The sequence below is a fragment of the Salinimicrobium marinum genome, from assembly GCF_014651535.1.
Classification (GTDB): domain Bacteria; phylum Bacteroidota; class Bacteroidia; order Flavobacteriales; family Flavobacteriaceae; genus Salinimicrobium; species Salinimicrobium marinum.
This window is the reverse complement of record NZ_BMXB01000011.1, coordinates 57,672-115,342: the sequence shown is the minus strand read 5'-3', so window position 1 is coordinate 115,342 and position 57,671 is coordinate 57,672. Positions and strand designations below refer to the sequence as shown.

Annotated in this window: 58 protein-coding genes and 1 tRNA gene (2 of these 59 cut by a window edge); 28 read left to right on the top strand and 31 right to left on the bottom strand. The window is 40.1% G+C overall.

Annotated features, from left to right (window positions below; all coding sequences use genetic code 11):
• On the top strand, positions 1–697 hold the 3' portion of the coding sequence (locus IE056_RS13110; protein WP_189605168.1) for an LVIVD repeat-containing protein. Its footprint begins 41 nt before the window's first position; only the last 697 of its 738 coding nucleotides appear in the window; its start codon lies off the left edge, out of view; its stop codon occupies positions 695–697.
• Positions 698–884: 187 nt separating this feature from the next.
• On the opposite strand, the gene IE056_RS13105 is transcribed toward IE056_RS13110, so the two are convergent.
• Together IE056_RS13105 and IE056_RS13100 are read right to left on the bottom strand one after the other, a co-directional pair.
• Complete coding sequence (locus tag IE056_RS13105; protein WP_189605167.1) at positions 885–1,112, bottom strand: hypothetical protein; 228 nt, start codon at positions 1,110–1,112, stop codon at positions 885–887.
• Positions 1,113–1,972: 860 nt separating this feature from the next.
• Complete coding sequence (locus tag IE056_RS13100) at positions 1,973–2,458, bottom strand: hypothetical protein (RefSeq protein WP_189605166.1); 486 nt, start codon at positions 2,456–2,458, stop codon at positions 1,973–1,975.
• 546 nt (positions 2,459–3,004) lie between these two features.
• On the opposite strand from IE056_RS13100, the gene IE056_RS13095 reads away from it, so the two are divergent.
• From IE056_RS13095 to IE056_RS13070, 8 genes are all read left to right on the top strand, one after another.
• On the top strand, positions 3,005–3,706 hold the full coding sequence (locus tag IE056_RS13095) for a phage integrase SAM-like domain-containing protein (RefSeq protein WP_189605165.1): 702 nt from the start codon (positions 3,005–3,007) through the stop codon (positions 3,704–3,706).
• A gap of 52 nt (positions 3,707–3,758) precedes the next feature.
• Entirely contained in the window at positions 3,759–3,887 is a 129-nt protein-coding gene (locus IE056_RS18635; RefSeq protein WP_262891460.1) for a hypothetical protein, read from the top strand.
• Between the two features lie 200 nt (positions 3,888–4,087).
• A complete protein-coding gene (locus IE056_RS13090; RefSeq protein WP_189605164.1) occupies positions 4,088–4,990 on the top strand; it encodes a DUF8464 domain-containing protein in 903 nt (300 codons plus the stop codon).
• Positions 4,991–5,062: 72 nt separating this feature from the next.
• Positions 5,063–5,332, top strand: a complete 270-nt coding sequence (locus IE056_RS18810; protein ID WP_373297309.1) for a plasmid mobilization protein — start codon at positions 5,063–5,065, stop codon at positions 5,330–5,332.
• 214 nt (positions 5,333–5,546) lie between these two features.
• Positions 5,547–6,155 carry a relaxase/mobilization nuclease domain-containing protein gene (locus IE056_RS13085; RefSeq protein ID WP_229793761.1) on the top strand — a complete coding sequence of 203 codons (609 nt, stop codon included), beginning with the start codon at positions 5,547–5,549 and terminating at the stop codon, positions 6,153–6,155.
• Between the two features lie 12 nt (positions 6,156–6,167).
• Positions 6,168–6,566 (top strand): DUF6730 family protein, encoded by a 399-nt coding sequence (locus IE056_RS13080; protein ID WP_189605163.1) that lies wholly within the window; start codon positions 6,168–6,170, stop codon positions 6,564–6,566.
• A 384-nt stretch (positions 6,567–6,950) separates the two neighbouring features.
• Entirely contained in the window at positions 6,951–7,913 is a 963-nt protein-coding gene (locus IE056_RS13075) for a type IV toxin-antitoxin system AbiEi family antitoxin (RefSeq protein ID WP_189605162.1), read from the top strand.
• The gene (locus IE056_RS13070; RefSeq protein ID WP_189605161.1) at positions 7,888–8,736 is read left to right on the top strand and encodes a nucleotidyl transferase AbiEii/AbiGii toxin family protein; all 849 of its coding nucleotides are present in this window, start codon (positions 7,888–7,890) and stop codon (positions 8,734–8,736) included. The genes IE056_RS13075 and IE056_RS13070 overlap by 26 nt, the downstream gene beginning before the upstream one ends.
• Before the next feature lie 328 nt (positions 8,737–9,064).
• On the opposite strand, the gene IE056_RS13065 is transcribed toward IE056_RS13070, so the two are convergent.
• Positions 9,065–9,149 (bottom strand) — tRNA-Leu (locus IE056_RS13065).
• Between the two features lie 346 nt (positions 9,150–9,495).
• On the opposite strand from IE056_RS13065, the gene IE056_RS13060 reads away from it, so the two are divergent.
• On the top strand, positions 9,496–10,890 hold the full coding sequence (locus tag IE056_RS13060) for a dipeptidase (RefSeq protein WP_189605160.1): 1,395 nt from the start codon (positions 9,496–9,498) through the stop codon (positions 10,888–10,890).
• A gap of 101 nt (positions 10,891–10,991) precedes the next feature.
• On the opposite strand, the gene IE056_RS13055 is transcribed toward IE056_RS13060, so the two are convergent.
• The 10 genes from IE056_RS13055 to ruvC all read right to left on the bottom strand — a co-directional run bounded on the left by IE056_RS13055 (position 10,992) and on the right by ruvC (position 21,348).
• Positions 10,992–11,567 carry a PhnA domain-containing protein gene (locus IE056_RS13055; RefSeq protein ID WP_189605159.1) on the bottom strand — a complete coding sequence of 192 codons (576 nt, stop codon included), beginning with the start codon at positions 11,565–11,567 and terminating at the stop codon, positions 10,992–10,994.
• Between the two features lie 243 nt (positions 11,568–11,810).
• Complete coding sequence (locus IE056_RS13050; protein ID WP_189605158.1) at positions 11,811–12,710, bottom strand: DMT family transporter; 900 nt, start codon at positions 12,708–12,710, stop codon at positions 11,811–11,813.
• A gap of 258 nt (positions 12,711–12,968) precedes the next feature.
• Positions 12,969–14,708: a DUF885 domain-containing protein gene (locus IE056_RS13045; protein ID WP_189605157.1), complete on the bottom strand. Its 1,740-nt coding sequence runs from the start codon at positions 14,706–14,708 to the stop codon at positions 12,969–12,971.
• Positions 14,709–14,901: 193 nt separating this feature from the next.
• Positions 14,902–15,903, bottom strand: a complete 1,002-nt coding sequence (locus tag IE056_RS13040) for a metal-dependent hydrolase (protein ID WP_189605156.1) — start codon at positions 15,901–15,903, stop codon at positions 14,902–14,904.
• Between the two features lie 176 nt (positions 15,904–16,079).
• Entirely contained in the window at positions 16,080–17,852 is a 1,773-nt protein-coding gene (locus IE056_RS13035; protein ID WP_189605155.1) for a MutS-related protein, read from the bottom strand.
• Positions 17,853–17,855: 3 nt separating this feature from the next.
• Positions 17,856–18,218 (bottom strand): MmcQ/YjbR family DNA-binding protein, encoded by a 363-nt coding sequence (locus IE056_RS13030; protein ID WP_189605154.1) that lies wholly within the window; start codon positions 18,216–18,218, stop codon positions 17,856–17,858.
• Entirely contained in the window at positions 18,208–18,591 is a 384-nt protein-coding gene (locus tag IE056_RS13025; RefSeq protein ID WP_189605153.1) for a DUF4260 domain-containing protein, read from the bottom strand. The genes IE056_RS13030 and IE056_RS13025 overlap by 11 nt, the downstream gene beginning before the upstream one ends.
• Positions 18,569–19,339 carry a cyclase family protein gene (locus IE056_RS13020; protein WP_189605152.1) on the bottom strand — a complete coding sequence of 257 codons (771 nt, stop codon included), beginning with the start codon at positions 19,337–19,339 and terminating at the stop codon, positions 18,569–18,571. The genes IE056_RS13025 and IE056_RS13020 overlap by 23 nt, the downstream gene beginning before the upstream one ends.
• Positions 19,340–19,556: 217 nt before the next feature.
• On the bottom strand, positions 19,557–20,684 hold the full coding sequence (gene hemW, locus IE056_RS13015; RefSeq protein ID WP_189605151.1) for a radical SAM family heme chaperone HemW: 1,128 nt from the start codon (positions 20,682–20,684) through the stop codon (positions 19,557–19,559).
• Positions 20,685–20,796: 112 nt separating this feature from the next.
• Positions 20,797–21,348, bottom strand: a complete 552-nt coding sequence (gene ruvC / locus IE056_RS13010; RefSeq protein ID WP_189605150.1) for a crossover junction endodeoxyribonuclease RuvC — start codon at positions 21,346–21,348, stop codon at positions 20,797–20,799.
• 138 nt (positions 21,349–21,486) lie between these two features.
• Here ruvC and IE056_RS13005 point away from each other — a divergent pair, with 138 nt between their 5' ends.
• Genes IE056_RS13005 through IE056_RS12995 form a run of 3 tightly spaced genes read left to right on the top strand, consistent with a single transcriptional unit; the run spans position 21,487 to position 24,455 of the window.
• Positions 21,487–22,392, top strand: a complete 906-nt coding sequence (locus IE056_RS13005; protein WP_189605149.1) for a lysylphosphatidylglycerol synthase domain-containing protein — start codon at positions 21,487–21,489, stop codon at positions 22,390–22,392.
• Positions 22,389–23,525: a glycosyltransferase family 2 protein gene (locus tag IE056_RS13000; protein WP_189605148.1), complete on the top strand. Its 1,137-nt coding sequence runs from the start codon at positions 22,389–22,391 to the stop codon at positions 23,523–23,525. Before IE056_RS13005 ends, IE056_RS13000 begins: the two co-directional genes overlap by 4 nt.
• A 42-nt stretch (positions 23,526–23,567) precedes the next feature.
• Positions 23,568–24,455 carry a hypothetical protein gene (locus tag IE056_RS12995; RefSeq protein ID WP_189605147.1) on the top strand — a complete coding sequence of 296 codons (888 nt, stop codon included), beginning with the start codon at positions 23,568–23,570 and terminating at the stop codon, positions 24,453–24,455.
• Positions 24,456–24,458: 3 nt separating this feature from the next.
• On the opposite strand, the gene IE056_RS12990 is transcribed toward IE056_RS12995, so the two are convergent.
• The 4 genes from IE056_RS12990 to IE056_RS12975 form a co-directional block, all read right to left on the bottom strand.
• On the bottom strand, positions 24,459–24,935 hold the full coding sequence (locus IE056_RS12990) for a hypothetical protein (RefSeq protein ID WP_189605146.1): 477 nt from the start codon (positions 24,933–24,935) through the stop codon (positions 24,459–24,461).
• 109 nt (positions 24,936–25,044) lie between these two features.
• Entirely contained in the window at positions 25,045–26,190 is a 1,146-nt protein-coding gene (locus IE056_RS12985) for a tetratricopeptide repeat protein (protein WP_229793760.1), read from the bottom strand.
• Positions 26,183–27,907, bottom strand: a complete 1,725-nt coding sequence (locus IE056_RS12980) for a M56 family metallopeptidase (RefSeq protein WP_189605145.1) — start codon at positions 27,905–27,907, stop codon at positions 26,183–26,185. Before IE056_RS12980 ends, IE056_RS12985 begins: the two co-directional genes overlap by 8 nt.
• On the bottom strand, positions 27,907–28,269 hold the full coding sequence (locus IE056_RS12975) for a BlaI/MecI/CopY family transcriptional regulator (RefSeq protein WP_189605144.1): 363 nt from the start codon (positions 28,267–28,269) through the stop codon (positions 27,907–27,909). Before IE056_RS12975 ends, IE056_RS12980 begins: the two co-directional genes overlap by 1 nt.
• Positions 28,270–28,394: 125 nt before the next feature.
• On the opposite strand from IE056_RS12975, the gene IE056_RS12970 reads away from it, so the two are divergent.
• The 5 genes from IE056_RS12970 (at position 28,395) to IE056_RS18630 (ending at position 31,902) form a co-directional block, all read left to right on the top strand.
• Positions 28,395–28,892: a DUF456 domain-containing protein gene (locus tag IE056_RS12970; RefSeq protein WP_189605143.1), complete on the top strand. Its 498-nt coding sequence runs from the start codon at positions 28,395–28,397 to the stop codon at positions 28,890–28,892.
• Between the two features lie 106 nt (positions 28,893–28,998).
• Positions 28,999–29,427, top strand: a complete 429-nt coding sequence (locus IE056_RS12965; protein ID WP_189605142.1) for a response regulator — start codon at positions 28,999–29,001, stop codon at positions 29,425–29,427.
• A 181-nt stretch (positions 29,428–29,608) separates the two neighbouring features.
• Positions 29,609–31,318 (top strand): synaptonemal complex protein 1, encoded by a 1,710-nt coding sequence (locus IE056_RS12960; protein WP_189605141.1) that lies wholly within the window; start codon positions 29,609–29,611, stop codon positions 31,316–31,318.
• 169 nt (positions 31,319–31,487) lie between these two features.
• A complete protein-coding gene (locus tag IE056_RS12955) occupies positions 31,488–31,682 on the top strand; it encodes a hypothetical protein (protein WP_189605140.1) in 195 nt (64 codons plus the stop codon).
• 91 nt (positions 31,683–31,773) lie between these two features.
• A complete protein-coding gene (locus tag IE056_RS18630; RefSeq protein WP_262891459.1) occupies positions 31,774–31,902 on the top strand; it encodes a hypothetical protein in 129 nt (42 codons plus the stop codon).
• A 139-nt stretch (positions 31,903–32,041) separates the two neighbouring features.
• Here IE056_RS18630 and IE056_RS12950 read toward each other — a convergent pair whose 3' ends face one another.
• Positions 32,042–32,809: an XRE family transcriptional regulator gene (locus IE056_RS12950; protein WP_189605139.1), complete on the bottom strand. Its 768-nt coding sequence runs from the start codon at positions 32,807–32,809 to the stop codon at positions 32,042–32,044.
• A gap of 202 nt (positions 32,810–33,011) precedes the next feature.
• Here IE056_RS12950 and IE056_RS12945 point away from each other — a divergent pair, with 202 nt between their 5' ends.
• On the top strand, positions 33,012–34,277 hold the full coding sequence (locus tag IE056_RS12945; RefSeq protein WP_189605138.1) for a cation:proton antiporter: 1,266 nt from the start codon (positions 33,012–33,014) through the stop codon (positions 34,275–34,277).
• Positions 34,278–34,425: 148 nt separating this feature from the next.
• Entirely contained in the window at positions 34,426–35,346 is a 921-nt protein-coding gene (locus IE056_RS12940) for a YihY/virulence factor BrkB family protein (RefSeq protein ID WP_189605137.1), read from the top strand.
• 220 nt (positions 35,347–35,566) lie between these two features.
• Here the strand turns inward: IE056_RS12940 and IE056_RS12935 are convergent, their stop codons facing one another.
• The 3 genes from IE056_RS12935 to IE056_RS12925 all read right to left on the bottom strand — a co-directional run bounded on the left by IE056_RS12935 (position 35,567) and on the right by IE056_RS12925 (position 38,012).
• Positions 35,567–36,742, bottom strand: a complete 1,176-nt coding sequence (locus IE056_RS12935) for a zinc-dependent alcohol dehydrogenase (RefSeq protein WP_189605136.1) — start codon at positions 36,740–36,742, stop codon at positions 35,567–35,569.
• A gap of 165 nt (positions 36,743–36,907) precedes the next feature.
• Entirely contained in the window at positions 36,908–37,150 is a 243-nt protein-coding gene (locus IE056_RS12930; RefSeq protein ID WP_229793759.1) for a SemiSWEET family sugar transporter, read from the bottom strand.
• A 13-nt stretch (positions 37,151–37,163) separates the two neighbouring features.
• A complete protein-coding gene (locus tag IE056_RS12925) occupies positions 37,164–38,012 on the bottom strand; it encodes an SDR family oxidoreductase (protein WP_189605134.1) in 849 nt (282 codons plus the stop codon).
• Positions 38,013–38,299: 287 nt separating this feature from the next.
• Between IE056_RS12925 and IE056_RS12920 the strand changes: the two genes are divergently transcribed.
• Positions 38,300–39,511: a BaiN/RdsA family NAD(P)/FAD-dependent oxidoreductase gene (locus IE056_RS12920; RefSeq protein ID WP_189605133.1), complete on the top strand. Its 1,212-nt coding sequence runs from the start codon at positions 38,300–38,302 to the stop codon at positions 39,509–39,511.
• Here the strand turns inward: IE056_RS12920 and IE056_RS12915 are convergent.
• The gene (locus IE056_RS12915; RefSeq protein WP_189605132.1) at positions 39,508–39,984 is read right to left on the bottom strand and encodes a TspO/MBR family protein; all 477 of its coding nucleotides are present in this window, start codon (positions 39,982–39,984) and stop codon (positions 39,508–39,510) included. The two genes, IE056_RS12920 and IE056_RS12915, sit on opposite strands and share 4 nt — an antisense overlap.
• 93 nt (positions 39,985–40,077) lie before the next feature.
• On the opposite strand from IE056_RS12915, the gene IE056_RS12910 reads away from it, so the two are divergent.
• The 7 genes from IE056_RS12910 to IE056_RS12880 all read left to right on the top strand — a co-directional run bounded on the left by IE056_RS12910 (position 40,078) and on the right by IE056_RS12880 (position 47,835).
• A complete protein-coding gene (locus tag IE056_RS12910; RefSeq protein ID WP_189605131.1) occupies positions 40,078–41,157 on the top strand; it encodes a diphosphomevalonate decarboxylase in 1,080 nt (359 codons plus the stop codon).
• Between the two features lie 194 nt (positions 41,158–41,351).
• Positions 41,352–42,290, top strand: a complete 939-nt coding sequence (locus tag IE056_RS12905) for a mevalonate kinase family protein (protein WP_189605130.1) — start codon at positions 41,352–41,354, stop codon at positions 42,288–42,290.
• Between the two features lie 6 nt (positions 42,291–42,296).
• Positions 42,297–43,202, top strand: a complete 906-nt coding sequence (locus IE056_RS12900) for a geranylgeranylglycerol-phosphate geranylgeranyltransferase (protein ID WP_189605129.1) — start codon at positions 42,297–42,299, stop codon at positions 43,200–43,202.
• Positions 43,203–43,297: 95 nt separating this feature from the next.
• Positions 43,298–44,176, top strand: coding sequence for a pseudouridine synthase (locus IE056_RS12895; protein WP_189605128.1), 879 nt, complete (start codon positions 43,298–43,300; stop codon positions 44,174–44,176).
• A gap of 362 nt (positions 44,177–44,538) precedes the next feature.
• Complete coding sequence (locus tag IE056_RS12890) at positions 44,539–45,936, top strand: arginine decarboxylase (RefSeq protein WP_189605127.1); 1,398 nt, start codon at positions 44,539–44,541, stop codon at positions 45,934–45,936.
• Positions 45,937–45,992: 56 nt separating this feature from the next.
• On the top strand, positions 45,993–46,871 hold the full coding sequence (gene speB, locus IE056_RS12885; protein ID WP_189605126.1) for an agmatinase: 879 nt from the start codon (positions 45,993–45,995) through the stop codon (positions 46,869–46,871).
• Positions 46,864–47,835 (top strand): deoxyhypusine synthase family protein, encoded by a 972-nt coding sequence (locus tag IE056_RS12880; RefSeq protein ID WP_189605125.1) that lies wholly within the window; start codon positions 46,864–46,866, stop codon positions 47,833–47,835. The genes speB and IE056_RS12880 overlap by 8 nt, the downstream gene beginning before the upstream one ends.
• A 433-nt stretch (positions 47,836–48,268) precedes the next feature.
• Here IE056_RS12880 and mptB read toward each other — a convergent pair whose 3' ends face one another.
• The 9 genes from mptB to IE056_RS12835 all read right to left on the bottom strand — a co-directional run.
• On the bottom strand, positions 48,269–49,627 hold the full coding sequence (mptB, locus tag IE056_RS12875) for a polyprenol phosphomannose-dependent alpha 1,6 mannosyltransferase MptB (RefSeq protein WP_189605124.1): 1,359 nt from the start codon (positions 49,625–49,627) through the stop codon (positions 48,269–48,271).
• 33 nt (positions 49,628–49,660) lie between these two features.
• On the bottom strand, positions 49,661–51,169 hold the full coding sequence (locus IE056_RS12870; RefSeq protein ID WP_189605123.1) for a cellulose synthase family protein: 1,509 nt from the start codon (positions 51,167–51,169) through the stop codon (positions 49,661–49,663).
• On the bottom strand, positions 51,169–51,861 hold the full coding sequence (locus IE056_RS12865) for a glycosyltransferase family 2 protein (RefSeq protein ID WP_189605122.1): 693 nt from the start codon (positions 51,859–51,861) through the stop codon (positions 51,169–51,171). The genes IE056_RS12870 and IE056_RS12865 overlap by 1 nt, the downstream gene beginning before the upstream one ends.
• A gap of 9 nt (positions 51,862–51,870) precedes the next feature.
• Positions 51,871–53,478 carry a 4Fe-4S binding protein gene (locus IE056_RS12860; protein ID WP_189605121.1) on the bottom strand — a complete coding sequence of 536 codons (1,608 nt, stop codon included), beginning with the start codon at positions 53,476–53,478 and terminating at the stop codon, positions 51,871–51,873.
• Between the two features lie 63 nt (positions 53,479–53,541).
• The gene (locus tag IE056_RS12855; RefSeq protein ID WP_189605120.1) at positions 53,542–54,840 is read right to left on the bottom strand and encodes an NAD(P)/FAD-dependent oxidoreductase; all 1,299 of its coding nucleotides are present in this window, start codon (positions 54,838–54,840) and stop codon (positions 53,542–53,544) included.
• 18 nt (positions 54,841–54,858) lie between these two features.
• Positions 54,859–55,677 (bottom strand): purine-nucleoside phosphorylase, encoded by an 819-nt coding sequence (locus IE056_RS12850; RefSeq protein ID WP_189605119.1) that lies wholly within the window; start codon positions 55,675–55,677, stop codon positions 54,859–54,861.
• Positions 55,678–56,283, bottom strand: a complete 606-nt coding sequence (locus IE056_RS12845) for a TIGR04282 family arsenosugar biosynthesis glycosyltransferase (RefSeq protein WP_189605118.1) — start codon at positions 56,281–56,283, stop codon at positions 55,678–55,680.
• Positions 56,284–56,294: 11 nt separating this feature from the next.
• The gene (gene arsS / locus IE056_RS12840) at positions 56,295–57,350 is read right to left on the bottom strand and encodes an arsenosugar biosynthesis radical SAM (seleno)protein ArsS (RefSeq protein ID WP_189605117.1); all 1,056 of its coding nucleotides are present in this window, start codon (positions 57,348–57,350) and stop codon (positions 56,295–56,297) included.
• 156 nt (positions 57,351–57,506) lie between these two features.
• On the bottom strand, positions 57,507–57,671 hold the final stretch of the coding sequence (locus tag IE056_RS12835; RefSeq protein ID WP_189605116.1) for an arsenosugar biosynthesis-associated peroxidase-like protein. It continues 171 nt past the right edge of the window; 165 of the gene's 336 nt are visible here — the last part of the coding sequence; the start codon falls outside the window, past its right edge; the stop codon is at positions 57,507–57,509.

Below are 57,671 nucleotides of genomic sequence, written 5' to 3'. Positions count from 1 at the left end.
AGCCTGTAGTGGCGATACAGATTCTGCCAGCCCTTCTTCCGGAGATGGAACAGGTGGTTCCCTTGCCCGGTTTGCCCTGGTAGGTGATTATTTATATACCGTAGATGACCAGTCCCTGCGGATTTTTGATATTGTGGATCCCGATCTTCCGAAGTTTGTAGGTGACAAATACATAGGATTTGACATTGAAACTTTGTATTCCCTGGACGAGTATCTATTTGTGGGCAGCAGGCTAGGGATGTTTATCTTTAATATTTCAGATCCTAAATTCCCGCTTCAGCTTTCGGCAGTGGAGCATGTGCGCAGCTGCGATCCCGTTGTATCTTCCGGAGATTATACTTATGTAACGCTACATACCAATGCTTCTTGTGCAGGTACAGTGAATCAGCTCGAAATATATGATACCAAAGACCTGCTACGACCGGAACTATTGGTTACCGTGATGCTCGACCGGCCAATAGGCCTTGGCTTGTATGAAAACTACCTGCTGGTTACAGATAAAAAGGTGGTTAGGATATTTGATGTTACAGATCCCGCTAATCCCGATCTTGTCGGCGGAATAGAAGAAGATGCTTTTGATCTTATCATCATGGAGAATGATCTGTTTCTAATCGGGGATCAATCGCTTAGCCAGTATACACTGAATCCTTCCGATATTGCAGATGTTACTTTTAAAAGTACCATCGATTTCTATTAATCTGAAAGATGCAAAAAAAAATAGGCTCTCTAAAAAGCCTTTTAATTCGTCGTTCTGAATTTAGTTCAGCATATTATGTTACTTATCTTAAGTAAACAATAAGCCTTAAGCTCCCGATGATCTGGGACAGGTGGACGTGAATTAAGCCTTTTAGAGAGCCTCTTATAGTTAGGTTCTTAATTAGTGATTAGTTGTCATCACCAATCTTTTCGATTTCCTCATTGACTTCTTTATTTACTTCTGCATCTACTTTCTTTGCAGATCGCTCAAGAATTCCTTCTCGTTCTTCTGTTTCTGTTTGTGTTTCTTTTTCTACATGAACTTCTTTAATAACCGTTTCTTTTTCTGTATCTCTACAAGAAGTCATAACTATAAATGCAAACGCAGCAAGAACAATAAATTTTGTTGATCTCATAATAATTTAATGGGGTTTAGCCGGTGAAGGTATAACAAAAAACAGTGGCTAACGGTTATTAAGTGGTTTATATGTCAGGTTTTAAAAAGCAACACTTACTGTGCTTCTGAATGGATGGAAAGCTGTGGGACAAATATAATATACATTAAAATCTCATGGAGAATGGGAGTAGCCATAAAAAAAACCGGAGCCCCCTACTTCTCCGGTTTTTTTAGCTCTTCGATTTAAAAAATCAATTTGCTCATGTAAAAATAACGGAAGAAAAATTATCCTGCAATACCTATTTCTAGGTAAATCGGTTAATTTGATACAAAAACATAAGATTTAACGTTCTCTTAAAATAGAAAGTGTGAGCTGAAAGCAAATAAAACCTGAAGAGTAAAGTATTAAAAGGTTTTTGAAGGAAGGGAGTGGTAAAACCGGACTTTTCATTTCTGTATCTCTTAACCTAAATTTAATATTTTAACAAAAAATAATTATAAATAGATGTAGGTTAATTCATTAATTATTAACATATTGCAACTATATTATCTGACTCAAAAATAGTTCCCCCTAACTTTCTTTTGTGACAGCTTAAACTATAAAAGATGAATAGGGAACTTCATAAAATTACCGTTGGAGAAAAGGAAATTTCACTTCTTCAAATCGCAAGAGAATTATTTTTAATAATCTTTTCAGGTTTCTTTATCGGATTTATAATCTGGCTTGAAATTGAATTCGGGATGGCAGAGTGTGTCTGGAGTTGGATCTCCTAATACTTGTTTCGCGTTTCATGAAAAGGAAGATTTAATGTCCTTTATCATTCCCCGAATGAACGTGTGGAAGCCTGGCTTTTTTAAATTTTGGCTCAAAAGAAATTTTTAAAGCTCCTGTTTCAGCCGGTTTATGAATTCCCGGACTTCCGTTTTTCGATATTCACCTGCTTTTTTTCTATATTCTCCGCGTTTGTTTATGACTAATACTCCGTAGCAGGTTTCATCATTAGAAAAGAAGTTCGTTAGAAAGAAGTTATGCAAATCTGCAAAATGATTTTTGCCATCAATCATAGCTTCGCTTTTTTTTGAATTGGAGTAGACATATATATTGTGAATATTTTCTAAATCCAGATCAGAATAATTTTTCACCCACCATTCATATGATTTTTCTAAGTTTTTATATTGATTATACGGACATTTATTGCGGGGTTGTCTAAAGTTTACGATTAATAGACCTTCTGAGTTCCAGTTAAAATTATCTTTTATAAACTGTAGTTGTACGTCACTGAGTTTTTCGCTACCGGTTTCAGAAGAATTTGTGAAGCCATAGACTCCTGTGGTGAGAAATAGAATTAAAATGAATTTTTTCATATTGATAAAAGTACCTTAAAATTAAGTAAACATCAATATACAGAAATGTTTTAAAATGTACTGAGAATAAACATGAATGACCCCTTAAATAGGCAATAAATTCACGCATAAAAGGAGTATGAAACACATCCTTCTGAATTTATTTCAGAATCTTATTTTTCGAATCTCCAGAATCGGTTAGAACCTGGAACAAGTTCAGGTTGACGGAAATAATGCTAATCAGGCAGCCTTACCGTAATATTAGTCCGTACTTTCTTGCCTCCTTTGGAGAAGTACTTGAAGGGCTGGGTGTGAAATTCTGCTTGAACATCACAATTAGACTTGATCCATCCCTTCTCGCCTCCCCTTCTGCTGTCGGAAAATCAAATTTTGTTCATAAAAAAAGCTCCTCATTTCTGAAGAACTTTCGCTTGTTTTGCGGGCGGGGGAACTCGAACTTCCACACCACGAGGCACTAGATCCTGATTTGTTCAAAATTTAACCCAATAAAAACTAAATAAATTTAAAAAACTTAGTGAGGTGTTTTTTAATTTCAAATAATACCATTTGAAAAGAGTTAAATTCATCATTTGTTGTACCTATGTTGCACCAAAATATTTAACTTTAAAAGTTAAAGATCAGCATGTTATTAATTCCAGGGCATCTATGACTCTCCGAAAAAAAACCGACAAAAAAGGTCTTTACTCTCTGGCCGTTCATCTAACGAAATTTAGGAAATCTTCCTACTTATATATTGGTCATTATATTGAACCGAGGCATTGGAATGATGCAAAAAGTGTGGTTAAAAATTCATATCCTAACGCTCCGCATTTATGTAATCTTTTGCTTCCAAAATTAGCTGAAACGAATAGATTTCTTTTACAACTACAGTCTGAAGGAAAAGATTTTTCTGCAGCTCTAATTAAAAAGGAAATTCTATTTTTAAGATCAGACAAAAATTTTTTTGATATTGCAGATGCTCACCTGGACGAAATCAAAGCTAACAATAAGTTTGAGCGTCTAACGGTAGATAAGGCTTATATCGGAAATATTGCAAGGTTTGTGAAATCCATACAGCTATCTTTCCAGGATTTCAACGAGAATTTTCTTAGAAGGTATATGACTTTTTTAAGAACTTCTAAAAATCTTTCTGAAAGGATGATAGCAAACCATCTTGTCCTGATACAATTACTATTTATTCGAGCCATGTTGATTATAATAATCAAAAACAGATTTACGCAAAAGTCAAAATTGCTAATAAATGGCTGAATTTATACTTAAATAAATACCAATTAAAGCTAGTATAACCAGAAAGTGAACAATGCACATCACCAGGTATAGTTTCGTAAATATTGCAGGAGATAAAATCCCGGTTCAAATGCTACAACAACTATATCGCCATTCTTCCGTCACCACTACTTTGATGGACCAGTCTTATTTCATAAGTTAGGAAATGAAAGCTGCTTCTGAAAAAACAACTTTCATTTTATTTTGTTTTTTTGATGAATTGGTGACAGAGTAAGTAATTACCAGTAATAGCAAAGCTTTAGCTTGCCATCTTTTTTGGTCATCAAAACTATAAATGATGAAAATAGAAAAAGAAGAAGAACATTCCTTAAAGGACAACATTTAGATATAAATAAAATGCTGATGAAAACTAACAAACTGAGCTGTGAAAGAGCCCGTAGCATTTGCATCGTAAAAACGCTTGAAAAGTTAGGGCACTTCCCTAGCCACAAATCAGAAAAGGAAGCCTGGTTTCTGAGTCCTCTTAGGTCGGAAATCCAGGCCTCTTTTAAAGTCTCTTGCGCTCTTAACAGATGGTACGACTTTGGAATGGGAAAAGGAGGAAATGGGATTGACCTGGTATGCCTAATTTTGAATTGTTCGGTGAAAGAAGCTTTAGCTTACCTGTCAGATGAAATACCAATTTCTTCTTCCTACCAGAACAACCAATTTGAAAGGAGGAAACGGAAGAGGATATCGAAGAACAAGGTTCTAAAAGTAAACCCTGTTGACCAACCTGCATTAAAAGCATATCTGTTATCCCGAAACATCCCGCTTGAGGTGGCAGAAATCTACTGTAAGGAAATCTGGTATGAATGCAACGGAAAGAAATATTACGCTCTGGGTCTTCAAAACCATTTTGGAGGATGGGAACTGCGAAATTCGTACATCAAAAGTTCAACTACTCCAAAAGGTTATTCACTGGTCAATAATGGCAACCGGAACCTCATTGTTTTGGAAGGTATGTTCGACCTGCTCTCTTTTACAGTTATATCTTCAGAGGAAATAAAAGCATCAGACCTGGTAATATTGAATTCCCTGTCATTTATACCTAAAGTTTTACCGCTTTTGGAAACGTACGACACAGTGAACCTGTATCTCGATCGGGATACCTCCGGAAGACAAGCAACTGCAGAAATTTTATCCAGATTTTCAAACTGTAAAGATAAAAGTATGTTGTATGAAGAATTTAAAGATCTCAACGAGATGCTGGTATCGAGGAAAATTAAAGATCATAGGAAGGATTTAAAAGCTAACCTGTTTTAATTTTTTAGCCTTTGCGACCGGAGGTTGCAAAGGCTAAAAAATTAAAATGAAAAGGGAGTACATCCAGATACGCTGCTCGATTTACGAGAAAAGCTACTCAAAAGAAGGGCGGCCAGGGCAGGAATTTCCCTTTCAGAATATCTTCGTTCAACTGCCTTTGTAAGGAATATTGTAGAACGGATCACCCCGGAGCAGTTGGAATACTACCGGATGCTGGTACAATACAAGAATAACTTTGCATGGATCAGCAGCATGTTTAAAAAAAGGGATCCGAAACTAGCTGCAACAGTGGAGGGTCTTGCGGAAGAAATCAGGAGCCATTTAAAAGACTTTAAAAAATGATCTAGGAGTGACATTCCATATCGAGAACAAAAGCCTCTATAGCATATGGCTGGAACCAGGAGAAAGATGCTGAAGTGATACTGAAGGATTATCTGGCAGGAGATACTCCCCAGCAAATTGCTGAAGAGTTCAAGATCATCCAATCCCAAAACCATAGGTGCATTAACAACACCCTGAGCTTGGTGGTAGTCCAGCCATTGAAGATGGTAAAAACATGACCCGAAAAGAGCTGGGAGAGCTTGCAAGACAATTTCTAAAGGAGATGAAACTAACAAATCATCAGGCCATTGGTTTTGTACATCGGGACAAGCAACATACCCATATTCATATCTATGTCAATAGGATCAGTCTCACAGGGGAAGTTTATAAAGATAATTTTATTGGAAAGCGCAGCCAGGTTGCCGCAGATAACGTTGCTAAGGAATTAGAACTTACAAGGGTAAGGGAGGTACAACAGGAAAAACTCCAGGAAATAATGCTGCAGTCAAGGCCCAGATCTTTGGACGAGTATATCAGCAAAATGAAAGATAAACAGGTAAAGGTCATTCCCAGTATTAATAAATCAAACCAACTGCAGGGTTTTCGGTTTATATACAAAGTGACGAACCTAAAAGGGAGCGAAGTGCATCGATCCATGAGCGGCAATAATATTGTTCAGCAAATATCTCAAAACAGCAGCTTTACCAGAATGAAGGAGTCCCTGCAAACAGTCCAGCTGTTAAGCAGCACTTTTCAACTCAGCACTGGCATCATAAAGAAAATGGCAAAAGACCTGGTGAAGGGAACGATAAGAAGGGCATTGGGTACAGGTATAGAATTCTAAAAATACGAAAGGATGAAAAAACTGGATGAAATTATGGAGCTGATGGCTGATGAAATGCAGGACTTCCAGGAAGGCTTATTACAGCTGAAGAAGATGACGGATGAACTTCAAAGCCGTAGCATTCCTATAAGTACGGAAGTCATGGAAAAGCATCTCAATTTTTTCTTTCAACAGCAGCAAGAAAAGGAAGCACTGGTTGCAGAAAGATTCAATGCCATTGATGAAAAGCTAAAGAGGGCTTACATCCTTCCTAAAAGCTTGGGGATTATTGCTGGAGGTATCCTCATTCTGCTGATTAGCCTTATTGGGTATTTAACTTTTGAATTAAAGGAAACCAAGAATGGAAAATTTGAAGTGGATCAAATAGGGAAAAAGAAAGGAACAGAGGTGAATGATCGGAACTTCTTTTAAAATCTAAATTTGGAATAGCTTATAAAAAATAAACTGCTAAACCAGAACATTCCATAATGCGCCCTATGCTGTTTTTAATTAACGCTTAACTTCCCGTACGCTATAAAAACAGCACAGGATCCGGCGCAGGTAAGTTATGGTAGATATTGGGGCGAAAAGTTCTGTTTTAAAATTATATAGACGGATTCTTTATTCTCGGTTTTCTCCAATAAATTTAGATCCTGAATAGTATAGAAATTTGTGGAATCTTTTGACCAGTTTAATAGTTCTGTTCAGTGAATAAAATTAAGCAAGAATATATATTTAAACAAAGTCTTGTCTAGTAGTTTTTGTTCATTATATTTGAATGTTCATGTTTCATGAACATGATATTAAAATGAACAAATGGATTTAGATATAGAAAAGGCATTTGAACAATTAGATTTCCCCCTAGCAGTTAACCTAGAGCCCGACAACATTATTAAACTCAATGATAGCAGGATGGTTCTAGAGGTTCGTAATGAAGTGCGTCCTTTCCAGGCATTTAATATTATATCCAACTACGAGCCTCATGATATGCCTTTGATCGTGATTGCTCGCTACATCACTCCAAAGGCCAAAATGTTACTCAAAGACCGTGGAATAAACTATGTTGACAGTTATGGGAATACATATATTTTTTCTGGCGATACTAAGGTTTATATTGAAAAAAATGATGCGCTGCCTTCCACTAGTGATTATTCTAATTTCTTCACCGTGTCAGGAGGCCAGGTCATCTTTAGATTGCTCATTGAACCAAATCGGGTTAAGAACACTTATCGACAATTGTCAGATATAACTATGGTATCCCTGGGTACCGTTAGTAAAATCTTTAAAAGCTTGAAAAAAGAGGGGTATATCCAACTAAACTACGAAAATGAAATGGAACTCGTCAACCGTGAAAAACTGCTCGAAAAATGGATCATTATCTTCAATGAAAAATTGTTGCCCGCCATGAAAATTGGTGCTTATTCATTTATCGGACCGGGGGCCTTTGAGATATTAGATACGGAAATGGAAACGCGATGGGGAGGAGAATCAGGGGCTGCTGCTATCACTCAATATCTTAATCCGGAAAAATTTACTGTTTATACAAATCGGAATCCCAGAAATTTTCATCGAGAATTAAGATTATATCCCAATGACAGAGGGCCCATTACAGCATATCAGCTTTTCTGGAAACAGGGAAGTATTCCGGAAGAGTATCCCGACTACAACCTTACCGCCCATCCTCTGTTAATTTATGCTGAACTTATATACCATGATTCAGAAAGAAATAAAGAAACTGCTCAAATGATATTTAATGACTATATCAAACCAAACCTATAAAGTTTATTCCTTTACAAAACATGGAGAAGTCTATGCAATACTTGAAAAAGTCTTTTCGGAATTTTCCATAAAATACTATCTAATCGGAGCCAATGCACGGGACGTACAGTTATACAAATCGGGAATTGCCCCGATCAGATTGACGGCAGATATTGATTTTGCTGTAATGATTAACGAATTTGAATCTTATGATCAGATTCAGAACAAATTAGTTGAAAATGGATTCACAAGGTCTTCAGAACGTTATCGCCTCTTTTACCGAAAAACGAATACTATCTTGGATCTATTGCCCTACGGAAATATCGAAAAAGCAAATATGGTCAGTTTTAGTGATGGCAAGATGGATTTATCAGCACTGGGATTCAAAGAAATTGGAAAACATATTGAATTGGTTTCCATTGAGGAGGAAGGTTATACCCTGCCTACTACTCCGCTGGAGGGTCTCTTTATTCTCAAACTAACTGCCTGGAATGAAAGACGCTACAGAATGAAGGATATAGAAGATATTGCTTTTCTTTTAAAACATGGTTGGGATTTTTATGAAGAGGAGGCCTATCAGCATCACCAAGATCTTTTTGACAGTGAGTCCTTTGAAATACTGCACGCCAGTGCCCGAATCTTCGGAAGAAAAATGCAACCGATTCTGAAGGAAAGCGAAACTTTATTCAGCAGTATCACCTCGATAATTTTACATATCTCACAGCCAAAAGACCGAATCTCCGAACCAGAACTCACCTTTTCTAAGATATTAGAAAGACAGCTGAATGAGACTCAAGAAATAATAAAAGCCATTCATGACGGCATCCATGATCAAATTCATTGAAAGTAATCATCATCATACTAACACCATCTCCAAAAAGAGAGAAGCCTAAGAACTTGAATGAGGTCCAAATAATACATTAAAAAAAGAGCAAGAAGATTGAAAAATTTAACTGATGAATTTTTTAAATTCACAAGTCATGAAGGCATATGATTTTACTAGAGATTGCCCAAGATTTCAGGTAAAAAATAACCTGATCTTTTTGAAATTATTTCCTATTAAAAGGAATGAAATGATACAAAATTAAATGATGAATTAAAAAATTTAAAATGTTGTACCTATGTTGTACCCAAAAATAAAAAGCCGACTCCTAAAAGTCGGCTTTTCCTTGTGGTGCGGGCGAGAGGACTCGAACCTCCACACATTGCTGCACTAGATCCTAAGTCTAGCGTGTCTACCAATTCCACCACGCCCGCATTTCAATATGTTTGCTTGTTGTAAGCGGATGCAAATATAAGTAAATGTTTCAATTTGCAAATAGAAAATTAAAAAATTTTCCAAAAAAGATGAATTTTTCAATTCTGTTTTTTCAGCCTTTCTGCGCTGGTTTTTTGCTGCTAACTGTAAATTATTGTGTGTCTTTGAATTAAATAAAATTACCGGCTTATCTATAGCTGCAGCTTTACTATGTTCAAAAATGAGAATATTATTGTTTAAAGAAGCTGTTCGGATTTGGTAACGGGAATCCACAACTGCAAATGTCATACATTTCGGGTCTAACATCTTAATTTCTTACCTTTACGCTACATCAAAAATTTAAGTATGCAAGACATAAAAAAATATGTGGAAGAACATAAAGATCGCTTTATTGACGAACTGATTGATCTTCTGAAGATACCTTCAATCAGCGCAGATCCTGCCTATAAAAATGATATTTTCAAAACAGCGGAAGCTGTTAAGAAAAGGCTTCAGGAAGCGGGATGTGATAAAGTGGAAATTGTCGAAACACCTGGAAATCCGGTTGTTTTCGGTGAAAAGATCCTTAATAGTTCGTTACCTACTGTGTTGGTATATGGGCATTATGACGTTCAACCACCAGATCCTGTTGATCTTTGGGACAGTCCGCCGTTTAAACCGGTTATTAAGGAAACAAAAATCCATCCGGAAGGAGCGATTTTTGCCCGCGGAGCCTGTGATGACAAAGGTCAGATGTATATGCACGTGAAGGCGCTGGAATATATGACTAAATACGATCAGTTGCCCTGTAATGTGAAATTCATGATCGAAGGGGAAGAGGAAGTAGGAAGTGAAAACCTGGGATGGTTCCTGGAGCGATATGCAGAAAAGGTATCTAATGATGTGATCCTTATCAGTGATACGGGGATGATTGGCAAAGATGTGCCGTCTATTACTACAGGCCTGCGCGGACTCAGTTATATGGAGGTGGAAGTTACCGGACCAAACCGTGATTTACACAGCGGGTTGTACGGTGGGGCAGTGGCAAACCCTATCAACGTGCTTTCAAAAATGATCGCTTCCCTTCAAGATGAAAATAATCATATCACCGTTCCGGGATTTTATGATAAAGTTGAAGAGCTTACAGTAGAAGAAAGAACTAAAATGGCAGAAGCACCTTTTGATCTTCAGGAGTATAAAGAGAAACTGGATATTGGAGATGTGCATGGGGAAAAAGGCTACTCAACTTTAGAAAGGGGTTCTATAAGACCCACGCTGGATGTCAACGGAATCTGGGGAGGCTACACTGGCGAAGGAGCGAAGACGGTGCTTCCTTCAAAAGCTTATGCTAAGATCTCGATGAGACTGGTGCCCGATCAGGACTGGAAAGAGATCAGTGAATTGTTCAAAAGACATTTTGAAAGCCTGGCTCCAAAAAGTGTCAGAGTAAAGGTTAATACTCATCACGGCGGGCAGGCCTATGTAACGCCTATTGATACACTGGAATATCAGGCTGCCAATGATGCTTATGAAGAAGCCTTCGGAAAAACTCCGATCCCGCAACGCAGCGGTGGAAGTATTCCAATTGTTTCACTCTTTGAAAAAACGATGAACAGTAAAACCATCCTGATGGGCTTCGGACTCGATACCGATGCAATCCATTCTCCAAATGAACATTTCGGGGTCTGGAATTACTTAAAAGGAATTGAGACAATTCCCTTATTCTTTAAGCATTTTGCAAAGCTTAAGAAGGAAGAATAAGGAATTTCATATCCTCTCTCAATGTAAATGAGCAGGATTAAAAAACAAGGAAACCTCACAGGTATCAAAACTGTGAGGTTTCTGTTTATAGAAATTCTAAATTAAACCTTTTTCACAAACTTCGTCAGGATCACAATCTGCTGCCCGTCGACTTTGCCTTCGATTTGTTCAGGATTATCGTGTACGAGAGAAACCCTTCTTACCGCTGTGCCACGTTTGGCGACCATGCTCGATCCTTTTACGTTGAGGTCTTTGATAAGTACTACGGTGTCTCCGCTTTCTATGGTTAGTCCGTTGCTGTCTTTGTGAACTACTGTTGAAGCCCCCGAATCTGATTTTTGTCCGGCTTCTGCCCAGGCTTTAGTTTCTTCATCCATGTACATCATATCGAGTAGATCCTGCGGCCATCCTTCGCCACGCAGTCTATTTAGCATTCGCCATGACATTACCTGAACGGCAGGAACTGTGCTCCACATGCTATCATTTAAACTTCTCCAGTGGTTAGGATCTGTTTTTTCAGGATCTTCTATTTGTGTTTTGCAAGTGGCGCAAATGAGAATATGATGTTCGGTACCTTCAGGAGTATCAGGGATTTCATATACCTGTAGATCATCGGTAGAGGTGCAAAGTTCGCACTGAGAGGAACTTCTTTGAAATAGGTCTTGCTCTAAGCTCATTTTAAGGAAATTTTAAGACAAAGGTACTGCTTTCGGTTCTTTCAGAACAGCAGCTTCAGGTTTTAAGCTGAAACTCTTTTTCTTCTGCTGAAATTCAGGAAATAGGGAGGTTTTATTAATAGAAGTAATTCCTCATTTTGAATTTGCTTCAGAAGCTCATTTTCAGAATATATCAACGCTGAAAAATTCCGAAGTAACGAAAGATTTCAGGATCTTCAAATTACGACCATTCATTAGCTTTTATTAAATCTTCTTCCGCCTGAAGTTAGGCAGGTTCATCTGGATTACTGCTATCAGGATTAAAGCGATACCAGCCCATTGATAAAGGTCTACAGTTTCACTTAATAGAAAGTACGCCATTAGTACTGCGGCCGGCAGTTCAATAGAGGATACAATGGCTCCAAGCCCAACCCCGGTTTTGGGCATTCCCCGGGTATATAAAATAGGAGGGAGAATGGTGCCAAAAATGGCAAGGATCAAGCCCCATTTTTGAAATATTTCCAGATTAAATTGTTCTATCAGGAAAGGGAAGGAAAGGATCCCTACCAGCAAAGTGCCCCCCACCATCATCCACAAACTTCTTCTTAGAGGGTGCAGCTGTAGTGAAACGGTATTAGAAGTGTAGATGGTCACTGTATATGACATTGCGGCAAGCAGTCCCCAGCCCATTCCTCTCCAGTCCAGCTGGAAAGAATCGGTCATAAGATTGGTTGCCAGTACGGTTCCCGCAAGAATGGCAATGACCGCAAATACTTTTTTAGCGTCTGGTTTTTTCTTTTCCAGGATAGCTTCCAGAACTACTCCCATCCAAACGCTTTGCATTAAAAGCACAATTCCGATGGAAACCGGAATATATTTTGCTGCGAGATAATAAAAAGTACTGGTAAGGCCCAGCGAAGTCCCTGCGGCCATTAATTTTAAGATGCTCTTCGATCTCTCCTGAACGGGAGCGGCTCCTTTCCTTTTACCAATAAAGAGATTGATAATTAATAGTCCCACAAGACCTAGAGCCATTTGTGAAAAAGTGATCTCGTGAGAGGTAAAGCCTTCGGCATAGGCCATTTTTACGAAGGTAGTTAGCATTCCATAGCTAATCGCCCCAAGTGCAACATAAAGGCTGCCTTTAAGTAAAGAGTTGTTCATAAATAGAGATTGCAGAACGTCTGCAGGTGATTAAAGGATTGGATGTTTACAGGAAAAATCCGGTATTATGAAAGAATTTTTTGCGGGTGCAAAAGTACGCTATTTTATCGAAGTGGAGGATGCAATCTTAATTTTAACATTCAGGCTGATACAGAGATTTTTAAGAAAGTAGCTTTAAATGTTGTTTTTATGTAGAATTAGTTGTTTCCGATTTTATGAAATAGATGAATTGAATTGTTTACAGAATTTCAGCTATTATTATTCCTTTACCGCTGTTGTAGCTGCAATTTCTTTTTCCTCTGTGATGTATTGATCCACCAGCTCTTCCATAATCTCAAGGGTGACGGTCCCCTGTCCCAGAATAACTTCATGGAACTGCCGGATATCGAAATTTTGGCCCAGTTGTTCTTCTGCTTTTTTCCGGAGTTCACGGATCTTCAATTCTCCGATTTTATAGGAAACCGCCTGTCCCGGCCAGGAAATGTAGCGGTCAGTTTCTGTGTTGATCTCGTGGAGTGAAAGTGCGGTGTTGGACCTCAAAAATTCCACTGCCTGTTCGCGGCTCCAGCCTTTTACATGCATTCCCGTATCTACCACCAGTCGGCAGGCGCGCCATTGCTCATAAGTTAGTTTTCCGAACATCTCGTACGGATTGGTATAAATGCCCATATCTTCGGCCAGGAATTCGCTGTACAAGCCCCAGCCTTCTCCAAAAGCAGATAAATACATACCTCTTCTGAACTTCGGAATACTGTCGCTTAGCTCTTTATTTAGTTCAATTTGCAGGTGGTGCCCCGGCACGGCTTCGTGAGCGGTGAGCGACGGAAGAACATACAATGGCCTGCTAGGTAAATTATAGGTGTTGACCCAATAATATCCCGGCTGACTCTCTTCGGAAGCTCCAATGTATCGGCCTGTCGTATATTTTGGTGCAATGGCATCCGGCACCGGCGCCACTCCATAAGGTTTCCTCGGAAGAGTTTTGAAAAATGCCGGAAGTTGTGCATCTATTCTTTTAGCAATATCCCGTGCCTCTTTCAGCAGTTCTTCTTCAGAAGTGGCATAAAATTGGGGGTCGGTACGTAAAAATGTAATGAATTCTTCAAAAGAACCTTTAAAACCGACTTCTTCAATGATCTCTTTCATTTCAGAATTAATGCGAGCTACTTCATCCAGGCCAATCTGGTGTACTTCATCGGCAGTTAGATTCAACGTGGTGTAATAATTCAGGCGGTTCTGGTAGTAGTCGCGACCGTTAGGAATTTCTGACACTCCAATCGAAGTACGGGTATTCGGCAGATATTCGGTTTCAAAAAATGTTTTGATCCTTTTAAACTGCGGCACTACATTTTCAGAAATGGCTTTTTCAGCAGCTTTTAAAACAGAGTCTTTTTGAGCATCAGAAAGAGTATTTGGCAGGTCATTAAAAGGGACAAAATAGGAGCTTTTCTTAGGATCGTCTACAATCTGATCATTGTAAGTGGCTTCATAACCTTCAAAGATGATTTTTGGCTGGGTGATGCTTTTTTCAAGTCCTTTGCGAAGTAGAGCCAAATGCTGATCAACATATTCCGGAACTGCATTTAGTTTGTTCAGATAATTTCTTACCTGTGAGTAATTGTTCAGGTTTCGAACATGGTACGGCAGGCTCACATGGAATCCGGCATCAGAGAGTAACGGATTAAGATAGGCTTCATATTCATAGAAATCCACATCTTCCTGTAACCTGAACCGGAGCAATTTCAAAGAGACCTTTTCCCTTTCAGAAAGCTCTTCTGTATCAAAACTTTTAAGTTCTTCAAGCTGCTCCCGAGCAAAATCGGCTTCCCTTTTATAATGTTCTTCAGTGTACAGCCCCAAGGGATAATCATTACGATCGTAGCTCTCATAATCCTGAACTTTCTTAATGATTTTGTCTAATTCATCGGAAGGGTTTTGAGCGAAGAGAAGTGTGGATGTAAAAAAGCAGAGCAGGAAGAACGAAAGTGTGGATCTCATAAAAGCAGAATTAAACTGAAACTTTAAAGATAGATTTTTTAAAACTAAATTCGGAGAGTTTAAATTTGAAGAAAGAAGTTTTCTTTTCAATGTCAGGTCGGGCGGAGTCGAGATTTCAAACTGAATTAAACCTGGCAATTTCATCCAGCAACTAGAAGACCTCACAATTTTAATAATCTGTAAGGTCTAAATACTAATTCCCCTTGATCCTTTCCCAAAGATCTGATAAAATCCTTTTGGCATCGCCTCTGTCTTTTTCCACTTCCTCCACGCGAAGGTTTCCGTTTTCTTCAATTAATTTATAACTGAAAGTGAATGGGGAATCGGGATCTGAAGGATTGAGTTGCCCGAACCGAAGATCGTTGAAAATAAGCGTTTCGTCTTGTGTGCTAATGGTATACCAGCCATCGGTAATGTCTATAAGTCGCTGTACCTTTTCATGTTTCTGTAGTTGCCCAAGGTAGGAATGATTCTTCGGAAAAACCTGGAACCGTATCATTCCGTCATCAAAGAAGGAATAATCGCCTGTAAGAAAAGCATCTTCGGTCTCTACATTCGCATTCCACAAAATGGTATTGAGCGGGGCTGGCCTTGTTTCCATTCTTTCATAAAAGATTCCCTGCTGTTCCAGACTGTCTGCAAATTGAAAATAAGCCATACTTTTTAACGTAAGGGTGACAAGCAAATAGGTGCTGCTAATAATGAGCCCCAGGTTGTTGAACTTTTTCCGTTGCCAAGCGTCTTTTTTTTGTCGCATTGCCAGGATCAAAAAGATCAAAAATGGTAGTGTGTACAGCGGATCTATTACAAAAATGGTCTTAAACGCCAGCCGGATGTCCATGGGCCAGAATAGTTGTGTGCCCCAGGTGGTAAAGGAATCCAGAATTGGATGCGTGAACAAGCCCCAGAACATCAGCAGCGTCCAGTCCTGCCAGTTGGCTGTAGATTTTCTTTCAATGAGTGAGACCAGATACCCGAAAACGGGTGCGAATAGCAGTGAGAAAACTATAGAATGAGAAAAGCCCCTGTGAATTTCAATGGCAGAAACGGTATCGGTGAAATAACCGACAAATGTATCTAAATCGGGTATGGTTCCTGCAATGGCTCCATATAGCATCGCTTTATTTCCGACCTTTTTTCCTAAAACGGCTTCGCCTACAGCGGCACCGAGTACTATTTGTGTTAGTGAGTCCATTTATTTTAATAAAATTCCTATATACAAGCACCAAATTCCAAAGTTTCCATTGGATTTTTCTGCTTTGAAACAACCTCCCAACTCCGCTCGGGGTGATAATTACCATAATAAAAAATTACCCCGTTCTCACAACTGTATTTTCTCCTTTTTTTCAACTGAAAACTGGTCACTGAAAACTAGTCAACGATTTCCATTTTCTTCAGTAAAAACGATGCATTCATATTCTGGCAGACTCCGGTTTTGAATTTATAGTCGAAATGCAGCTCATTGTTGATGATCTCTGCATCAAAATAATAATTCTTTACCTGTGGCAACTCTTCCGAAACTTCGCATAAGCTAAGATCGTGCGTGGCGATAATTCCGGTGGATTGGGAGCCGACCAGTTTTTCAATGAATTTACGGGAACCAATAGCTTTGTCGGTGCTGTTGGTGCCCTTCAGGATCTCATCCAGAATGATAAAATATTTGTCCTTTTTGATCTCGTCTACAATGAATTTCAGCCTTTTTAGTTCAGAAAAGAAATAGGACTCATCATCGGTCAGGGAGTCGGTGGTGCGCATACTGGTGATCAGTTTGATCGGGGAATATTTACAGGAAGCGGCACACACCGGAAGCCCAGTGTTAGCCATTAAAATGTGCAGGGAAACTGTTCTTAAAAAAGTGCTTTTTCCGGCCATGTTTGCTCCGGTGATTATAAAAAACTGCTCTTTTCCAATGGAAAAATCGTTGGCAATTCTTTTTTCAGGATCTAAAAGGGGATGGGCCAGCTGAGTAGTTTCTGTGATAAATGCATCCATATTTAACTCCGGATACACATAACTGGGATGATTAAAACTGAAATTCCCCAGGGAATTGTAGGCATCCATGAATTCTATGGCTTCAAACCATTTTTCGACATTATTTCCATGCTGCAGGATCCATTGTTCAAGTTTGTATGACTGCCGAAGATCCCAAAGCAAAAATCCGTTGCCGATTACTCCAAAGATCATGTTGTTCCGTTGATCCAGGGCATCTATGGCTTTGGAAAATTTCTTCAGGATGAGGGAAGCTTTGTTTTTTTCGGAAGTAACAAGATCCTTTTTTTCTTTAAGTAATTCAGAAGAAAAAGTTGTGGTTTCAATCAAGGCCAGCAACTGGTAATATTGATGAAACGTATCCTGAACCTTGCTTACGCTGGCCGAAAGCAGGTTTATTCTTTTTAAATAAGTTCCGGTAATTGCAAGGCCAACAAAGAACCACAACCCCAGCTGAATCCCGGTCACATAATCCATAAAAAAACCTGTGATGACTGTCACTGAAATGACTGAAAATACCCAGGGCAACCACTTCATGATTCCCGGTACAAACGCCTGATAGTTTTTAAGCCATTTCAGGATGACGTTGGAGCGGTTTTCGGTGTGTACCAAAGTAGCCAAAGCAGAAAAATTCTGGCGCCAGTCGGCTTTTTCAGCCAGTTCTTTTATCGCATTCTGTTTGGATTCAATGCCCTCTATGCTATTCTCGAGAAGAATGTGGGCCAGTTTATGGCTACCTTCGGTAAGTGCAGTACGGTTGAGGTACTGGTAAAAAGAACCTTTACCGAAGAGATCTATATCCTGACTGTAAAGATGCACCGGATTTTCAAATTCTTCCCCGGTGGGCAAATCGTGAAAGTTTCGGTTTAGGACAGCAATTTCAGTTTCATTGATCCTGATGAGTTCCCGGAATTTATCACGTTCATATTTAAGGTCGGAATGGTTGGAGACCAGGTACACGAAAATCCCGATTCCAACAATTAGAACCGGAACCAGAACGGTCAAATTTCCGAAGAAATAATAGACAGCCCATGCAAGGATTAGAAAAATTATAAGCCTGGCGAGGCTGGAAAAGGACAACTTTCGGGAGGCCGTTTCTAAATGTTTCTGGTATTTAGTGATCTGGGAGTTATAAAAATCGGTGGGATTCTTCATTAATTATAAATCTGAATTTTTTAATTCTGCTTGTTTCTTTTTCGGGAGTCCGTTAACCACCAACTCGTAAGAATGGTCAATGAGCTCTATGACAAGCGCGGGCGGAAGAACTTCGGGTAAAATACTGTTCCAGTGTTTTTTGTTCATGTGGTAGGCTCCCGTGATCTTATCTTCAAACTCTTCCCGAAGGTTGACCGCACGGGCAGGATTGCATTTAAGGCTAAGGCTTAAGGGGGTCGCTTCAAGACCTGCCAAAGCATACATTTTCCCCATTACCTTAAAAACCAATGCATCTGGTCCAAAAGGAAATTCCTCGGTCGTTCCCGGTTTTTGCAGGGAATAGCTTCTTATTTCTTCAATGTTCATGGTTGCCTCTTAATCTTTGTTCGTTTCCTCCAATCTCCCCCAAATGGGTAAATTTAAAGCCTTTTTCATACTTTAATCCGTATCCCAGCATCCTGTCTAAGGCGGAATGGGAAAATAAGATAATCCCCATCAATTGCAGAATTTCTCCGGAAAAATAAAATCCGGTAAGGAAAACCATTAAAGCCACTCCTTTATGGTGAAACAGGTTATAAACGAAGGCGCCTGTTTTATTTCCGAAAAGGTAGCCGAGCATTCCAACATCCGGCGTGAGTAATAACACAGGAAACCACCACCATTCAAAAGTAAGGAATCTAAAGGCGAAAATACCCAACAGGAACAGTGCTAGTTCTTCAATTTTCATTGTTGTTTTCATCTTTTTCAATTTTATAGAGAACAGGTTTGGAGGGGGAAGCATCGTTTTCAAAAGAAGCTATTTGAAGATTTAGAAAATACAGTCCATCTTCAACTTTTGAGGGGACGTAGATCAATTCTGTAATAGTAGCATTAGAACGGATATTTTTAGGATAATTCCAGAAAGCCTTGTGCGCCACTAATTTTCCTTCATCTTTTTCTTTGTCCACCGAAGGAAGGTCGATCAACAAATGGTCAACTCCGCAGTCCCTTATGTATTTTGCTGCATCTTCTTCCAGGTAAGGCCAGTTGGTGTGGGAATACTTCTGAGATCTTTTGGCAATGGAATTGGGCAGGCTTCTTATTACCAGGGCTTCTGCTTCGCCCTTTTTAAACAGCTTTTCAAGCTGGGCTCTGGTGATCACCCTATCCCTGTCTTTCTTCTGTGGTTCTACGGAAATTAATCTGGCTTTAAAAAAGAAGGTCTTTAAAGCATCATTGATACTATGGAATTCCGGAGTGATATGACCCACACATTCGGTGTGGGTGCTATGTCCATGCGGATTAAAATATATGTTGTTAAAGTTGGTGGAGGCTCCCAGGCTTACTTTTCCTGTCCAGTTGCCATCTTTTACGGGAACTATTTTGGGTGCATTAAGGTACCAAGCAACAGGATTGACCTCATCGCCACGCAGACTTAGGGAGATGTCCAGAGGCTTAGAAAGATCTATCCGGTATTCCTGATTATTATGTTGTATGCTCGCCTTCATGTACTTTCAATCTGTTTTGTTCCGTCATGCTGAACTGGTTTCAGCATCTCATTGTTCTGGAAATCGAACAGCCATTAAAACAGATTTTTTAATATTTATTTTTTCTGACTTGCTCGTTTTCTTAGTGAATAGACCTTGATATAAATTCAGGGAGACGTTATGTTATTTTTCCCGTCATGCTGGTTTTAGCATCTCATCTTATTAGCTCTAAAATCAGCTATAAATTTATGAAGAATAAATCTGCGGCAATACCATCACTCAAAAACTTTCCTCGTTTTGAAATGGACAATTTATCGTCGTTCAGGTCTAGCAAGCCGTCGTCTAAAAAATGTTGAGCTTCTTTTAAAAGATAAGTTTTGTAAGTCTCTCCGAATTTTTCTTCCACTTCAGGTATAGAAATCCCCCACTTGGTTCGCAGACGGGTCATCACGTGTTCGTTGTATTTATCGGTAGTCGAAAGTTCTTCCACTTCGGCGGGAAGCTCTCCTTTTGCAATAGCTTTAATGTACAGGATGTTGTTGTTGATATTCCATTTTCTGTTATTGCCGTCAAAAGAATGGGCAGAAGGGCCAATGCCCAGATATGGTTTTCCAAACCAGTAGGCGGTATTGTTTCGGGAGAAGTAACCGGGTTTTCCGAAGTTTGAAAATTCATAATTTTCGAATCCGGCGGTTTCCAGTACCTCGATCATCAACTCATAATGTTCTTTAGCGGCATCTTCATCCACAGGCGAAATTTTACCTTTTTCAATCAGCTTTTTTAGCGCCGTTTTTGGTTCTACTGTGAGGGCATAGCTGGAGATATGTGGAACATTGAGCTCCAGAGCAATGTTAAGATTTTGTAACCAGCGTTCGTTGCTCATCTGCGGGATTCCGTAAATAAGATCTATAGAAATATTGTCAAAGTAATTTTTTGCTGTTTCAATAGATTCCAGCGCTTCCTGCTGATTGTGCGCCCGGTTCATCATTTTCAAATCTGCTTCAAAAAAGGACTGCACCCCAATGCTCAGCCTGTTCACCGAAGAAGCTGCCAGTATCTTCAGTTTTTCTTCTGAAAGATCATCGGGATTGGCCTCCAGCGTGATCTCCGGATCTTTAACTACTGAAAAATTGGCAAATATGGTTTCAAATATCTGCTGAAGTTCTTCGGAAGTCAGCAACGATGGAGTCCCACCACCGAAGTAGATCGTTTCAATGTCACCCGCGATTTCCTCCTTCCGAAGCAATAATTCTTTGCACAACGCATCTATCAATTCATCTTTTTTCTTCATAGAAGTAGAAAAATGGAAATCACAATAGTGACAGGCCTGTTTGCAAAAAGGAATGTGGATATATATGCCGGACATTAAATTTAAGATTTGGAAAATGGATGATTTGAAAATGCTATTAAATAAGTCTGATTTTATGTAAAACCTTTCATCTTCTGCGGCTTTCCGCAAAAAGAGGAACTTAGGGGGCTTATTTTACTTTTTTCGGATTCTGTTTTACAAAAGCGGCCCATCCGGTATAGCTTTTTCCAGATACTGTTTTTCCGGAGTTATAGAAATGGCAAACCGCTGCAGCCAGTCCGTCAGTGGCATCGAGGTTCTTCGGCAGGGTTTTCAGCGTTAGCAGACTTTGAAGCATTCTTGCGACCTGTTCCTTGCTGGCATTTCCGTTTCCGGTGATGGCCATCTTTATTTTTTTCGGAGAATATTCCGTGACCGGAATATCCCGGCTTAGGCCAGCGGCCATAGCCACTCCCTGTGCACGCCCCAGCTTCAGCATGGACTGTACATTTTTTCCGAAGAAAGGAGCCTCAATCGCAATTTCGTCGGGATGAAAAGTATCTATAAGTTCAATGGTACGTTCGAAAATAAGCTTCAGTTTAATATAAGGATCATCATACTTTTGAAGCTGAAGCTCGTTCAGCTGTAAAAATTCCATTTTTTTGTTCACCACCTTTATGAGTCCGAAACCCATAATAGTGGTTCCGGGGTCGATGCCAAGTATGATTTTTTCGGTATTCAAAAGCTTCGTATTATTGCAGGATATAATATTGTTAATTATTTGCAGGAAATTTTTGCAATTTCTCTACAGGAACCTATGGGGAACCAATCGCACAAAGCTAAACAATTCTTATTACTACTACTTAAAATCCTGGTGGTATTGGCCGCAATATTTTTTATTGTTCACAGGCTCACCTCCAGTGAAGAACTTGATTTTGGTGAGTTTGTAGATGTGCTGGACAAGTATCATGTATTTTCATTTTTGAATATTTCTATACTATTGCTGCTTAGCTTTTTAAACTGGTTGTTTGAGGTTAAAAAATGGCAGATTTTAAGTAGTTCCATACGAAGAAATACCACAAAAAGGGCCACCAGGGAGAGCCTGGCTTCTTTCACCGCTGCCATTTTTACGCCCAGCCGGATTGGAGAATACGGGGCCAAATCTTTGTACTACCTCAAACCCGCCAGAAGGAAGGTGATCTTCCTTAATTTCCTCGGAAATCTTTCTCAGTTGTTGGCTACCATTTTCTTTGGGGTGATTGGAATGCTGTACCTGCTCTCCCAAATGGAGTTGCCTTTTAATATTATAAATGGCCTGCTCATGGCTTTTCTGCTGCTGGCACCCTTTATAGGGTATTGGGTAATGCGGAAATATAAATGGAAAATTAAAGGATACTCTGTAGAGAAACTGGAGAGTTCTTTTCAGAAAATTCCCCGAAAGGTGAGAATGAGAGCGGTGCTTTACGCAACTTTGAGGTACCTGATTTTTACACATCAATTCTACTTTTTCCTGATGATATTTAAAGTTGATCTGCCTTATTTACTGGTGATTTCAGCTGTTTTTACTACTTATTTCCTGTCTTCAATTATCCCAACCATGATGATCTTTGATGCGCTGATAAAAGGTGGATTTGCCGTATGGATCTTCGGATTGTTAAAGGTTCCGGAGCTGGTGGTACTGGTGATTGTTCTGGCAGCATGGATCCTCAACTTCGGACTTCCGGCGCTGGTAGGAAGTTATTTTGTGCTTAAATACAAGCCTCAAATGAGACATACTGTCCCATGATCGCGCTGGCGGTAATCATTACTCTCTTGTATGCCGGACTTATTCTTTTTCTGCTGTTTGGCTTTAGCAAAGTGGAGGAGCAGCCGGAAATTTCTTCTCAGCCTTCCATCCGGTTTTCGATCGTTGTTCCTTATAGGAATGAAGCTGAAAATCTTCCCGGTCTATTCGATGCATTAATAAACCTGAACTATCCCAAAGATCTTTTTGAGATCATCCTGGTAAATGATGCTTCTGAAGATACTTCGGAAGAAGTATGTGAAAAATTCAGGAATGTACATCCCAACCTGAACATTAAGTTGCTGAATTCCGAAAGGCTTTCGGGATCTCCAAAAAAGGATGCGATCAATACAGCAATAAAAGCCTCAGAATTTGAATACGTACTAACTACTGATGCCGATTGTAAGGTTTTGGAAAACTGGCAGCTTCAATATGGGGCTTACATAGAGAAGACAGGAGCGAAGATGGTGGCCGGGCCTGTAGCAATTGATGCCGGTGAAAAAGGAAAAACAAGCTTCCTGAAGATCTTTCAGAAAATAGATTTTCTGAGCCTACAGGGAGCCAGCATTGGCGGGTTTGGAGTTGATATTCCATTCTTATGTAACGGTGCTAACTTGTGTTATGAAAAAGAAAGTTTCAGGCAGGTTGAAGGCTTCTCTGGAAATGAAGCTATTGCCAGTGGGGATGACATATTTTTACTGGAAAAGTTTCAGAAAGCAGGACATAAAACAGAATTTTTGAAAAGCAGGGAAGCCATTGTGACCACCACTCCACAGTCGGACATAAAAAACTTTATTTCCCAAAGGATTCGTTGGGCTGCAAAAACTTCAGCTTATAACAATTCCTTCAGTAAAGCTGTGGGTGTGCTTGTTTTTCTCATGAACCTTCTGCTTCTTGTCGGATTCATTGCAGTAGTTTCAGGAGTATTTCCGCAAAAAACGTTTTTAATGTTTTTCCTAATAAAATTTAATGTAGATTTTCTGTTGATCTATAAAACTTCCATATTCTTTAAAAGGGAAAAACTGATGAAAAATTACTTTTGGTGTAGTTTTCTTTATCCGGTTTTCAGCAGTTATGTGGGGGTACTATCTCTTTTTAAAGGCTACTCATGGAAAGGCAGGGAGTTTAAAAAGTAACGTTTCTTTAAATCTTTTCCGGTTTTATTTTCCTACTTTTTCATGATGTTAAAAAAATGCTGCTCCATCTTATCGTTTTTCCTTCTCTGCACTACAAATCTTGCGGCACAGGAGATCTTTATCATAGAAGGGGATACGTTGGCGCTCCGAAAGGAAGTACAGGGAACCATCAGCCTTTACTGGAACCAGCAAGGGAACAGCTACCGGTATTTTGTGCAAAAGAAAGATCATTTTCTAGAGCTTAAAAATGAGGAGATAGAAGGGGGAGAAAAGAAAAAATTTCAGGTACAACTTGAGAAATTGACTGCAGATGCAAATATTTCTACCCGCGATGTGAAATTCCTTCTTTACAGCCTTAAACATTTTACCAATTTGTATAATTCAGCCGTCGAGGAAAACTATGTATACAACGCATCTACCTCCAATATCAGGCACCGGATTGGTTTTTTCACCGGATTCTCCAACAATATCTATACAAGAAATCCTGAAAATATTATTGCTCCCGTGGTGGGCCTGGAATACGAACTATATGATCCCAATCTTGCGCCGAGGCATTCTGCTTTTTTGCAGCTACGGCAGTCTTTTGATCGGCAAGAATATATGTATTCCTCCACTCAGTTATCCATAAACTACCGGTTCAAGCTCCTCTATGAAAATAATTTTGATATTTATATTGATACAGAACTTGTCAATTTTTACTATTCCGAAGATGAAATTTACCTTATCAATGATCAGGGGGAAATAGATTCAGTGAAAAAAGAAAGTGGATTTGATTTAACAGCGCCCTTAAGTTTTGGAATAGGGGCCGGCTTTGGAATAACCGAAAGTGGAATCATCACTGTGAGTTATAATGATGTGGTGGCTATTTTCCTCGATAATAATGGAGCTTTTCCTCTAGATTTTACGGTGGGATATAAATTGAGTCTTTAGAATTTACTCTGCTTTAATGACAATAGGCATTTTGAATTTTGTGGCGACAGGAATTCCGCGTTTTGTTGCCGGATAGATGTTAGGCAGGGAATCAATACTTTCACGCAGCCAGGTTTTGATTTCGGGAAGGTGATGGGTGACCATCGTATCTATTTCTACAGAATCTATTGCCGGTACCCCTCTGTCTGAAATACTTAAATAAAGCAGCAAAGTGTCCTCCAGTGCTTTGGAAACTACGGGTTGTTTCGCATCCAGCCTGGCATATACGTAACTGGCAACTTTATTCCCGAAGCAGGTTTTGGCAGCCTCTACCTCTGTAATTTCCTTACATTCTTTAAAAGCAGGATACTGGTCTACCTCATGCCAGTTGAGCTCTCTGGTTTCTTCGCTAAGAATTTCTTCTGAAGATATTTTTTTTGTTTCAAACCGTTCACAGCCCGAAATAAGTATAATTAGAAGCAGAAATAAAGCTTTTTTCATTCGAATGAGAATATTCGCTATTGAGCTTCAAAAATAGTGAAATAAAGCAGCTTAGGAAAATATAGTTTTTGAAAAAGGGCAGGTATGGATGAAGCCATCATTCATGAATTTACCTACATAAATGAAGCTCTTCCTCTATATCTTTAATCCTTCTTTTTGCAAGGGAAATGAGGTGTTTGTTTCCCTGTTCTTCAAATTTATTCAGGTAGGACTGGTAGTAATTGCGGCGGGTTTCAAGATCCTGGTAATAGGCATCGGCAGCAGTGGCACGTTCGTATAAGGCGCGCTCATTCATTGGGTTTTCTTTCAGGGCTTTTTCAAAATATTGCAGGGCTTTCTTATAATCTTTGGTCATTTTATAGGTGAGGGCAAGGCTAAGGTATTCGGCATCCAAGAGTTGGTCTTTCAAAATAATAGCGGATAAAAGATGTTGTTCAGATTTTTTGAAGTCTCCGGTGAGGGCATAAATCTTACCCAGGATGTGATGTGTATCGGCATTCTGATCCTCATATTCAAGAGCCACAGAATAATGTTCAATAGCTTTTTCCATATTTTTCTCCTGAAAATAAGCATATCCCAATTTTGTGTTGATAAATTCACTCCCTTTTCCAAGATCAATCAGTTTTTCAAATGCTGTTATTGCACCTTCATAATACTCCTGCCTGAAATAAGACTGCGCCAGAATGGAGAGTAGCGAAGCATTGATTGGATTTGCTTCCAATCCCTTTTTGCTGAAGCTTTCTGCCTGCACATATTTTTTGTGGGCTAAAAGATCTTTGGAAATCTTATACAAAGCCTGTTGATGGGTTATATCAAATGCTATAGTCCGGAAAAAATAAGTCATGGCTGTGCTGTCCTTTTGTTTTTCTTTGATTAGGCCCAGCTCGTAGTGAAAAGTGGCGTTTTTAGGATACTTGTTGGCAAGTCGGGAAAAGATACTATCCGCTTCTGAAAATTCTCCTATTTGGGAAAGCAACTTACCGTAAGCCACTGCAGAGAGCAGCCTATCCGGATTTTTTTCCAGTACGATCCTATAGTTTTCCAGGGCTTTTTGAAAAATTCCACGGGCTTCCCAGGCTCGCGCCAATCTGCTGTGCACGGCATCCGATTTTGGATCTAGGGTTTCCAGCTGCTCAATGGCTCCGGAATAATTACCAACCGCGTATAAACTATCAGCCATTGCCAAAGCCGAAGTCTGTGCTTCGGCTTTGGTGGCTGTAATAAAAATAATTAATGAAAAAAGGAACTTATTCACCTGCGTTGAAGGTTATAGGTAACATATATAGAACTCCCGTGTCTTGTCCGTTTTGTTTTCCGGGAGTCATCTGTGGCAGCTGATTCAGAACCTTGCGCGCTTCCTCCTCAAGTTCGGGAGAAGAAGCTCTAATACCCATCTCTTCTACAACTCCATCTTTATTTATCTTTAATTGTACGTAAATCCTGTTGTCTCCCGGTCTTGCATATGGTTTTGCGGCCGAAACATCAAAATTTTCACTGACGAATGCTGTGATCTTTTCAGTCATACACTCTTTCCGAGCATCATTTGACGCAAGATTTTCGCAACCAGGGAAAACAGGAACTTCGTCTACAACTGCAAAGGGTATATCTCCGGTAGGATTTTCATTTTTCTTAATGCTGTCAGTTACTGGTGGTGCCTTGTGTCCTTCATCAACATTGAAAATTATTGGTAAAGAATAAAGAACGCCTGCTTCTTTTCCGTCTTGTTTGCCCGGAGTCATTCTTGGAAATTTGTTAACTACTTTTCTTGCTTCTTCCTCAAGTTGAGGTGAAGAAGCCCTTACGCCCATTTCTTCTACAGAACCATCTTTATTGATCCTGAATTGAACATAAATCCGGTTAACTCCTGGTTGAGCATAGGGTTTTGCGGCATTCACATCAAAATTGGTACCTACAAATTCCGTTATTTTTTCACTCATACAGGTTTTTCGCTCCTCGTTTGTGGTAAGGCTTTCACATCCCGGAAAGACTGGAGCTTCTTCAATTATTGCAAAAGGAACATCCCCATCTTTATTTGACTCGGTAGAGGAAAAATTTGCCTCCTCAATAAGTTGATCCGTAGCTGTGCTGTCAAATGTTTCCTTCGAACACGCCACATACATAAGCATTACCAGCATTAGTGGGACAAGGATTAAATATTTGAATTTTGAAATTGTCTTTGATCTTGATTTTTGTAACATAACGATTCGTTTTTTGATTAATGAATGATTGAAAAATTGATTGATGAATGAAACATTTTCCGTGCTAAAGGCTGTGTTGAGCAGTTGCTGGTAATAGGTTTTCCTTTCTACCGTCTTTACCACTCCGGCATCGGCGATGAACTCGTGCAGGGTTGAAATCCTTGTCTGATAGATGTAAATGAGTGGATTGAACCAGAACAGGATTTTAAGTAGTTCGAAATACAATAAATCTGCGCTGTGCTTTTGTTTCACATGAATCATTTCATGAGAAAGTATCTGCTGAATTTCTTCTTCTTTTAATTGATCTCCCAGAAAAATAGTATTAAAAAAAGTGCAGGCAAGATTAGAATTTGGGACTTCTATGATTTTGATGCCCTTTTGGTTGGTTACAACCTTGTTTTTAAAAAGCTTATTCAGGATTCGGTATTTATTGACAATGAGAATTAAACTGAAAAAGACGCCCGTACCATAGGCAAGCATCCACCAATTGATCTTGAAACCTTCTCCGGAAGCTGAAACATGTTCTGTAGAAAAAGCTTCAGTTGTAGGCGACGTTGCTCCCAGATACACTTCCGGAAGCATCATAAGAGACTCCTGAGGAACCATATTTCCGAGGGTTTCAAACTCCAGCAGGGGAAGGGTGAGGGCTATAACAGGAGTGAGAAGTAAATACCACCTGTTATAGCTGAAAAAAGTTTCCTTTTTCAGGAGAAAATCATATACCAGCAAAAATAGTAGCTGAAAAAAAATTACCTGGATGATATAATGTGCCATTACGAATCTTTTTTATTGATTTCTTTTAAGATAGATTCCAGCTCTTTCGTATCCAGATCGTTTTTCTTCATGAAAAAAGAAACCATACTTTTAAAGGAGCCATTAAAATAATTGTCCATTAATTTATTCATGCTTTGATTGCTGTAGGTTTCCTTTTCTACGAGCGGATAATAAAGGTACCCTTTTCCCTGTTTTTCATGATCTACAAAACCTTTGGTTTCCAGGATCCTTACAATTGTAGAAACAGTATTGTAGGCAGGTTTTGGCTCCGGCATTTCTTCTATGATACCTGCTACATTGGCTTTTTTGAGTTGCCATAAAATCTGCATGATCTCTTCTTCTGCTTTGGTTAGTTGTTTCATGGTTCCTTTTGTTTTTTTTTCAAATGATTGTTCTGCTAATATAAACTAAATAATTAGTTTAAACTAATCTATTAGTTGTTTTTTTGGTTATTCCTTTCTGTATATTAGCTGCCAATTAAAATTTTATGGATATACTTTTACTGGTACTGGCATGCATTCTTTTAATAACCGGAATGTTGGGGAGTTTTTTACCTGTGTTGCCGGGAGTGCCTTTGAGCTGGGCAGGATTACTTTTATTCTATCTCACTTCGGTGGTTCCCATGAACTACACCTTTTTAGGCATTACCCTTTTGGTATCTATTCTTGTGGTAGTCTTACAATATATAATTCCGGCTTTGGGTTCCAAATATTTTGGAGGAAGCAAACCCGGAATGATAGGAGCGACTGTAGGTTTGATTGTTGGAATATTTATTCCTATTCCCTTCGGAATTATTCTGGGTGCTTTTGGGGGTGCTTTTATTGGAGAGATCATTAATAAAAGTGATTCCCGAACAGCTACCAGGGCTGCTTTTGGTTCATTTTTGGGACTTGTGGCTTCTACATTTATGGAATTTGTGATCTCCGGAATCTTCTTAATCTTATTTTGCATTAAGTTGTGGGAGTTTCGAGAAGGATTTTTTTGATCTTTTATCCTGTATATTAGGATAATTTTTAGGCTGTGATTCAATAGCTTTTTTTAACTTGAAGATGAAAATGAACATTTAGTGCTTTCTGCCCCGAAAGTACTGAATGAAACCTACTTATATATTTGAGATGGACTACAAAGTTGTTCTTGTGGATGACGATGCCGTGGTATTATTTTTACACAAGGTACTCGTTAAACGCAGTTGTTTGCCACCCGTGGCTTTTAGTTGTAAAAACGCACGGGAAGCATTGGAGGAGATGAAAGGTAGTGGCGTTGAGAACACACCGTATCTTGTGCTGCTTGACATTAATATGCCGATAATGAACGGCTGGGAATTCCTGGATGCTATTCAAAGTGAAAAATTCAAAGACCATATTTATGTAGTTATCGCAACCTCTTCCATAAATTCCCATGATCACAGAAAAGCGGAAGAATATCCGCAGTTTATCGATTATCTCGAAAAACCATTATCTGTTGAGGTATTGAACAGCGTCTGTGACAAAATAGAATCCCTTATTTGCAGAGAAATCTGAATCCTGGCTTTTCCATTTTTTCAGCCTGCTTATTTTCGGATCACAATATTCTTTTAAAACCACTTCTGAAAATAAAAAGTTCTCATAATTTCCAGGGTGCTATTGTGGTTTTATGATTTTTTTTAAAAAATCCTGAGATGAAAGTTTTAATTTGGATTGTAACTAATTAAAAATCAATTCTATGAAAAATTTTAAACTAGCACTCCTGCTTATTGTACCATTTTCTACTGTTGCACAAACAGTGGAAAGAGAAATATCTCCTGTACTAGTAGAGGGCGGTAATTTCTTCGTTAGTATTGTCGCCGGTGTTTTACTTGCAGTCGCTTTCCAGTTATTGCTAACAGCACTTTCTGTTGCCGGGGGGATTACTGCCATAGGAAATGTGGAGAAGAAGGCTCATAAGGATAATAAGGATGTGTCACACTCTCACAATTATGATGATGACGACGACGATGGTATGAACTTAGGTCAGAAAATTTCAACCGGATTCGGGGCCTGGACCATGATCACTACTTCAATTGCTCTTTTCTTTGCCAGCTTGTTTGCTGTGCAGTTAGGATTGGTTGGAGAAGACTTTATTGGTGCTGCATTAGGACTGGTAATCTGGGCGGCATTTTTTATTGCCATGACCTATTTTGAGATAAGTGCTATATCTTCCATGGTAGGGGGATTGGTATCTACTGTAAAAGGAGGGCTTTCTTCTGCATCTTCTGCTACTGCTTCTATATTTTCAAAATCTGATACGAGCGCTGCTAAAGAAGTGGCACGTACCAGCGCAAAAGAGCAGTCGAGACAAATGAGAAAGCAGTTTGAAAAACTATTTGACACCAATGATATAGATAAGAAGGTTGATGAGTACGTTCAGCAGTTAAAACCTCAGCGAATTGACATCAATAATCTTAAGAAGCAGATCAAGAACCTACTTACAGATCTTCAGGTGACTGAGAAAGCAGACTTTGATTATCCGAATTCTGTTAAGAAGATGATTCTTGAGGAGGCAGATAAAAGTACGCTTTCCAAAGAAGACAAGCAGGCGATCAAGGACCATGTAGGAGGTTTAAAAGATATCGCAAAGAGTGATGCTTCTAATGAAGAGAAAGCTAAAAAAGGTATTGAAGAGCTTACGCCGGCAGACCGGGAACAGATCAATCAATATCAGGAAAAAATCAAGAAAGCGCTGCAAAATACCGATAAAAGGGAATTGCAGCCAGAAAAGCTGGAAGAAGATATACGCAAGATAATGAACGAACCGGGACAGGCTTCAAATGTCCTTAAATCAAAGGCTACGGCATTAGATCGTCCAACTCTTATTAAAATAGCTTCATCCCAGGGAATGAGTGAAAGTGATGCTGAAAAGTATGCCGATAAAATTGAAGGCGTACTGGCTAAAGTTACCTCTTTCCTTGGAAGCACCGGAGATAAAGCCTCTTCTCAAAAGGAAGGCATACAGGCAAAAATTAAAGAATTATTTTCCGGAAGCGGCGACGGTGGATCTTCATTTAGTATGGACAAGATCTATTCAGATTTTACCTCTATTTTCCAGAGTTCCGGAGATAGTAGTGGAAGAGATCTTCAGTATAAACTGCAACATTACAATAAAGATGAAATGACTGCACTGGTTGCAAAAAAGACCGGAATGAGCAGAACAGAATCTGAAGGTATAGCCGAAACTATTGTTTCCGCAAGAGACGGAGTGCTTGAAAAAGCAAATCAGGTAGAAGCAAAAGTAAATGAAAAAATGCGTGAGGCTAAGGAAAAGAGTCTCGCAGCTGCCGAAGAATCCAGAAAGACTGCAGCAACAGCTGCATGGTGGCTGGTAGGTACTGCTATTCTTTCAGGAATTGCCTCGGCTGTTGGAGGAATGCTTGCCCTGGAAGGGTGGTTCCTGTAATGCCTGATTAATCAAAATTTTAGCCGCACATATCTATAAATTGTGCGGCTTTTTTAATTTCTGTAAACGAGTCTGCTTCTGCACTTTTATGAAAACTTTAGCAGAGAAAATGTTAATCTAATAATAGTTTATCTAATTTTGTTAGAACTAAACCTGAAAAAAATGATTTATGAAGAAGACGCTATTAACGCTTGCAATGCTTTTTACTTTTAGTACAGCATTTATTTCCTGTAGGGATACTCCCAATGAGTCTAATGAGGTAGAACTTAATAATGAGGACCTGGAGGTAGAAGATGATGCTGCAGAGGAAAATGTGAATGAAGTACCCAGAGAACAGGGAGTGGGAGAAATTGACGATCAATAAATAATTACTTGAAGTACCATATAAAATTATTCAAAATCAACCATTTAATATTTTAATTATGAAAAAAGTAGTTTTAATTCTAGGTCTGCTTATGACAAGCAGCGTAATGTTTACCTCTTGTAGAGACGAGAATCGTGCAGCAGATGATATCGAAAACGCGGCAGATGACGTGGGAGATGAAATCGAAGATGCAGCAGATGACGTAGAAGATGAATTCTAAATAAACCAGAAATGGTATATAAGAGGCTGTCTAAAAAGTGCTTTTTAGACAGCCTCTTTTTTTTCTTCGAGCTGAAAAACCACTCCCTCCGTAATTCGGAAAAAGCTGTTGAGCTTTTCTGAAGAAGATATCATCTTAATTATTGCCGGAAGGTTTTAAAGTCATTTTTCAATTCCTCCATTGACTGCTGTAACTGCTTTAGAAGTCCGCTTTCTGAAGGTGCATCTAAATTAAAGGTAAGCTTGCTGTTTACCTGCCATAATTCCTGAATATCGCCTACATTAATCTCTATTGGCAGGTAGTCTTCATTCAGGGAAATTAGAGCCAGTTTAGAAGGATCTGGTAATTTCTGAAGTTTCTTTACCAACACAGAGTCATACAGCACCACCACATGAATTTTATTATTTCCGGCCTCCTCAATGGTAGGAACAGCTTTTCCCAGCACCCATTCCCCGGGATGTAAATTCGGGAGCATACTGTCACCCTCTATCTGAAAGCCCCTGTAGGTGGCATTTCTGTATTCCGGTAAGGGAATGTCAAAAGCAGGTAGTTGTTGGTACCAATCCACATCCTGTACATTATGCGGATATCCGGCGGCAGCTTTTACATTGACAAGGACGATGTTTTCATTTTCGGCACTGTTCACGCTTACTACCTTAGGGCTTACATCACCTTTGGTCAATTCCAGGTGCTTTTGCCGGCTTTCACCAAATAACCACAAAGGATTTATACCGAACTGGCGTAACATTTCTGCAATGACCCGCCCTGAGAGTTTGGTTCTTCCTCTTTCAATATCTGCCGTGGAATTTTTAATTCCCAGTAATGCGGCAAATTCAGATTGCGTGAGATTGTGTTCATCACGAACCTCCTTAAAGCGTTTGATCTCTGTTGCTACTTTTGTTCCCATACACAAATATACTTTTTTTAGGAATATTTCCTATATGAGTTGTGGAATTTCTCCTAAAATGTTGTTTTTTAATTTAATGGAGTAGAGGATTAGCCCGTTTAAATTGGTTACGTCATATTCTTCTTGAATAAAATGTTAGTCTTTTGTGAAATTCAGAAGGTTTAAGCTTTCCGTAGGAGAAAATCATTTATTTTTATTTCCTATGGAAGAACATTACATAATACTTGCAGGTCTTGGTTTCGCAACTCTAATAATGGCCTGGCTCCCTTCAATTTCAAAAAAGATAAAGGTAAGTTCTCCAATTATTTTATTGCTGATAGGGTTTGCGATGTTCGCTTTTGGTTATCCTCTTAGCTGGCCTCAGAAGATTTGGGATGATGAATGGCTGATGTATTTTTCTGAAACTATTGTGATCATTTCCCTGATGGGAGCAGGACTGAAAATTGGTGCTACCTATGACCTGAAAAGCTGGCGTAAACCATTACTGCTGGTGTTTGTGACCATGCCTATTTGTATGGTCTCAGCTTATTTTATTGGACAGTATTTCCTCATTTTAAGTATCCCGTCTTCACTACTTTTGGCTGCTGTTTTGGCTCCTACAGATCCTGTACTGGCCGCAGAGGTTCAGCTGGATGACCCTTTAAAGGAAGAAAGTGCCGAAGACGTTATAAGGTTTCCGCTTACCGCAGAAGCCGGTTTGAATGACGGGATCGCATTCCCCTTCTCGTATCTGGCTGTTATGGTGGCGCAGGCCGGAGGTTGGGCTGCTTTTAGTTTTTCCGACTGGTTTCTGGATAAATTCCTGCTGAAAATATTTCTGGGCATCCTGCTGGGGCTAATCATTGGGCGGTTAATTGGTTATGCACTGGAAAGGATCCATCATGTGACAGGGGTAAAAACCTTCGTCGGATTTTTAGCACTTTCTCTTACCGTTTTCACATACGGAGTAACCGAACTCCTGCATGGCTACGGATTTTTGGCTGTATTCTTTGCTGGTTTCAGCTTGCGCTATTACGAGAAAGTAAGTGGGGACTATAAAAAGAAACTGCACGACTTTGTATCCGAAATTGAACATTTGCTGCTGGTAGTATGGATAATTTTATTTGGAGCCTCTATCCTGAATGGTATTTTAGGTTTGACAGACTGGAAAGGAGTGGTTTTCGCGCTTGCTTTTGTACTCATTATACGCCCACTGGCAGGATTAATAGGATTGTGGGGTGTAAAAGATGAACTCAGGAATAAATTAGCCATTAGCTTCTTCGGGATAAGAGGGATTGGATCTGTCTTTTATTTATCCTGGGCTTTTGTACAATTTGCAGATTTTGAACACAAGGGAGAACTGTATGCCATTACAGCATATATCATCCTGTTCTCTATTGTTTTACATGGGCTTACGGCCCCTGCTGTTATAGATCATTTCAGAAAGAAAGGAACATTGAACGAGAAGGAGAAAAATCGCGAAACATAATACTTCTGGTATTGTAAGAACTGCTTTAGACTCAATTCTCAGTATTAACAATTGTTTAAACCCAAACCGACTTATATTTTAGTAGCTTTATTTAAAGAGCTATAAATCAGGCAGGATAAATGCCTTGTTAAATCTATAAAATTCTATAATGTCTAAACAACCACGCCAAAACACAGAACCTAAAAGCCCAGCAAAAATATCCGGATCGGGATGGAAATCCATTGTGATGACCGTCAAAGACAGCATAGGAGAAGATAATGTGGCGATCGTTTCTGCAGGAGTGGCATTCTATGCTTTTCTTGCTGTTTTTCCTGCTATAATGGCCCTCATCTCCATTTACGGACTGGCACTGGATCCGCAGCAAATAGAGAGTCAGATTAGTCAGCTTTCATCCATGCTGCCAGAGCAGGCATTTGGCATTATTGAAACTCAAATTGAAAAGTTCACTTCCACTTCCGGGGAGACCCTGAGCTGGGGAACGGCATTGGGTATTCTTTTTAGTTTGTGGAGTGCCAATAAAGGAATCAAATCATTGTTTACAGGCGTGGATATAGCTTATAACACTAAGAACACCCGCGGTTTAATACAACAGAATGCTCTTACCCTTGCCTTCACTCTTGGAGCCATTATTCTGGTAATTCTAAGCATGATTTTAATTGTAGCATTTCCTGCCCTGGTAGATCAAATTGGCTTACCCTCACAAATTGAAAATTTGATTAGCTGGCTACGATGGGTGGTGCTGGCAATCATTGTGGTGCTCTTTCTGTGCCTTATATATAAATTTGCGCCGGCAAGACCTCGTCCCAGATTTAAATGGGTGTTTCCGGGGGCGCTGGTAGCTACTGTTTTATGGTTGATAGCTTCCTGGGGATTTTCTTATTATGTAAGTAATTTCGGAAGTTATGGAGAAGTGTATGGCTCAATTTCAGCAGTGGTGGTTTTAATGTTGTGGCTGTTGTTGACAAGTTTAATTATTCTTGTTGGGGCAGAACTGAATTCGGTAAGTGAAGAATACGCCCGGAATGCTGGAAGTTCTAAAGATCATTACAACAGCAAGCCGGTGGAATAGGAAGGGCTGGTTTTATTTCAGAGTTTTATTCATATTGTAAATAGGAAAAGAGGCTGTCTAAAAAGTTTCATAAATCGTCCTTCTGAATTTTTTTCTGAATCATATTCATCTTTAATGTCAGAATTTATTAAAATCTGAAACTCCCAAATGTTCGGGGACAGGTTGATGTAAAAATAATTTTTAGACAGCCTCTTTGTTGAGGCCAATAATATTGATAAACCTACGGAGTCATCACTACCTTAATACAATTATCTTCCTTATTTTTAAAGGTTTCATAGGCTTTAGGTGCGTCATCCAAGCTCAAACGGTGTGTAATTACAAAAGAAGGATCAATTTCGCCTGCTTCGATCTTTGCCAAAAGTGGCTTTAAATAGCGCTGTACATGCGTTTGTCCCATATTAATTTGTAAGGCCTTGTTCATAGCCGCGCCAAAAGGTACTTCATTTACCATCCCAATATAAACTCCCGGGATGGAAAGCGTTCCTGCTTTTTTACAGCTCATCATGATTTGCTGTAATACATAAGGCCGGGACATGGGGGCGTGTAACACCTCTTTGGTTTTATCGATTACTTTTCCAAACATGGTATCTCCGTGACATTCTGCACCCACGGCATCTATACACGAGTCGGGTCCTTTCCCGTTGGTCATTTCCATGAGTTTCTCATAGACATCCATCCGGTTGGTAGTCCGTATGGTTTCGGCTCTTCCCTGTTTTTCTGCCATGTCCAGTCTTTCGGGTACATCATCAATCGCAATGACCCTTCCGGCGCCAAGCATCCATGCACTTTTAATAGTGAACTGACCTACTGGTCCGCAGCCCCAGATGGCCACAGTATCGCCCGGTTTAATATTGGCATTTTCAGCAGCCATATAACCTGTCGGAAAAATATCAGATAAAAATAATCCCTGCTCATCACTTAAGGAATCAGGTACTTTTATAGGGCCCACATCGGCATAAGGAACCCGGACATATTCTGCCTGTCCACCAGAATATCCTCCCAGGGTGTGAGAATATCCGAAAATCCCCGAAATAGAATGTCCTGTACTGGCTTTAGATAAATCTGGATTAGGATTGGAGTTGTCACATAAAGAATACAGGTCATCATCACAAAACTGGCAATGCCCGCAGGCAATGGTGAATGGCACTACCACCCGGTCTCCTTTTTTAAATTTCTGAACTGCAGATCCTACCTCCACGATCTCTCCCATAAATTCATGGCCAAGAATATCACCTTCTTCCATGGTGGGCATTAAGCCATCCACAAGGTGAAGATCAGATCCGCAAATGGCGGTTTTAGTGACTTTTATGATTACGTCACCGGCCTCCTCTATTTTTGGATCTGGAACATTATCTATTCTTACATCGTTTCTTCCATGATACACTAATGCTCTCATACTTTCTGTTGGTTTAAATGTTAATAATGAATAAAAGAACAGAACCCGGAAAGGGTTCTGACTTTAAGATATAAAATCTGCAGCGTTGACTATGATAATAAAATGCTAATAGTCATCTAATTATAAGATGTTTAACATCTAAAAGATGATTTTTTGGAGAAATTATCAGTCGTACTTAAAAAGAAAGTAAAGCATTAGACTGTTGAGGCATAAAGCAAGTCCATTGGTAATGATGATGGGCCAGTCACTTTGAAGAAGTCCGTACACGGTCCAGAGGGCAAGTCCGGTAATAAGAACAAAAAACATCCCCGGTGACACATCAGTTACTTTTTTCGTTTTCCAGGCCTTCCATAGTTGAGGTATGACAGCAGCAGTGGTGCAAATCCCTGCTACCAGACCTAGTATCATGGTCCAGTCCATCTTAAGCTCCTACTACTTCACCGCCATTGATATGTAGGACCTGTCCCGTCATATAGCTGCTGTCCTCGCAAGCCAGATACACATAAGCCGGACCCACTTCACTGGGCTGCCCGGCCCGGCCCATGGGAACTTTTTTTCCGAAGTCTTCCACGTCGTCAAAAGTTGCCGGTATAAGAGGAGTCCAGATAGGCCCCGGCGCAACTCCGTTCACCCTTATGTTTTTTTCTGCGAGCATTTTAGACAAAGATCTGGTATAGGCAGTAATTGCTCCCTTGGTGCTGGAATAATCCAGTAAATGAGTGCTGCCTCTATATGCTGTGACCGAAGTGGTATTGATAATACTGTCTCCGGCCTTCAAATGTTTCAGGGCTTCTTTCACCGTGTAGAAATAGGGATAGATATTTGTTTCAAAAGTGGTATGCAATTGTTCTTTAGTAACTTCTTCAGGTGCGTCTTTAGGAACCTGCATTCCGGCATTGTTTACCAGGATATTGAGGCCGCCAAATTTCTTGACAGTTTCATCTACTGCTTTTTTGCAGAAAATGTCATCTTTCACATCTCCTTCTAAAAGGAAACATTCCTGCCCTGCTTCCTCCACCAGCTTCCGGGTTTTTTTAGCATCTTCATCTTCCTTAAGATAAACAATGGCAACGTTGGCTCCTTCTTTTGCAAAATGTACAGCTACACTTCTTCCAATGCCACTGTCACCACCGGTTATCAAAGCAACCTTGCCTTTTAATTTTTCACTTCCTTTATAATTCTTTCTGATTATCTCCGGTTCCGGATTCATTTTATTCTCTTTTCCCGGCTGTTCCTGTTGCTGCTCAGGGAATTCTTTTGGTTTGCTCATCGTAGAAAGATTTTTCGTTTCCATTAAAATTAAAGAAGCATCCTGAAAATGAAGTGGTTTTAAGAAAAGTTTATCGCGTGATTTAACAACTGAAGAAATCTAAAGCACCTCCTGTTGTTAATAATTGCCCTTTCAGCTGATAATTGCATTTCGACTACGCTCCTGACATTTTCAAGCTAAAAAATGATTTTATCCACGAGCAGAATAGCCGAAGTAAACCTGAAGTGAATTTTTGAATACCTTTGGGTTTTCTAAGAGCCGGAAACCTTTGGCTGAAAAGCACCAGCATGACAGAACAGGATATTGTAATTATTGGAGGTGGCGCTGCCGGATTTTTTGCAGCCATCAATGCGGCGGAAATGGCTCCCGATGCAAAGATAACGATCCTTGAAAGAGGAAAGGAAGTGCTTTCAAAAGTTCGGGTTTCGGGAGGCGGAAGATGTAATGTAACACATGCGGAATTTCTTCCGAAGGAGCTGATAAAGAATTATCCAAGGGGTCAAAAGGAGCTGAGAGGGCCTTTTCATACGTTTATGACCGGAGATACCATTGCATGGTTCGAAGAGCGTGGGGTGGAGCTAAAAATCGAAGAGGATGGCAGGATGTTTCCCGTTAGTGATTCGTCTCAAACCATAATAGATTGTTTTTTGAGGGAAATTCAGAGATTGGGAATCAGGTTGTGTGTCAAACATGCGGTTCAGGAAATAATACAACAGGAAGATCGATGGGAAATGAAGACTTCTCAGGGAGATTTTCTAGCAGAAAAAGTACTTATTGCGACCGGAAGCAACCCAAAAATCTGGAAATTACTGGAGAATCTTGGACATACAGTAGTGCCGGGAGTTCCCTCGCTCTTCACATTCAATATTCAGGATGAGCGGATCAAAGATTTGCCCGGAGTTGCTACGATTGCTTCTGTGAAAGTGGTGGATGGAAAAGAGCAAAGCGAAGGTCCGTTGTTGATCACCCATTGGGGGATGAGCGGACCTGCGATCCTGAAACTTTCTGCCTGGGGAGCCCGCGAATTAAGTGACCGGAAAGATTTTGAAGTTGAGATAAACTGGCAGCCAGAATCCACTTCAGAAGAAGTGCTGGAGGCATTACTGGAATTAAAACAGGCATATGCACGGCAACATCCTTCAAAATATGCGCAGTTCAATCTTCCGAAGCGATTGTGGCAAAAACTGGTGGAGGCTGCAGGAATTCCAGCAACCGCAAATTGGGCAGATCTTAATAAGGGTCAGCTATCGGAATTGGCAGGGCAGATTACAAAAGGAGTTTTCAAAGTAAGCGGGAAAAGCACTTTTAAGGAAGAATTTGTAACAGCGGGCGGGGTAGATCTGAAAGAGGTGAATTTCAAAACATTTGAAAGTAAGATTTGCCCCAATCTTTTCTTTGCGGGAGAGGTATTGAACATTGATGCAATCACCGGGGGCTTCAACTTTCAGAATGCCTGGACTGGAGGATATATTGCAGCAAAAGCTATGAGTGGTCGTTAATTTAACCGCCAGATCTCGAAATTGAGCATCCCAATATAAATTACCCATACCACTGCGGGATAGATCATGTAAGCAGCAGTGTCTTCTACTATCTTAAACCATTTAATGGTAAGAAACAGCAAAACGAGCATGGCAATTACTATTAATAAAGCTAAAAATGTTTGTTGTAATCCAAAGAAGGCAAGAAACCAGAGGCCGGTGAGAATTAGTTGAAATCCATAGTGGTACAGGGCTACCTGTACCCACTTATGGTAAAAGCCTTTGTTCCATACGATTCCTGCAGCTACTCCCGTAATGATCAACAAGAGGATCCATACGGGTGCGAAAACCCAATCCTGCACATGAAATGTGCTTTTTTCTAAGTTTAAATACCAGGGCGAATACGAAGCACTAATAGCAACCCAGCCTACAAAAGCAGCCAGGAGGGATACAGCAATACTTCCTGCGTATTTTAAAATGGACTTTTTTGTCATGCTTGACCGGTTGTGTGCACTAAAATAGTAATTTATTTCATTTGGCAGCTAAAGGCTTTAACAGGAAAAATTATCTTTGCTGAAATTGAAGAAATGACGGCACAAGATTTTATTCCGAAGAATTATTCTGAAGAAATAAGTGAAGGAAAAGTAACCTGGCAGTCGCCGAGTAATATTGCCCTGGTAAAATACTGGGGGAAGAGAGAAAATCAGATTCCGGCGAATCCTTCTGTAAGTTTCACGCTTAATTACTGTAAGACCACGACCAGTCTTTCTTTTCAGAAAAAGGAAAACCCATCTAATAATTTTGATTTCGAACTCTTTTTTGAAGGTGAAAAGAAACCATCTTTTCGACCCAAGATTGAGCAATTTTTCAGAAGAATTGAAGCTTATCTTCCATTTCTGAAGGAATACAATTTCACAATTCATACCTCAAATTCTTTTCCCCATAGCAGCGGAATTGCTTCTTCAGCGAGCGGAATGAGTGCTCTGGCGCTCTGCCTTATGAGCCTGGAGAAAGAACTTGATCCATTGATGACTGAGGAATTTTTTACCCGAAAGGCATCTTTTCTGGCGAGACTTGGATCGGGAAGTGCGTGCAGGAGTATTGAAGGAGAGCTGGTAGTATGGGGCAAACATGAAACTGAAGGCAGCAGTGATCTTTTTGGAGTCAAATATCCATCTGAGGTGCACCAGAACTTTAAAGATTACCAGGATGTGATCCTGCTGGTTGATAAAGGTGAAAAGCAGGTGAGCAGTACGGTGGGCCACGATCTAATGAACGGCCATCCCTTTGCTGAGCAGCGATTTGAGCAGGCGCACGAGAACCTTGCCAAACTTCAGGATGTTTTTAAGTCGGGTAATTTACTGGCTTTTACAGAACTTGTGGAAAGTGAAGCATTGACGCTGCACGCCATGATGATGAGCAGTAGGCCATATTTTCTGTTGATGAAACCTCATACGCTGGCTATAATCAACAAGGTTTTCAGATTTAGACAAAAAACCGGACTTCATCCCTGTTTTACTTTAGATGCGGGGGCCAACGTGCATTTACTTTTTCCGAAGAAAGAAAAAGAGGCTGTCATGAGTTTCATAGAAGAAGAACTGGTGGAACATTGCCAGGATGGGCAGTATATCAAAGATGAAGTTGGGGCGGGAGCGAAGAGGATTTAATAAATTCTGCAATCTTTTTTGCTCTGCAGGAATACCAGCGTAAAAAGCCTTTTAGGAATAGATTTTGAAAGTAATTTTGTAATAATGAGTATGTTGAGTTTGTGAAAAGTAAGTTATATTTGCAGTACTAATTGTGAAGAGGCTTAAAAAAATCATAACTTTACATTTCTAAGTCACATAGCCAAAGATCGAACATGAAAGGACCTTTATTTTATTCAAAAATATTACTCTTCGGGGAATATGGCATCATTAAGGATTCCAAGGGTTTATCCATTCCTTATAATTTTTATAATGGAGCTTTGAAGGTGGATGAAGATCCTTCAGAAGATGCAAAGAAATCAAATGAAAGTCTGAAGCGTTTTGCCGGGTACCTAAAGAACCTTCAGCAGGAGAATCCGTCGCTGGTGCAATTCAATTTTGAAGAGCTCAACAGTGATATTGATAAAGGTATGTATTTTGATTCCAGTATTCCGCAGGGATATGGGGTTGGAAGTAGTGGTGCTTTGGTGGCGGCGATATATGACGAGTATGCGCTTGATAAAATTACGGTTCTTGAAAATCTTACCAGGGAAAAGCTTCTTAAACTGAAAAAGATTTTCGGAGAAATGGAATCCTTTTTCCACGGAAAATCATCGGGTCTGGATCCATTGAACTCATATTTGAGCATTCCTATTCTTATTAATTCCAAAGATAATATTGAGCCTGCAGGAATTCCTTCGCAAACCCAAAATGGCAAAGGCGCTGTGTTTTTGCTGGATAGTGGTTCTGTAGGAGAGACTGCTCCTATGGTAAATATTTTTATGGAAAACATGAAACAGGAGCCATTCAGAAAAATGCTGAAAGATCAATTCGTGAAGCATACAGATGCCTGTGTGGACGATTTCCTGAAAGGAGACGTGAAATCACTCTTCGGAAACATGAAAAAACTTTCCCATGTGGTGCTTGATAATTTCAAACCAATGATTCCCGTGCAGTTCCACAAACTTTGGAAAAACGGAATTGAAACCAACGATTATTACCTGAAACTATGTGGATCTGGTGGTGGTGGTTATATTTTAGGATTTACAGAGGATATTGATAAAGCCCGTAATGCTTTAAAAGATTATCGTTTAGAGGTGGTTTACAACTTCTAAAGATGTATGGTCTCTATTTCTAAAAAACGCCTGCTTCTTAAAATCTTTAGTTTGTTTTCAGTGGTGAGAGGGTACAATATTTTAATATTGGTCCTTGCCCAGTATCTTACCTCAATGTTTATCCTGGCACCCGACCTGCCGCTAAGGGAAGTGCTTTTTGATCTCAACCTTTTTTTTATAGTTCTTGCCACGGCCTCAGTCGTAGCTTCGGGATATATCATCAATAACTTTTACGACAGCGAAAAGGATTTGATCAACCGGCCGCAAAAAACCATGCTGGATCGCTTTGTGAGTCAGAGAACAAAACTTTCGGTATACTTTATGCTAAACCTGGCAGCCGTCTTCTTTGCCAGTTATGTGTCTTTTCGAACAGTGGTCTTCTTTTCCAGCTATATCTTTTTTATCTGGCTTTATTCTTACGGAATCAAAAAATTGCTTTTTTTAGGAAATCTGGTGGTTTCGGTATTAACAATAGCTCCTTTTTTTGCCATTTTCGTCCATTATAAAAATTTTGATACCGTCATTTTTGTACATGCGGCATTTTTATACCTCATCATTGTAATGCGGGAACTGGTGAAGAACCTGGAGAATATGAAAGGGGACGTAGTGCTGGGGTATGAAACCATTCCAATAGTTTATGGAGAGAAGCTGAGTAAAATTTTATTGGCGGGACTTGCTTTGCTTTCCTTTATTCCCGGATACCTGTTAATTGTCAATTTTGAAATTGGCCAGATGGACTATTTCTTTTATGGAGCATTGATCCTGCTGGTGTTTTTTCTGTTATTTCTCTTTTTTAGTAAAGCTAAATGGCAGTATTTGGTGCTTCACAATTTGCTTAAGTTTATCATAGTGGCTGGTGTTTTCAGTATCTTATTGATCGATACAGATGCTTTGTTGGGCAGGGTTCTCTAAACCTTATTTTGTAAATCTTCCTTGGTTTTTTAACTTAAAGCGTTAAAAACTTTTATTGTTGTACAAAGCCTTATCTTTGTAAAAAAATTATAAGTATGAGCAGAAATGACAGGTCATCGGGAAGTAAATACGGTGGCAGGCAAGGTGGAGGTGAAAGAAAGAAATCACATGCACGCGGTAATTCTCCCGTGAACAGAGAAGAAAGAGCAGAAAAGTCTACAGCCAGAGGCAATGCCCCTATACCTAAAAAACAAGGAGATAAAACGGACGGTATCAGGCTGAATAAATATATCGCCAACTCCGGAATGTGCTCTCGAAGGGATGCGGACATTTATATTGCTGCCGGAAATGTTACGGTTAACGGAGAAGTGGTCACGGAAATGGGCCATAAAGTTAAATTAACCGATGAGGTGAAATTTGACGGTCGCCGAATCAAACCGGAAAAACCCGAATATGTATTGCTGAATAAGCCGAAAGGTTTTTACGTAACGGGAAATGTCGAAAAGAATAACAGAACCGTGATGGATCTTATCGCAAATGCCTCCAAGTCCAAATTGGATCCTGTTGGAAAACTGGATACCCAGGCCACCGGATTAATGTTTTTTACCAATGACGGAAAAATGGCTAAAAATCTGGCTAATCCCAAGAATGGATTACGTCAAATCTATCATCTGGAACTCAATAAGGAGGTAAGCTATGAAGACCTTCAAAAGATTAAAGAGGGGGTAACCCTGGAAGACGGAAAAGTAAATGTTACCGATATAAGTTACATTGAAAATAAGCCGAAGCGCGAAGTGGGAATTGAGTTGCGAAGCACCAAAAATCACGTGGTACAACGAATCTTCAAGAGCCTGAATTATGAAGTAGTGAAACTGGATCGGGTAGTCTATGGCGGACTTACAAAAAAAGACCTTCCGCGGGGACACTGGCGTGTTTTATCTAAACAGGAAATCATCAATATGGGGAATCTGTAGTCCAGCAGATTAACCCTAATCGGGACGAAATCCGAGTGAGGGATTGCAGCGAAAATCCCGCAGCTATTCCAAGCGAGAGTTTGCAGCGTAAGGCCCGACCCTGAGAGGAGCACGCCCAGAAAATATTACCTGTGAAAATGCAAAGAAAGCCCATTTTACTATCGGGCTTTTTTCTATTTTTGTACCGCTATTGATCTGGAACCAATTGCATCAATTCACTAATGGATAAAAGGTGTTTTTTAAGAGATGAGAAGGTTCGGAAACTGGCACGGGAAAGCCTTAACAAACTTTTATCACTGTATGTTTTCTGCTCCCACTTTTAATCTCTAATTTTTAACCTTTTAATTTTATATTTAAAGAAATTGAATACAAAGTACCGAGACTTAATAGATCAAACATATTATTTTCCACAAGAGGAATTCACGTTAGAAGGCAGCGAACTTCGGTTTCACGACATAGATCTCATGGAGCTGGTGAAGAAATATGGAGCCCCTTTAAAATTCACTTATCTTCCTAAGATATCTGATAACATAGGCAGGGCAAAAAAATGGTTTGCAGACGCACTCGAAAAAAGTGATTATAAAGCCACTTATAATTATTGCTATTGTACTAAAAGTTCACATTTTAACCATGTGCTGAACGAGGCCCTTAAAAATGATATTCACATAGAAACATCGGCCGCAATTGACATGAAAATTGTGGAAAGCCTGAAGAAAAAGGGAAAGATTACCGATGATACTTATGTGATCTGTAATGGTTTTAAACGAGATCATTATGTTTCAAACATTGCAGATTTGATCAACAGCGGGCATAAAAACTGCATTCCAATCATTGATAATTATGAGGAAATAGACCTTCTTTCTGAAGCTATTGACGGTAAATACAAGATTGGAATCCGGATTGCTTCTGAAGAAGAACCAAAATTTGAATTTTACACCTCAAGATTGGGGATAGGTTATAAGAACATAGTTCCGTTTTATAACAAACAAATAAGTGAAAATGAGCAGGTGGAGCTAAAGATGTTGCATTTTTTCATTAATACCGGAATTCGTGATACTGCTTACTACTGGAACGAACTTTTAAAATGTCTGAAGGTTTACATTAACCTGAAAAAGATATGTCCGTCACTTGATAGTTTAAATATTGGTGGAGGTTTCCCGGTTAAGAATTCTCTTCATTTTGAATATGATTACAAATACATGGTGGAAGAGATCGTAAACCAGATAAAACTGGCTTGCGACGAGGCAGAAGTGGATGTGCCGCATATTTTTACCGAGTTTGGATCATTCACGGTAGGAGAGAGCGGAGGCGCTATTTATGAAATTTTATACCAGAAGCAGCAAAATGATCGTGAGAAATGGAATATGATCAACTCTTCTTTTATTACCACCCTTCCAGATACCTGGGCTATAAGTAAGAAGTTCGTAATGCTTGCCGTAAATCGTTGGAATGATGAATATGAGCGAGTACTGCTGGGAGGGATGACCTGTGATAGTGATGACTATTACAATTCCGAGCAGCACACCAACGCCATTTATCTTCCAAAGTACAAGCGGGAAAAACCACTTTACATTGGCTTTTTTAATACCGGGGCCTATCAGGAAACCATAGGAGGCTTCGATGGTTTACAGCATTGTTTGATTCCGCAGCCAAAACATCTTTTAATCAACAGGGACGAAGACGGGAACCTTACCACAAGTGTTTTCAGGGAGCAGCAAAAAGCTGATGACTTCCTTAAAATATTGGGGTACAATGAATAAATCATTTTTTGTTATATTTAATCTGAAATTTGTAGAATACTATAACCATCCAGCAAATGAATAAAAAGAATTATGCCGGCATTCCGGATAAATATGCACGCATTGATGATGCAAAAGTGGTGTTGATCCCGGTTCCTTACGACGGGACTAGTACCTGGCAAAAAGGAGCAGATAAAGGGCCGGAGGCTTTTTTAGATGCTTCCGAAAATATGGAGCTGTTCGATATTGAAACCCGATCTGAAGTATATAAGAAAGGAATCTATCTTGCGCCTCCTGTAACTGAAGCTTCTTCTCCCGAGAAAATGGTGGAAGCAGTATACAAAACCACAAAAAGTTATCTTAAGCAGGAGAAATTTGTGACCCTTTTTGGAGGGGAACATTCTGTTTCCATTGGTTCTATAAGAGCTTTTAATGAAACTTTTGAGGAGCTTACTGTTGTTCAGCTGGATGCGCATGCAGATTTGCGACCCGAGTATGAGGGATCTGCAAATAATCATGCCTGCGCCTTGCATGAAGCCAGTAAAACAACCAATCTTGTGCAGGTAGGAATCCGTTCTATGGATATTTCAGAACTGGATCATATGGATGAGAATCAGGTGTATTTTGGACATGATCTTTATGATGAATGGATGGATGATGCCATTGGGCAAATGACTCCGAATGTTTTTATTACGATAGATCTTGATGCTTTCGATCCATCTATCATGCCTTCCACCGGTACTCCGGAACCGGGAGGCTTATTATGGTTTGAAACACTGGAGTTTTTAAAATTAATGTTTAAAAAGAAAAATGTAGTAGGTTTTGATATAGTGGAATTATGTCCTAATGAAAATGATAAATCATCAGATTTTCTGGCAGCAAAATTGTACTATAAAATGTTGAGCTATAAGTTCAAATATCAAAACTATAACGAAGAAGACGAAGACGATGAGTAAAGGACCTATAACAGAATTTGTAGAAAGACATTATAAACATTTTAACGCTGCAGCCCTTGTAGATGCTTCAAAAGCCTACAAGCAACAACTAGAAAAGGGCAACAAAATGATGGTAACCATGGCAGGGGCTATGAGTACCGCAGAGATTGGGAAAATATTTGCTGAAATGATACGTCAGGATAAAGTGCAGATCATCTCCTGTACCGGGGCAAACCTGGAGGAAGATGTGATGAACCTGGTGGCTCATACCCATTACGAAAGACTTCCGCATTACCGCGATTTAACACCGCAGGATGAATGGGATTTGCTGGAAAGAGGGCTTAACCGGGTTACTGATACGGCCATTCCTGAAGAAGAAGCCTTCCGAAGAATTCAGAAACATATTGTGAAGATATGGAAAGATGCTGAAGCTTCCGGAGAAAGATATTTTCCGCATGAATTTATGTATAAATTACTGCTTTCGGGTGTTTTGGAAGAATATTATGAAATAGACCTGAAGGATTCATGGTTATATGCTGCAGCTGAAAAGAACCTTCCTATTGTCGTTCCGGGTTGGGAAGACAGTACTATGGGAAATATCTTTGCTTCTTATGTAATGAAGGGGGAGTTGAAAGCTAGCACCATGAAATCCGGAATTGAATATATGGGATATTTAGCCGATTGGTACACGAAAAATTCTGATTCCGGGGTTGGATTCTTCCAGATTGGTGGAGGTATTGCCGGAGATTTTCCTATTTGTGTTGTGCCAATGCTATATCAGGATATGGAAATGACCGATACTCCTTTCTGGAGTTATTTCTGCCAGATTTCAGATTCTACCACCAGTTACGGTTCCTATTCCGGGGCAGTGCCCAACGAAAAGATCACCTGGGGTAAACTGGACAAGCAAGGTCCAAAATTTGTCATTGAAAGTGATGCAACCATTGTTGCACCACTGATGTTCGCATACATTCTGGATATGTAATCCGGAGAAAAATATTATTTCACAAGCTCAGGTCTACTGGCGTAACTGCTGAACCCTGAGCTTGCTGAAATATGATGAACCTGCAAGATCATATTGATTTTGCAGGTTTTTTTTGTGATTTGTTTGTAGTTTAGTTTTATCCTGCAAGGTCTTCAAGAACTTGTAGGTATCTTGAAATCCAGGCTTTCAATATAGGTTCTTAGCTTAAAATAGGTTAGAATGGTTGCTTGGTATTGCGCTAAGCCTAGGCTTCCGGTTAAATCCAGAGGCAATTCATATTCTACTTCTGTGCCCTGGATTTTATATCCGAAAATGCTTTTTTGCGACATCAGATGAATTGCAAGGATATTTAAGTTCTTGAACGAAGGAGGTGAGAAAATTAGGCTTTAGTCCAAAGGTTTTTAAGATCTAGAGAAAGAATTCCCTTCCTGGGCTAAAGGGATAAACAAGAGTGAGAGTTCCCCCTTCGGGGGTTATTGTATTTATAAATTTCGTAACCCAGCACCGAATATACAACCACATATTCCAAACCTACGAACCACAAATCTTCCAGAAATGATACGTTGGAATATGCTGCATAGCTCAATATCACCACTAAAGACCACACCAGCGGAAACCTGTACTTCGTAAAAATGCAGAGGATCACCGGTACTGCCAGGTACCACGGATGAACAGTAGTTGCCAAAAAATAATAGACAGTCATAGCAAATAGCATCATGGTGATCAAACCTGTAGTAGATTTGTTTCTTCGGAATAAAGCCAGACTAATAACAGCTAGAAAAGTTGCAGCAGCAAGAGGTTTACCGGTATACACCAGGATGTTGTAGCCTTCCACCTGGTATCCAATCCACCGGATGAGGTAATAAATACTGGCATTGAATTCAAACTTCTGAAACCAAAGCCCGATGGTTTGGATATAATTAGAGAGAAATTCTGTGGATAGAAAAGGCAGAAACAGGATCATGTTTACCGCAGCCACCACCAAGTAATATCCGAAGGCTTTTTTCCATCCCAGTTTTCTGAAAAACAACGGAAGGAATAGCAACGGAATGAGCTTTATCGAAACAGCAAAGGCTAATAAGGCGGCGCTGAATAGCCATTTTCCGTAATGCAGCAGGTGAAGTGACCAGATCAAAAAAAAGATCAATACCGCTTCAAAATGTAGATTTCCGGTGAGTTCTATGATGATAAAAGGATTGAGTAAATACCAGAAAATACGGTTTTCTGGAAGGTTTAATGTGATTAAAAGTTTTCTTCCGAAGTAAAAAATTCCCATTTCTGCGGCTATGATAATCAGCCTCATCACTACAACTGCTCCCAGAATAGTGTCTCCGGAAAAGAAAGTGGAGATGGCAAAGATGAGTTGGTTTAATGGCGGGTAATTGCTATGATTTCCGGCGCTAAGAGTTCCCATTCCGTTATAAAGAAATTCTGCATTCTCAAAAAGCGGAATTCCCGAGGAAAGCAGTTCAGCCGGAGTAGATAGGTAGGGATTCACTCCTTCCAGAAGCAATTCTCCGTCCCAGACAAACCGGTAGAAATCCTGTGAAAGATTGGGAAGGGAAAAAAGAAAAAGCAATCTAAAAAGGATACCTGCGCCCAGTAATAACTGCCAGTTGGATTTTTCTAACTGGAAAAATTTCCAGCTTAGAAAGAACAGGGCAACATAGAGAGTGACGAGCTTTATGAAATCCTCTCTTACCAGATCATAGGCAAACGACAGATACAAGGCACTGCTGGCAAGCAGCAGAAGAAGAGGAAATTTGTGGTATTTTAACTGGGTGATTTCCATTAAAGAATACTGGTGGTTTAAACTTTATAGCTCTCAAAGGTCTGTGAGGTTTGGTTTTTCCTTACGGTAAGAAATTGAACCTCTAATATTCAACGACTGAAAAACCACATATCCAAATCCGAAAACCAGCATCATATGGAATACGATCATACTAAAGTTGTTGAGTACAAAAGCACTTATCGCGGCAACAATGAAATAGAGGAATAAAAGTATTTCCAACAGTAGCTGAAAAGATATTTCTACAGGAGTACTGGAGAACTTTAAGTTTTTTCCTTTTTCAGAAATATTGAATTTTGGGGTCCGGATAAATTCACTTTTTTTACCAAAATGGCCTTCCAGTGCGGCAATGGAATTGTGGACCGAAAGTCCCATGGCAATTGAGAAAAAAGCAAAAAACATTCCTATGTACCTTAAGAAGGAATGCCAGTTTTTTCCGTGGATATGGGAAAAGGTGATCCAGTAACAAAAAAAGAAAATGAGGGTGCTTATTCCGAAAAATGCCATTATTTGAGCATACCCGGAATAATTTCCAGAGTCCAAAATGAACAATACTGGCACACTTGAAATAGCCAAAGCCAGGACGAGCAGGAATAAACTGCTGTTCAACAAGTGGAAAAAGGCGTGAAACTTTGTTCCTAAAGTAACATTTTTGTTCCTGAACAAGGTGCTGAAATTCTTCTGAAAATTCTCTGCGGCTCCCTTGTTCCACCGGAATTGCTGGGAACGCGCGGCGGGAAGGGTAATGGGTAATTCTGCCGGAGTTTCTACTTTCTCGAGATATTTAAATTTCCAGTTTTCAAGCTGGGCGCGGTAGCTGAGGTCCAGATCTTCAGTTAAAGTGTCGCCCGACCAGTTTCCTGCTTCCAGGATGCACTGTTTTCTCCAGATTCCCGCAGTTCCGTTAAAGTTTATGAAGTGGTTACCAAAGTTTCTTCCCGTTTGTTCCAGGATAAAATGAAAATCTAGCGCAAAGGCCTGGATTTTGGTGAGCAACGAAAAATCCCTGTTGAGGTGTCCCCAGCGAGTCTGCACGACGCCAATATTTTTGTCCTTAAAATAGGGAACGGTTTCCAACAGCCAGTTTTCACCGGGCAAAAAATCGGAATCAAAAATGGCGATAAATTCCCCTTTTGCAATTTCTAGTCCTTCTTTTAACGCACCGGCTTTAAAACCTTTTCTGTTTGTGCGGCGGATGTGTTTGATATCTAACCCGTCATTTTGTAGTGTAGAAATGAGCTGTGCAGTAAGCAGTACAGAATCATCGGTGGAATCGTCGAGTACCTGAATCTCCAGTTTCTCCCGCGGATATTCTATTCTGGAAATATTCTTCAGCAGGCGTTCCACCACGTTTTTTTCGTTGTAAACAGGCAGCTGGATGGTCACAAAAGAAATTTCTTCCCCATTTGTGAAATCAAGTTTTTCTGAAGTATTTTTTAATTTTCTCCCTTTGAAAAAGTTGAGCAGCAAATTCAGTTCTGACAGGCTGTAAACGAACACCAGAAACAGCAGGGAAATGAAGATATAAAGAACAACTGTTTCCATTATTTAAAGCTGTATTTAAAGATCCATCCAAGGATTTTGAACCCTGCCATAAAAGCGCCTTTTACAGTCCCTGAGACTTTCGACACACCAATTCGGTTTCTGTAATGCACCGGCACTTCTACGTATGAAAGTTTTTTCTTTAGTGCTTTCAATTGCATTTCCACGGTCCAGCCGTAGGTTTTGTCCTGCATTTCCAGTTCTAGTAGCTTTTCGTATTTTATAGCTCTGAAAGGACCTAGATCACTAAATTTTGCATTGAAAATCACCTTCATCAAAAAAGTCGCCAACCAGTTTCCGAAGATCTGCGGGAAGGTCATGCTTCCTTTTTCCCTTAGCCGCTCCATCCGTGCACCTATTACAAAATCCATGTCGTCCTGAATAATAGGTTTTACTATTTTCTTCAACTCCTCTGGATAATCGCTGTAGTCGCCATCCAAAAAGACAACGATATCGGGTTTTACTGCAGATTTTGCAATATAATTCATTCCTTTCAAACAGGCATAGCCGTAGCCTTTATTTGGCTCTCTTAGAACGGTAGCACCTGCCTTTGCAGCATTTTCTCCGGTGGCATCGGTGGAATTATTGCTCACCACGATGACCTCCTGGACGATATCTGGAATATCTTTTACAACCAGGCCTATCGAATCGGCTTCATTGTAGGCGGGAATAATAACTTTTATGATTGGTGGCATTACAGGCAATTAAAGACGGGAGCTTTCGGTTTCCTTATTGGATTGTTTTTGCTCTCTGATAAGGTCTAGCAGGTCCACGTCATTTCCAAGCAGGACGCCGTCCCCATTGATGCGCTTTTCTCTGGGGCCGTTTTCAAGTTTGAGGACTCCGCGAGGGCAAACATCCGCACAAATTCCGCAGCCAACGCAGCTGGAACGAACAATATTTTCACCTTTTTGAGCGTATGCCCGGACGTCAATTCCCATTTCGCAATAGGTGGAACAGTTTCCGCAGGAAATGCATTGTCCGCCGTTGGTGGTAATTCTGAAACGGGAAAAAAGCCGTTGCTGCATTCCTAGAATAGCTGCCATAGGGCATCCAAACCTGCACCAAACACGGTTTCCGAAAATGGGATAAAATCCGACGCCTATTACTCCCGAAAAAGCGGCGCCAATAAAAAATCCGTACCATGTTCTTAGCTGCGAGCCGTGAAAAAAGAAAATATTCCCATTTCCGGAGAAATAGTTAACGCTGATGATCGCAAGAATTACCACAAGAAAAATAGTGGCAGCTTTTTTGGCATCGGCTGCCAGTTGATCTTTTTTAAAGATCATGATGAGTGCAAAAAAAAGCACCAGGAAACCTGCGGATGACCAGAGAAAAACATCTTTGGTAAGCCAGAAATCTGCCGGATTATCGTTCAAAAAGGAGTAAATAACTCCAATGGTCATAACCACCACAAAAACTAACACGGAATGAATAATCCAGCGTTCAAATTTCCAAGCCGACCGGCTTTTATCAGAAAGGTGGCGGTAAGGGTCGCCGGCGGTTTCTGCGAGTCCGCCGCAGCCGCACACCCAGGAGCAGTACCATCTTTTTCCGTAAAAATAGGTAAGGATGGGGGTTATGATGAAAATGGAAGCAATCCCAAAAAGTATCATGAGTACTCCCACATTTCCTGCGGAAAAGAATTCCTGAAGTTTATAGTCTGCAAACAAATCATAGTTAAGCGGCCAGATGTTCACCGGATTGTAATAAGGTTGATTGAGCCGCATAAGGATTTCCGGAAGCAAAAAGGCAAATCCCAGCTGAAAGAACATCACTGAAAAAGTACGAATGACTTCGTAACGATTGTGGCGGTATTTCAAAAGGAATTTATATCCGAAAGCCAGAATGGCGAGGGTGTATAAGGTACCGTATACGAACCACTGACTTGCCGGTAAGCCGCTAATCATCCTGCTTAGAGGATCAAAAAGAGCAATTATCCCGGAGTTTGCACCATCTGGATTGTAGCCCAGGTATTGTGGGTGCCAATATAAGACGATGTAGAAAAGCGTGAGCAAAATACCCGTTCCCCACGCGAGCACACCGCGGGAAGTCATGGATTTAAACCAGATTCCGTTGTTTTTGACTGCGGTAGGCTTTCCCAGGTACTGGTCGTTAGCGAAAATAATGACCCCTAGAGCAATTAAACCCAAAGACAGCCATAATCCCCAATCCGGAAAACTGACGTTAAAAAGAGAAAGCGTCAGAATAAAAACTCCCGTCCAGCCGATTCCCGTCGCAATTTTTTGCGTCGTGTTTAGCCTATTTGGAGGTTCCCCGGCGAGGGACATATTATGTTTTGTATTGCTCATTTCTGATCTGTCATTTTTTTTTATTTTACAGACCTCATAGGTTTTCAAAACCTGTGAGGGTTGTTAACTTCTAACAAAATCCTCCTTAAAACTACTAAAAATCTCTTTCTCGTGTCTGGAGTAAAATTCAGGATCAAAGTTAGCGTTTCTAAGGTTTGTAAGTACGAATTCCAGTCCTTTTTCCTCCCGGAGCCACTCATCAAAAACCTCGTGTTTCATTCGGATTCCAAAGGTGTTAATACCTAAAAATTTGCCGGATTTTGTATTAAAAGCAATCGTAATGGCTTTTTCCCTGTTCTTGTGTTCCCAGTGCAGATGTTGTTCATCTTCTTTAGGGTCCGGCCACACCCTGCCATAAGTCTGGTATTCGATATCAAAAAATTTCGCCGAATTGAACCATTTTCCGGGGTTGTATCTGAACAGATTTCCACAGACAGTCTGCGCTACGGTTTCACCCATCATCCTGGCGGTGTACCATACGGCTTCTACAGGGCTGCGGTCATCAATCTGTTCCCGTTGCTGGACGCAGTCGCCAACAGCAAAAACATCCTCAACACTGGTTTGTAAATACGGGTCGACTAAAATCCCAACATTCGTTTCTATTTCTGAATCCTTCAGAAAAGAAATATTCGGAACAACCCCTATACTTAGGCCTACAAGGTCACAGAAAATTTCTTCTCCAGTGGAGGTAAGAATTGCCCGGACTCTTCCGGTTTCATCTCCAATGATTTTGTCCAGTTGGGTGCCAAATTCCAATTCTACTCCGTGAGATTCAATGTGTTCAGAAATAAAAGCAGCGTCTTTTTCCGGTAGTACATTTCGCCAGAAACTCTGCTCCCGAATCAACATGGTAACTTCAATATTGCGGGTGTGCAGCATTTCTGCCAGTTCCACGCCAATGAGTCCGCCACCAACGATCACTGCTTTTTTACAGCCTTGGGAATTTTCCTCCAGAAGTTCGAGATCCTGTTTGGTGACCAGACCCTGAACCCCCTTGAGGTTTTCTCCTTCCCAGCCAATTTTCCGAGGAAGTGAACCTGTTGCCAGGATAAGCTTATCATAGTCCATTTGTTCCCCGCTTTCAAAAATGAGGATTTTGGCAGCGGTATTAAGTTTTTCAACTCTGGCCCTTTTTAGTTCAATGCGGTTTTCCTTCCAGAACCATTCTTCATAAGGCTCTATATTTTTCCATTTCATATGTCCCATGTAAACATACATGAGGGCCGTTCGGGAGAAAAAATAATCACTTTCCGCAGAAATAACAGTAATCCTCTTATCCGAAATTTTCCTGATATGCCGGGCAGCAGTGATTCCTGCGACTCCATTTCCAATGATTACTACATGTTCCGGTTCTTTGGACATTTCAGGAGCTGCTTCAGATTAATATTCCAGTCGTTTGATCACCTCTTTAAATAGGGTGATCATATCAGGTTCTGCTTTGGCAGACATCTCCAGGATATCCTGGATATTTACGGGTTCAAGATTATTGGGATCGCATTCATCTGTTAAAACGGAAACTGCAGAAACAGGGATTCCCAGGTGGTTTGCCACAATCACCTCGGGAACTGTGCTCATCCCTACAGCATCTGCACCAATGATCTTCAGGTAACGGTATTCTGCGCGGGTTTCAAGCTGTGGCCCAACTACCGAAGCATACACTCCTTTGTGCAGAGTAAACTTGTGTTCTTTGGCAACTTCTTCCATCAGTGCTCCTGTCCGTGCATCATAGGGTGCGCTCATGTCTGTAAACCTGGTGCCCAGTTGCTCTACTCCCCGAAATGCAAGCGGGGAACCACCCTGTAGATTTATATGATCATCAATAAGCATTAGATCCCCTTTTTTAAACTCCGGATTGATAGCTCCGGAAGCATTTGATATTAGAAGCTTTTTTATTCCCAGTCGTTTCATGATGCGTACAGGAAAAGTCACGTCAAACAGGCTGTATCCTTCATAAATATGGAAACGTCCTTCCATCACAATGACTTTTTTACCTTCCAGTTTTCCGAAAATGAGCTTTCCCTTATGGAATTCCACGGTGGCAGTGGGAAAGCCGGGAATATGATTGTAACTGACTTCAGAAATTATTTCCAACTCATGTACCAGTTTTCCGAGTCCGGTACCGAGTATGATTCCAATTTCGGGATTGTCAAAGCCTTTTTTTTCTAAAAATTCGGTTGTTTCCAGTAGTTCTCTTATCATTTATTTTAAAAATTGCTGAAAAACAGGAACATCTCTAATGTCTTCAAAAACATCAATGTCATTCCTTTTTTCAAGTATGGTTATATGTTTTGAATTTATATCTTTTATAGTGTCTTCAAAAACGGAGGCTGTGCTCCAGGATTTGTTTTTAAACAGCTTTAAATTTAAGGTTTTCATTCCTAATAAATAATAGCCTCCATCTTTTGCGGGCCCTATTACATAATCGGAGTTTTCCAGGGCGTTAAAAGCTTCTTCCAGATCATCTTTTGTGATTTCGAAAAGGTCACTGCCAATGATGATAATATTCCGGTAGCCGGATTCAAAGCCATTCTGAAATGCATTTTTCATCCTTTCTCCCAGATCTTCTCCTTTTTGCAACTTTTCACCATAGGTTTCATTCCAAAGATCCTCTTTTTCAATCCTTTCTGAATAATATACCTCTTTATGGACAGGAAGATCTTTGGTTATTTCTGAAGTGTGCTTTAAAAGAAACTTATAAATCTCAAGGGCAGGTTCATCTCCAATGCTCGAAGCCAGTCTCTTTTTCACTTTTCCGGGTTCAGGGTTCCTGGTGAAAATGAGGAGTAAATTTTTATTTTCAGGCATTTTATTTTAGGTTATGTTACAGAACCCTGGCAGCTACTTCCCGCCCCGGCAGTACAGCCGTAACAGTGCTGGGAAATAATGATGTCCCGGTTTTGCAGTACTTCTTCATTGTAGTCTTTTATGTGGGTCACCTTAGAGGCTACCTTTAATCCCAGCATCTGATTAAAATCGCAGTCGTACAACCAGCCATCCCAGCTTACCGAAAGGGTATTGGTGCACATCACATTTTCTACTGCGGAAGGGTTAAAGGCTTCGACCAGTGCGTACATATAATCTTCATAATTTTCGGAAGCGATCAAATACTCCAGAAAACGGCTGATGGGAAGATTCGTTATGGCAAACAGCTGGTTGAAATCAATGTCGAAATCTTCTTTTAGAGCCTTCTTGAAATCCTTCTCTAAGGCCTCCTGATTCGTTGGCAGGAATGCTCCGGAAGGATTGTAGACCAAATCCAGTTTCAGGTTACTGCCTTCTCTTCCATACCCTACCGAATTCAGCATTTTTAAAGCTTCAATGGATTTATCAAAAACACCTTTCCCGCGTTGCCGATCTGTCTTCTCACGCTTATAGAACGGAAGCGACGAAATGACATGGACATTGTGTTTTTTGAAGAATTCCGGAAGGTCGAAATATTTTTTATTCGCACGGATGATGGTAAGGTTTGACCTCACAATGAAATCCTGGATTCCCGCTTTAGAAGCCTCTTCCACAAACCACCTGAAATTCGGGTTCATTTCGGGAGCGCCTCCGGTAAGATCGAGGGTATGAGCACCTGTTTTTCGAATTACCTCCAGGCATTGCTCCATGGTCTCTACGGTCATGATTTCCTTGCGGTCAGGTCCCGCATCCACGTGACAATGAGAACAGGTTTGATTGCACATATAGCCCAGGTTTAACTGAAGTATCTCCAGTTTCTTCGGCTTTAGTTCAGAAGTTGGGGTAGATGCAACTTTATCTTTGAAATAGGGTAGCTCGCCCGACTTAAAAATTCCGTTATTCAGAATTTCCAGTTGTTTCACAGGATTGGATAGATCGTTCTTTCTTGCAGCCAGGGATTTTACAGGCATACTGGATTTTGTTTAAATGTTTAGAAAAAGATAGCATAAGATAAGTTCCCGTTAAGCCGATAATTTTTTTGGGTGTAGCATAAAATTTGCTTTGGAAATCCCATTACATCGGCAAAACAACTTCTACCTCGCCGTTGCAAGTCTCCTTGAATCAGCTTACATGCTAAGTTTGTCGTATTTGTTCATCATCTGGACGCCGTGAACCAGGGTGGCTCCACCTTTAATGGCAGCGCCCACATGGACGGCTTCCATCATCTCTTCTTTTTCAATACCGCGTTGTAATCCATCCTTGGTGTAGGCGTCTATGCAATATGGACATTG

Excerpts from the sequence above, each read along its gene's own strand:
- IE056_RS13000 (WP_189605148.1), top strand. The coding sequence starts at position 22,389 with ATGATCGCGCTGGCGGTAATCATTACTCTCTTGTATGCCGGACTTATT.
- IE056_RS12925 (WP_189605134.1), bottom strand. The coding sequence starts at position 38,012 with ATGAGCAAACCAAAAGAATTCCCTGAGCAGCAACAGGAACAGCCGGGA.
- IE056_RS13025 (WP_189605153.1), bottom strand. The coding sequence starts at position 18,591 with ATGAAAACAACAATGAAAATTGAAGAACTAGCACTGTTCCTGTTGGGT.
- IE056_RS12915 (WP_189605132.1), bottom strand. The coding sequence starts at position 39,984 with ATGACAAAAAAGTCCATTTTAAAATACGCAGGAAGTATTGCTGTATCC.
- IE056_RS18630 (WP_262891459.1), top strand. The coding sequence starts at position 31,774 with ATGACAAGCAGCGTAATGTTTACCTCTTGTAGAGACGAGAATCGTGCA.
- IE056_RS12950 (WP_189605139.1), bottom strand. The coding sequence starts at position 32,809 with ATGGGAACAAAAGTAGCAACAGAGATCAAACGCTTTAAGGAGGTTCGT.
- IE056_RS12930 (WP_229793759.1), bottom strand. The coding sequence starts at position 37,150 with ATGATACTAGGTCTGGTAGCAGGGATTTGCACCACTGCTGCTGTCATA.
- IE056_RS12970 (WP_189605143.1), top strand. The coding sequence starts at position 28,395 with ATGGATATACTTTTACTGGTACTGGCATGCATTCTTTTAATAACCGGA.
- IE056_RS18635 (WP_262891460.1), top strand. The coding sequence starts at position 3,759 with ATGCACATCACCAGGTATAGTTTCGTAAATATTGCAGGAGATAAAATC.
- IE056_RS12935 (WP_189605136.1), bottom strand. The coding sequence starts at position 36,742 with ATGAGAGCATTAGTGTATCATGGAAGAAACGATGTAAGAATAGATAAT.
- IE056_RS12990 (WP_189605146.1), bottom strand. The coding sequence starts at position 24,935 with ATGAAAAAAGCTTTATTTCTGCTTCTAATTATACTTATTTCGGGCTGT.
- IE056_RS12940 (WP_189605137.1), top strand. The coding sequence starts at position 34,426 with ATGTCTAAACAACCACGCCAAAACACAGAACCTAAAAGCCCAGCAAAA.
- IE056_RS12855 (WP_189605120.1), bottom strand. The coding sequence starts at position 54,840 with ATGTCCAAAGAACCGGAACATGTAGTAATCATTGGAAATGGAGTCGCA.
- IE056_RS13100 (WP_189605166.1), bottom strand. The coding sequence starts at position 2,458 with ATGAAAAAATTCATTTTAATTCTATTTCTCACCACAGGAGTCTATGGC.
- IE056_RS12850 (WP_189605119.1), bottom strand. The coding sequence starts at position 55,677 with ATGATAAGAGAACTACTGGAAACAACCGAATTTTTAGAAAAAAAAGGC.
- IE056_RS12980 (WP_189605145.1), bottom strand. The coding sequence starts at position 27,907 with ATGGCACATTATATCATCCAGGTAATTTTTTTTCAGCTACTATTTTTG.
- IE056_RS12945 (WP_189605138.1), top strand. The coding sequence starts at position 33,012 with ATGGAAGAACATTACATAATACTTGCAGGTCTTGGTTTCGCAACTCTA.
- IE056_RS13035 (WP_189605155.1), bottom strand. The coding sequence starts at position 17,852 with ATGAAGAATCCCACCGATTTTTATAACTCCCAGATCACTAAATACCAG.
- IE056_RS13050 (WP_189605158.1), bottom strand. The coding sequence starts at position 12,710 with ATGAACAACTCTTTACTTAAAGGCAGCCTTTATGTTGCACTTGGGGCG.
- speB (WP_189605126.1), top strand. The coding sequence starts at position 45,993 with ATGAATAAAAAGAATTATGCCGGCATTCCGGATAAATATGCACGCATT.
- IE056_RS13105 (WP_189605167.1), bottom strand. The coding sequence starts at position 1,112 with ATGAGATCAACAAAATTTATTGTTCTTGCTGCGTTTGCATTTATAGTT.
- IE056_RS12960 (WP_189605141.1), top strand. The coding sequence starts at position 29,609 with ATGAAAAATTTTAAACTAGCACTCCTGCTTATTGTACCATTTTCTACT.
- IE056_RS12870 (WP_189605123.1), bottom strand. The coding sequence starts at position 51,169 with ATGGAAACAGTTGTTCTTTATATCTTCATTTCCCTGCTGTTTCTGGTG.
- IE056_RS13055 (WP_189605159.1), bottom strand. The coding sequence starts at position 11,567 with ATGAGCTTAGAGCAAGACCTATTTCAAAGAAGTTCCTCTCAGTGCGAA.
- IE056_RS13075 (WP_189605162.1), top strand. The coding sequence starts at position 6,951 with ATGGATTTAGATATAGAAAAGGCATTTGAACAATTAGATTTCCCCCTA.
- IE056_RS13045 (WP_189605157.1), bottom strand. The coding sequence starts at position 14,708 with ATGAGATCCACACTTTCGTTCTTCCTGCTCTGCTTTTTTACATCCACA.
- IE056_RS12975 (WP_189605144.1), bottom strand. The coding sequence starts at position 28,269 with ATGAAACAACTAACCAAAGCAGAAGAAGAGATCATGCAGATTTTATGG.
- IE056_RS12910 (WP_189605131.1), top strand. The coding sequence starts at position 40,078 with ATGACGGCACAAGATTTTATTCCGAAGAATTATTCTGAAGAAATAAGT.
- IE056_RS13020 (WP_189605152.1), bottom strand. The coding sequence starts at position 19,339 with ATGAAGGCGAGCATACAACATAATAATCAGGAATACCGGATAGATCTT.
- IE056_RS12880 (WP_189605125.1), top strand. The coding sequence starts at position 46,864 with ATGAGTAAAGGACCTATAACAGAATTTGTAGAAAGACATTATAAACAT.
- IE056_RS13090 (WP_189605164.1), top strand. The coding sequence starts at position 4,088 with ATGAAAACTAACAAACTGAGCTGTGAAAGAGCCCGTAGCATTTGCATC.
- IE056_RS13070 (WP_189605161.1), top strand. The coding sequence starts at position 7,888 with ATGACTATATCAAACCAAACCTATAAAGTTTATTCCTTTACAAAACAT.
- IE056_RS12845 (WP_189605118.1), bottom strand. The coding sequence starts at position 56,283 with ATGCCTGAAAATAAAAATTTACTCCTCATTTTCACCAGGAACCCTGAA.
- IE056_RS13085 (WP_229793761.1), top strand. The coding sequence starts at position 5,547 with ATGACCCGAAAAGAGCTGGGAGAGCTTGCAAGACAATTTCTAAAGGAG.
- IE056_RS13040 (WP_189605156.1), bottom strand. The coding sequence starts at position 15,903 with ATGGACTCACTAACACAAATAGTACTCGGTGCCGCTGTAGGCGAAGCC.
- IE056_RS12955 (WP_189605140.1), top strand. The coding sequence starts at position 31,488 with ATGAAGAAGACGCTATTAACGCTTGCAATGCTTTTTACTTTTAGTACA.
- IE056_RS12905 (WP_189605130.1), top strand. The coding sequence starts at position 41,352 with ATGAAAGGACCTTTATTTTATTCAAAAATATTACTCTTCGGGGAATAT.
- IE056_RS12900 (WP_189605129.1), top strand. The coding sequence starts at position 42,297 with ATGGTCTCTATTTCTAAAAAACGCCTGCTTCTTAAAATCTTTAGTTTG.
- IE056_RS12965 (WP_189605142.1), top strand. The coding sequence starts at position 28,999 with ATGAAACCTACTTATATATTTGAGATGGACTACAAAGTTGTTCTTGTG.
- mptB (WP_189605124.1), bottom strand. The coding sequence starts at position 49,627 with ATGGAAATCACCCAGTTAAAATACCACAAATTTCCTCTTCTTCTGCTG.
- IE056_RS13080 (WP_189605163.1), top strand. The coding sequence starts at position 6,168 with ATGAAAAAACTGGATGAAATTATGGAGCTGATGGCTGATGAAATGCAG.
- IE056_RS12995 (WP_189605147.1), top strand. The coding sequence starts at position 23,568 with ATGATGTTAAAAAAATGCTGCTCCATCTTATCGTTTTTCCTTCTCTGC.
- IE056_RS12860 (WP_189605121.1), bottom strand. The coding sequence starts at position 53,478 with ATGAGCAATACAAAACATAATATGTCCCTCGCCGGGGAACCTCCAAAT.
- arsS (WP_189605117.1), bottom strand. The coding sequence starts at position 57,350 with ATGCCTGTAAAATCCCTGGCTGCAAGAAAGAACGATCTATCCAATCCT.
- IE056_RS12865 (WP_189605122.1), bottom strand. The coding sequence starts at position 51,861 with ATGCCACCAATCATAAAAGTTATTATTCCCGCCTACAATGAAGCCGAT.
- IE056_RS13060 (WP_189605160.1), top strand. The coding sequence starts at position 9,496 with ATGCAAGACATAAAAAAATATGTGGAAGAACATAAAGATCGCTTTATT.
- IE056_RS12895 (WP_189605128.1), top strand. The coding sequence starts at position 43,298 with ATGAGCAGAAATGACAGGTCATCGGGAAGTAAATACGGTGGCAGGCAA.
- IE056_RS13030 (WP_189605154.1), bottom strand. The coding sequence starts at position 18,218 with ATGAACATTGAAGAAATAAGAAGCTATTCCCTGCAAAAACCGGGAACG.
- IE056_RS12920 (WP_189605133.1), top strand. The coding sequence starts at position 38,300 with ATGACAGAACAGGATATTGTAATTATTGGAGGTGGCGCTGCCGGATTT.
- hemW (WP_189605151.1), bottom strand. The coding sequence starts at position 20,684 with ATGTCCGGCATATATATCCACATTCCTTTTTGCAAACAGGCCTGTCAC.